Source organism: Streptomyces sp. NPDC102258, from assembly GCF_055584685.1.
Genome location: NZ_JBVJLO010000012.1, coordinates 1 through 55845, shown reverse-complemented (window position 1 = coordinate 55845; position 55845 = coordinate 1). Strand labels below are relative to the sequence as shown.

Here is a 55845-nt window from a genome sequence, read left to right as displayed (position 1 = left end):
CACCCCGGCCTCCCGCAGAACCACGCCCGCTTCGAACGCAACCTGATCCACGACAACAACGCCGACTACTACCCCTACGTGGCCGACGGCACCTGCGCCAGACCGCCCGTCGAGCGCGGCTACGAGCAGGGGGTGGTCTGCCCGCAGATCTCCATGCCGCCGGGCACCGGCATCATCACCGCGGGCGGCAACTGGAACCTCTACGAGGACAACTGGGTGTACGGGCACCGGCGCGCGGGCTTCTTCCTCAGCGCGGTGCCGGCCTTCATCCGCGGCGAGGAGAAGTGGTCCAAGCAGACCGACACCTCCCACCACAACCGTTACGCGGGCAACATCCTCGGCAAGGACAAGTCCGGGGCCTCCCGCCCCAACGCCGCCGACGTGTGGTGGGACGGCCAGGGCCGGGGCAACTGCTGGCAGGACGGCCCCGACGGCTCCTCCCCGGGCACCCTGCCGCGCTGCGGCGATACGCGCGGCGAGGTCAGCGGCGCCTCCGCCCGCCTGGTGGGCGAACCGGTGAAGCTCACGCAGCTGCTGGTCTGCGCCGACTACAACGTCCAGGCCCGCAAACTCCCCGCCGGCTGCGACTGGTACGGGGCCCGTGGGCTGGAGCGGGTGGAGACGCAGCTCGCGCTGGCGGTGGCGGCGGTACTGCTGCTGGTCGGCGGGGTGCTGTGGGGGCGCCGGCTGCGCCGCTCCCGGCTGGGCACGGCGGCCTCCCTGCTGGGGCTCGCCGGGCTGGCCCTGGACGTGGCCGGCTCCACCATGCCGCTCCAGGACACCTTCGTCCCGGCCCTGGCCCTGCTCCTGCTCGGCCTGTGGTGGACCGGCGCCGGGCTGGCCCTGCGGCCCGAACGCCCCTGGCTGGCCCGCCTGACCCTGCTCCTCGGAGTCCTGACCCTGCTGGACGCCTTCGACAAGGCCGTCCTGATGATCCCCTGGATCCCGCTGAGCCCGGCCTGGATCCGGGCCCTGGTCGCGGTGGTGTGGGTGCTGTGGGCCGTCATCGCCGCCGCCCGCCCCGGCCCCCCCACCCCCGCCCGCCCCGCCGGCCCGCCCGGCACCCCTTCGGGCGACCGCGCCCCCGTCCCCCCGGGCCCCGCCCCCGCCCTCACCACCCCCGCCGGCCCCCACCCGCCCACCACCCCCTGACCCCCACCCCGCCCCCCCGGCCCGCCCTGGCATGCCGGGCGGGGGGGCGGCCGACGGCTCCCACACCCCTCGGAGGACCGAAGTGAACGTCCCCGCGCAGGACCGCACCCCGTGCGACGGCTGCCGGCCCCCCGACCCCCGGCCCGGGCCGCGCCGGCGGACCGCCCGCACGGCGGCGCTCGTCGCCGTGCTCCTGCTGCTCGCGGGCGGCGCCGCCACCGGTTGCGGCGGCCGGGCCACCACCCACCACAAACCCGGCACCACCCACGAACAGGCCTCCGGCAGCACCGGCACCCTGCTCGACACCCAGGACGGCGGCGGCCACCGCCTGCGCGAGGTCCCCGCGCAGGGCGCCCCCGAGGTGAAGCTCACCGCCCGCCCCGACTCCGAGGACGGCTGGAACCTCCAACTGTCCGTGGCGAACTTCCACTTCACCCCCGACAGCACCGGCGGCGCCGCCCTCCCGGGCGCCGGCCACGCCCACCTCGACCTCGACGGCCACAAGCTGGCCCGGGTGTACGGCCCCTGGTTCCACCTGCCCGCGGCGCAGGTGCCCGAGGGCGCGCACACCCTGACCGTCCGCCTCTACGCCGACGACCACACCGCCTGGGCCGTCGCCGGCAAACCGGTCGAGGCGTCCGTCGCGCTGACCGCGGGCCCTCCGGGCCAGGAGTCCCACAGCCATGCGCCGTCCACCCCGACCGGCTCACCGGCGCCCCCCGAGGCACCGCGGGCCGACCGGACCCTCACCCTCGCCGTCCGGGACGGCAAGGTCATCCCCGCGACCGCCCGCACCGAGGTCAAGCGCGGCGAGCGCATCGCCCTGCGGGTCACCAGCGACCGTGCCGACACCCTGCACGTGCACGGCTACGACAAGGAACTCGCCCTGCCCGCCGGACAGGAGGCCACCCTGGTCCTGACGGCCGACCGCACGGGCCTCTTCGAGGTGGAGACCCACACGTCCGGACTCGTCCTGACCCAGCTGCTCGTCCGATGACCCCCGGCCCCGGGGCGGCGGCCCTGAGCCGGGCGTCCTCGCCCGAGGGGTGGCCCGGCCTCACCCTGCCGGGACCGGGACCGGGGTCGATGGCGATCCCGAGGGCGCCGGTGCCGATGTCGGAGCCCGGGGCGGCGGCCGGCCAGGGCGTGGTCCTTCACCCGGCCGACCCCTCGTCCCTGCTCGCGCACGGGATCGGCTCCCAGCACGACCTGCCCGTCTCTCCCTTCTACGCCTTCGCCGGAGCCTTCACCGCCCTGTTCCTCTCCTTCCTCGCACTCGGCCTCCTCTGGTCCGCCTCCCGCTTCCGCGGCGACCGCTCCGGGCTGGCCCTGCCCGCCGGGATCCAGCGGGTGGCCGACGCGCCGGCCACCCGCACCACCCTGCGCGGACTCGGTCTCGCCGCAGCCCTCGCCGTGCTCCTCCACCTCCTCCTCGGTCCCGACGACCCCGCCCGCAACCCCGCTCCCGGCGCCGTCTACGTCCTCCTCTGGGTCGGACTCGTCCCCGCCTCCCTTCTCCTCGGCCCCGTCTGGCGCCTCCTCAACCCGCTGCGCACCCTGCACCGGCTGCTCTCCCGGGCCCGGCGCCGGCCGCCCGCCGCCGGCCGGCCCCTGCCCGCCCGGCTCGGCCAATGGCCCGCCACCGCCGGGCTGTTCGGCTTCACCTGGCTCGAACTCGTCTCTCCCGATCCCGCGTCCACCACCGCCCTCCTGATCGCCCTCACCGCGTACACCGCCCTCCACCTGCTGCTCGCCGCCCGTCACGGCGAGCGGTGGTTCACCGACGCCGACGCCTTCGAGGCCTACTCCGGTCTCCTGGCCCGGCTCTCCCCGCTCGGCCGCCGCACCGACGGCCGCCTGGTCCTGCGCAACCCCTTCCACGGACTCGACGCGACGCCCGAGCGGCCCGGACTCGTCGCCACCGTCTGCGTCCTGCTCGGCTCCACCGCCTACGACGGCTTCTCCGACAACCCCGCCTGGATCAACGCCGTCCAGACCTCCCCCCTCGGCCGCACCCCCGCGGCCACGCTCGGACTGCTCGCTTCCATCACCCTCGTCGCCACCCTCTACTGCCTGTGCGCGGCGGCCACCCGCCTCGTCAGCGGACCGCACCCCCGCCCCCTGACGGCCTTCGCGCACTCACTCGTACCGATCGCCCTCGGCTATCTCATCGCCCACTACTTCTCCCTCCTGGTGACCGAAGGACCACGCACGGTAATGATGGCACTCGGCACTGACAACGCCCCCGCGCCCAGTCCCCCCTTGGGTCCCGGGGGTCTGGCCGCCCTCCAGGTGATCGCCGTCGTCAGCGGGCACGTACTCGGAGTGATCGCCGCGCACGACCGCTCCGTACGCCTCTTCCCGCCCGCCAGGGCCGTGGCCGGCCAACTGCCGCTCCTCGCGCTGATGATCACCTACACGATCGGCGGCCTCAGCCTCCTGCTGAACTGAGGACCGGCCGCCACAGCCGCCGTGGGCCGCTGGACCCACACGTCAAGAGCGGCATGATGGACCCCGTGCCTCCCGCCCACCCCCTGCGCCGGACCCCGGTCCAGCAGCGCAGCGCCGACCGACTCGCCCGGATCCTCGACGCCTGCGCCGAACTCCTCGACGAGACCGGCTACGAGAACCTCAGCACCCGCGCCGTCGCCCAGCGCGCCGCGGTGCCCATCGGGTCCGTCTACCGCTTCTTCGGCAACAAGCGCGCGATGGCGGTCGCCCTCGCCCACCGCAACCTCGACCGGTACGCCGACGGCATCCAGGAGCGCCTCGCCCTGCTGCCCACCACCCACTGGCGGCCCGTCGTGGACGCGGTCCTGGACGAGTTCCTGGCCATGAAGCGCAGCGTCCCCGGCTTCGCCCTCGTCGACTTCGGGGTACCCGCGCCGCCCCCCGGGGACCCCGCCGCCGAGGACCCCGCCGCCGACCCCAACCACGCGGTCGCCGATCGCCTCACCCGGCTGCTGTGCGGCCACCTCGGGCTTGTCCCCGACCCCGCCCTGGCGCGTGCCGTGCTGGTCGCCGTCGAGGCGACCGACGCGCTCGTCCAGCTGGCCTTCCGGTCCGATCCGGCCGGCGACCCCGCGATCGTCGTGGAGACGCGCGCGATGATGCACGCGTATCTGGCCCGCGTCCTGGACTGACCCGACCCCGCCCCCGAGCCCCTCGGGCCCGCACCCCCGCCCCCGCGCTGAGCTGGGGTTTTGCTCGTATTGCTCACGCGTTGACGTCTTGTTGCCGCCCGGGGGCGGCACCTACGTTCCCTGCATGCTGACCTTCCTCGGCTTCGCCATGATCGCCACCTTCCTGGTGCTGATCATGCTGAAGAAAATGTCGCCCATCGCGGCGCTCGTCCTGATCCCCGCGCTGTTCTGCGTGTTCGCCGGAAAGGGCGCCCACCTCGGGGACTACGTCATCGACGGCGTCGGCAAACTCGCCCCGACCGCCGCCATGCTGATGTTCGCCATCGTCTACTTCGGCGTGATGATCGACGTCGGTCTGTTCGACCCGATCGTCCGGGGCATCCTGCGCTTCTGCAAGGCGGACCCCGTGCGCGTCGTGGTCGGCACGGCCGTGCTGGCCGCGATCGTCTCGCTCGACGGGGACGGCTCGACCACCTTCATGATCACCGTCTCGGCGATGTACCCGCTCTACAAGCGGCTCGGCCTGAGCCTGGTGGTCATGACGGGCGTCGCCGCGACCGCCAACGGCGTGATGAACACCCTGCCCTGGGGCGGCCCCACGGCCCGCGCCGCCACCGCGCTCAAGGTCGACGCGGGCGACGTCTTCGTCCCCATGATCCCCGCCCTCGCGGCCGGACTGCTCGCCGTCCTCGTGCTGGCGTACGTCCTCGGGCTCAGGGAGCGCCGCCGCGTCGGCTCGCTCGTGCTGCCGGGCGAGGAGACCGAGGAGGAGTCCCTGGTGGCGGTCGGCGGCCAGGGCACCCGTACGGAGACCGACCGGTCGGGGGCCGGATCCGCGGGCCCCGCCGCCGCTCCGGCCGGCCCGGGCGCCGGCCCCGCCGACGGCTTGGATCCCCGTACGGCGACCGGTGCCACCCCCGACGAGGGTGACGGCTTCCAGGGCCTCGACCCCCACCGCCCGACGCTGCGGCCGCGCCTCTACTGGTTCAACGCGGGCCTCACCGTCGCGCTGCTCACCGCGATGATCATGGAGCTGCTGCCGATCCCGGTGCTGTTCCTGCTCGGCGCCGCCCTCGCGCTCACCGTCAACTTCCCCCACATGCCCGACCAGAAGGCCCGGATCGCCGCCCACGCGGACAACGTCCTCAACGTCGCCGGCATGGTCTTCGCGGCGGCCGTCTTCACCGGCGTCCTGGGCGGTACGGGCATGGTCAAGCACATGGCGGACTGGCTGGTCGGCGCCATCCCCGAGGGCATGGGGCCGCACATGGCCCTCGTCACCGGTCTGCTCAGCCTGCCGCTGACGTACTTCATGTCGAACGACGGCTTCTACTTCGGCGTCCTGCCCGTCCTGGCCGAGGCGGGCGCCGCCCACGGCGTCTCCCCGCTGGAGATCGCCCGCGCCTCCCTGGTCGGCCAGGCCCTGCACATGTCGAGCCCGCTGGTTCCGGCCGTCTACGTCCTCGTCGGCATGGCCAGGGTCGAGTTCGGCGACCACACCCGGTTCACCGTGAAATGGGCGGCCCTCACCTCCCTCGTCGTCCTCGGGGCGGGGATGCTTTTCGGCATCATCTGAGGGCCCGGGACCCTGGCGCCCGTAAAACTACCGACGCTAGTTTGTAGGGTGTGGGCGACGTCAGGTCCACGCGCTCGCAGGTGCTCGGGAGGAATGCCATGAAGGCCCACGACGGGATGTACATCGGCGGGGAGTGGCGGTCCGCCGCCACGGCCGGCCGGATCGAGGTCGTCAACCCGGCCGACGAGCAGGTCATCGCCACCGTCCCGGCGGGCGGCGCCGAGGACGTGGACGCGGCCGTACGCGCGGCCCGCGCGGCCCTGCCCGGCTGGGCGGCCACGGCTCCGGCCGAGCGGGCGGCCCTGATCGGCGCCCTGCGCGACGTGCTGGCCGCCCGCAAGGACGAGATCGCCGAGACCATCACCGCCGAACTCGGGGCCACCCTCGGCTTCTCGACGGCGGTGCACGTCGGGGCGCCGCTCGCCGTGGCCTCCTCCTTCGCCGAGCTGGGAGCCACCTACGCCTTCGAGGAGCGGCTCGGCAACTCCACCGTCCTGATGGAGCCGGTCGGCGTGGTCGGAGCCATCACGCCCTGGAACTATCCCCTGCACCAGATCGTTGCCAAGGTGGCACCCGCTCTCGCCGCCGGCTGCACCCTCGTCCTCAAGCCCGCCGAGGACACCCCGCTGACCGCACAGCTCTTCGCCGAAGCCGTGCACGAGGCGGGCGTACCGGCCGGCGTCTTCAACCTGGTGACCGGTACCGGCCCGGTCGCCGGGCAGGCGCTGGCCGAGCACGAGGGAGTCGACCTCGTCTCCTTCACCGGCTCGACCGCCGTCGGCAAGAAGATCGGCGCCCTCGCCGGCGCCGCCGTCAAGCGCGTCGCCCTCGAACTCGGCGGCAAGTCGGCGAACGTCATCCTGCCCGGCGCCGACCTGCCCAAGGCCGTCGCGGCGGGAGTCGCCGACGTCATGCGGAACTCCGGCCAGAGCTGCGACGCACTCACCCGCATGCTCGTCCAGCGGGAGCAGTACGAGGAGGCCGTGTCCCTGGCGGTCGCCGCCGTCGCCAAGTACCCCACCGGCGACCCCCGCGAACCGGGCACCCGCCTCGGCCCGGTGATCAACGCGAAGCAGCACGCCCGCGTGCGCGCGTACATCGCCAAGGGCGTCGAGGAAGGCGCGCGCCTCGTCGCCGGCGGCCCCGACGCGCCCCACGAGCGGGGGTACTTCGTCGCCCCGACCGTGTTCGCCGACGTCACCCCCGAGATGACCATCGCCCAGGAGGAGATCTTCGGCCCCGTGCTGGCGATCCTCCCGTACGAGGACGAGGAGGACGCCCTGCGCATCGCCAACGGCACCGTCTACGGCCTGGGCGGCGCCGTCTGGGCGGCGGACGCGGAGACGGCCGCGGCCTTCGCCCGCCGGATGGACACCGGCCAGGTCGACATCAACGGCGGCCGCTTCAACGTGCTCGCGCCCTTCGGCGGTTACAAGCAGTCGGGCGTGGGCCGCGAGCTGGGCCCGCACGGCCTGGGGGAGTACCTCCAGACCAAGTCCCTCCAGTTCTGAGCGGGTCGCAATAGCCCGCGCCCCCGCTCACCCACCCCCACGGCGCAAGCACCCGCCGCAGCCGAAGACCCCGAAGACACGGAGACGACGATCATGGTCCGCGCCGCCATCCTGCCCGCCGTCGGAGCACCGCTGGAGATCCGGGACATCGTGCTGCCCGAGCCCGGCCCCGGGCAGGTCCGGGTGCGGCTCGCCGCCGCCGGCGTCTGTCACTCCGACCTCTCCCTCACCAACGGCACCATGCGGGTTCCCGTCCCCGCCGTACTCGGCCACGAGGGCGCGGGGACGGTCCTGACCGTCGGGGAGGGGGTCGCCCACGTCGCCCCGGGCGACGCGGTGGTGCTCAACTGGGCCCCCTCCTGCGGGAAGTGCCACCACTGCCGGATCGGCGAGGTGTGGCTCTGCGCGAAGGCCCTGTCCGGGGTCGGCGCCGTCTACGCCCATGACGCCGAGGGCACCGAGCTGCACCCCGGGCTCAACGTCGCCGCCTTCGCCGAGGAGACCGTCGTCGCGGCGAACTGCGTGCTGCCCGCGCCCGCCGGGATCCCGCTGCCCGAAGCCGCCCTGCTCGGCTGCGCGGTGCTCACCGGTTACGGGGCCGTCCACCACAGCGCCCAGGTCCGTCCGGGCGAGTCGGTGGCCGTGTTCGGGGTCGGCGGGGTCGGCCTGGCCGCCCTCCAGGCCGCCCGGATCGCCCAGGCGGGCCCGGTGGTGGCCGTCGACGTCTCCCCGGCCAAGGAGGAGCTGGCCCGCGCGGCCGGAGCCACCGACTTCGTGCTCGCCTCCGAGACCACCGCCAAGCAGATCAGGGCGCTCACCGGCGGTCAGGGCGCGGACGTGGCCGTCGAGTGCGTGGGCCGGGCGGAGACCATCCGCGCGGCCTGGGACTCCACCCGCCGGGGCGGCCGCACCACGGTGGTCGGCATCGGCGGCAAGGAGCAGCAGGTCACCTTCCACGCCCTGGAGATCTTCCACTTCGCCCGCACCCTCACCGGCTGCGTCTACGGCAACAGCGACCCGGCCCGCGACCTCCCGGTGATCGCCGAACACGTGCGGGCGGGCCGCCTCGACCTCGGCTCGCTCGTCACCGACCGCATCACGCTCGACGGCATCCCGGCCGCCTTCGACGCGATGCTCGCGGGCAAGGGCGGCCGTTCCCTGGTCGTCTTCTGACCCCGCCGCCCCCACCCGCGTTCCGGCCGGGACGGCCAGCTCCGCCAGCCGGTTCCCGCCGGTCAGGCCACGGGCCGGCGGAGGGTCTCGTACTGGAGGGTCAGGCCGTCGAGGAGGGCGGTCAGGCCCGTCTCGAAGGCGCCTTCGTCCACCTCGCGCCCGCGTTCCGCCAGCAGGTGGGCGCGGCCCAGGTGCGGGTAGTCCACCGGGTCGTACGCCGCCTCGTCGTCCACGAAGCCCCCGGCGAAGGAGGCCACCGCCGAGCCCAGGATGAAGTACCGCATCAGGGCGCCGATCCGGGTCGCGTGGGCCGGGGGCCAGCCCGCCGCCGTCATCGCCCCGAACACCGCGTCGGCCAGCCGCAGCCCGGCCGGCCGCCGCCCCGGCCCCCGCGCCAGCACCGGCACGATGTTCGGATGGTCCGCCAGCGCGTCCCGGTACGAGTGCGCCCACGCGTGCAGCGCCGCCCGCCAGCCGCCCCCGTCGTCGCCGTAGCCGTCACCCCCGCCGTCGGCGCGGTCCTCCCCGACGCCGTCGAACATCGACAGGTCGACCCGGGCGCTCACCGCGTCCGCCACCGCCTCCAGGATCGCGTCCTTGGTCCGGAAGTGGTTGTAGAGCGAGGGCCCGCTGACCCCGAGCGCGGCCGCCAGCCGCCGCGTCGACACGGACTCCAGCCCCTCCGCGTCCACCAGCGCGCCGGCGGCCTCGACGATGCGGTCTCGGCTGAGCAGGGGCTTGCGCGGTCTGGCCATGCGCCACATAGTAGGCCCTGCCCCGCCATAAACTACCGGTGCTAGTTAACGCCGAGTCCCCGCCGTCGCCGCCCACCCGGAGGCCCCCGTGAACCTGGAGCTCAGCGAGGAGCAGGAGGCCGTGCGCGGCCTTGCCCGCGCGTTCACCGAGCGCGAGATCGCCCCGTACGCGGCCGACTGGGACCGCGCCGAGAGCGTCGACCGGTCGATCGTCAAGAAGCTCGGCGACCTCGGCTTCCTCGGCCTCACCGTCCCCGAGGAGTACGGCGGCTCCGGCGGCGACCACCTCTCCTACGTGCTCGTCACCGAGGAGCTGGGCCGCGGCGACTCCGCCGTGCGCGGCATCGTCTCCGTCTCCCTCGGTCTGGTCGCCAAGACGGTGGCGGCCTGGGGCACCGAGGAACAGAAGCGCCACTGGCTGCCCCGGCTCTGCTCCGGCGAGGCACTCGGCTGCTTCGGCCTGACCGAGCCCGGCACCGGCTCGGACGCGGCGGCCCTCACCACCAGCGCGGTGCGCGAGGGGGACGCGTACGTCATCAGCGGCAGCAAGATGTTCATCACCAACGGCACCTGGGCCGACGTCGTCCTCCTCTTCGCCCGCACTGGCGGCGAGCCCGGCCACCGCGGCATCTCCGCCTTCCTCGTCCCCGCCGACGCCCCCGGCCTGACCCGCCGCGAGGTGCACGGCAAGCTCGGCCTGCGCGGCCAGGCCACCGCCGAGCTGACCCTCGACGGCGTCCGCGTGCCCGCCACCGCCCTCCTCGGCCCCGAGGGCAAGGGCTTCTCCGTCGCCATGTCGGCCCTGGCCAAGGGCCGGATGTCGGTGGCCGCCGGCTGCGTCGGCATCGCCCAGGCGGCACTGGACGCGGCCGTCTCCTACGCCGCCCAGCGCGAGCAGTTCGGCAAGCCGATCGCCCACCACCAGCTGGTCCAGGAGCTGATCGCCGACATCTCCGTCGACGTGGACGCCGCCCGGCTGCTGACCTGGCGCGTGGCCGACCTGATCGACCGCGGCCGCCCGTTCGCCACCGAGTCCTCCACCGCCAAGCTCTTCGCCTCCGAGGCGGCGGTGCGCGCCGCGAGCAACGCCCTCCAGGTGCACGGCGGGTACGGCTACATCGACGAGTACCCGGCCGGGAAGCTGCTGCGCGACGCCCGCGTGATGACCCTCTACGAGGGCACCAGCCAGATCCAGAAGCTGCTGATCGGCCGCGCCCGTACCGGCGTCTCCGCGTTCTGACACCCGGGCCCGGCCGCCCGGCCCCGCACGGCTGAGTACGGGGCTGAGTACGCGCACCCATGCGGCCGGGCCGCCCCGGTCCGATGCTGGGGCCATGAACGAGACACCGGTCAAGCAGCAGAACACGGCGGCCTATCACGCCCAGGCCGTCGCCGCCTTCGCCGTCGCGCTCGGCGCGGTGGCCCTCGGGATCTACCACCTGCGCGTCGACGGCTGGGTCCGGGCCTTCCTCGGCGTCGCCGTCCTCTACCTCACCACCTCGGCCTTCACCCTGGCCAAGGTGGTCCGCGACCGGCAGGAGAGCGGCCTCGCGGCCCGGCAACGCTAAGCGCTTGCTCACCCTCCGGTAGGCTGTCGCTTCCTTGTCACGGCGAAGAGGGTGAGCGAGCGATGGACAGCGCGGCGGAGACCGGCGGCTACCAGCCGTGGTCGGAGGTCACCCCCGACGCCGCGCGGCGGCTGCTCGTCGCGGCCGTCGACGCCTTCGCCGAGCGCGGCTACCACGCCACCACCACGCGCGACATCGCCGGCCGCGCCGGTATGAGCCCGGCCGCGCTCTACATCCACTACAAGACCAAGGAAGAGCTGCTCCACCGCATCAGCCGCATCGGCCACGACAAGGCGCTGGAGATCCTGGAGACGGCGGCCGCCGGGCCGGGGGCCGCCGCCGAGCGGCTCGACGCGGCCGTGCGGTCCTTCGTGGGCTGGCACGCCGCGCACCACACCACCGCGCGCGTGGTCCAGTACGAGCTCGACGCGCTCGCGCCCGAGCACCGCGGCGAGATCGTGGCCCTGCGCAGGCAGAGCGACGCAGCCGTGCGCCGCATCCTCGCCGAGGGCGTCCGGGCAGGGGAGTTCGACGTCCCCGACGTGCCCGGCACCACCCTCGCCGTGCTGTCGCTGTGCATCGACGTGGCCCGCTGGTTCAGCGCCGCGGGCCCGCGCACGCCCGACGAGGTCGGCGCCCTCTACGCCGGCCTCGTGCTCCGCATGGTGGGCGCCCGCCCGCCGTCGGCGTAGCCGCGCCGCCCGGCAGCCCGGCGGCTCAGAAGTAGTAGCGCGACAGCGACTGGGCCACGCACACCGGCTTCTCGCCGCCCTCGCGCTCGACGGTCACGGTCGCCGCGACCTGTACGCCCTCACCCGCGTCGGTGACCGCCGTGATCACGGCGGTGGCGCGCAGCCGCGAGCCGACCGGCACCGGAGCCGGGAACCGGACCTTGTCCACCCCGTAGTTGATGCCCATCCGCATCCCCTCGACCCGCATGATCTGCGGGACCAGGCTCGGCAGCAGCGACAGCGTCAGATATCCGTGCGCGATGGTGGAGCCGAAGGGGCCGTCGGCGGCCCGCTCCGGGTCCACGTGGATCCACTGGTGGTCGCCGGTCGCGTCGGCGAAGAGGTCGATCCGCTTCTGGTCCATCTCCAGCCACCCGCTGGGGCCGAGCGGCTCGCCGATGCCGGCGCGCAGTTCCTCGGCGGAGGTGAAGATCCTCGGTTCGGCCATGCCCTGCCCCTGTCTTCCGCTGAAGCGATCACGAGCTGACGAATAAGCGCTTGCTCAGCATGTCGGGGTCCGCATGCGTATGTCAACGCACGGCCGACTAGGCTCGGGGCTGTGCCGCAGATTCCCGAAAACGTCCACGAACTCACGGTCGGCCAGCTCTCCGCTCGCAGTGGGGCAGCCGTCTCCGCCCTCCACTTCTACGAGGCCAAGGGGCTGATCAGCAGCCGCCGCACGTCCGGCAACCAGCGCCGCTACAACCGCGAGGCGCTGCGCCGGGTCGCCTTCGTACGCGCCGCCCAGCGCGTCGGCATCCCGCTCGCCGACGTCCGCGAGGCGTTGGCGCAGCTGCCGGAGGAACGCACCCCCACCCGCGAGGACTGGGCGCGGCTGTCGGAGAGCTGGCGTGCCGAGCTGGACGAGCGGATCCGGAAACTCAGCGATCTGCGCGACCGGTTGTCGGACTGCATCGGCTGCGGCTGCCTCTCGATGAAGAAGTGCGGCCTGTACAACCCGGACGACGCCTTCGGCGCCCGCCTCAGCGGCTCGCGGCTGTCGCTGTAGCGGCGCCCGCGTCGCCGTCGCGGTCATCGCCGTCCCCCAGCAGGTCGCGGGCGGCCGCGACGAGTTCGGCGTTGGAACGCGCCGCCCGCCCGTCCGGCAGGCACAGGACGTCCCCGACGCCGGTCCGCGCGGCCGCACCGCACCGCGCGGCCAGCCGCAGCACCGGCCAGGCGGCAGCGTCCCGCCCGTACAGCAGCACCGGCACTGGCGGCAGCCAGCGCAGCCCCGCCACCAGCGCGGGATCCGCCGCCGCCAGCTCGGCCACCAGCCGGACCCGGCCGTGGTCCGGCGCGGCCCACTCCAGGAACCGGGCCAGCGGCTCCGGCCCGGCCCCGCCGCCCAGCGGCACCACCGCGTCCACCGCCACCCCGCGCGCCAGCAGGGCCCGCGCCAGCCGCCGGGCCCCCGGCTCCGCGAACCGTACGGCGGCCCGGTCCGGCAGCACCGTCCAGGACCGCACCCGCTCCTGCCGCCCCTCGGGATCCGGCTCGGCATCCACCCCCGCGGGGACCGAGAGAGGTACGCGGACCCCTGTGCCGCGCAACTCCTCCAGCAGCGGCCCGACCACCCGGGCCGACAGGCTCTCCCGCCCGCACGGGGTCCGTGGGTGCACCAGCACCTCGCCGGCCCCGGCCGCGACGGCCGCCACCGCCGACTCCACCACGTCCCGGGGCGACATCGGCACCGCGCCGCCCCCGGAGCCGCCGCGCGAGCCGTTCACCGCCACCTGGAGCACCCGCCGCGGCCCGCCCCGGCCGCCCGGCCCGTTCACCCGCGCCGGGCCCGGTCCGCTCACGCGGCGCCCGCCGACGCCGTATGCGCCGACGCCGGGTGGACCGTACCCGTACGCACCATCGCCGGATGCGCCAATACGGCGTCCGCCAGCACCTCGTCCGCCAGCGCCGGTCTCGGCACCACGATCCCGCAGCCCCCGCACACCGGCCCGTCCCACGCCCACGCCCCGGCCCACGGCCCGTGCACCGCCAGTGGCGCCTGCCACCGCAGTTCCCGCTCCCCGCACACCGGGCAGGCCGTCCCCGGCTCCGACTCCAGCGCCGTCACCAGCCGCCGCAGCACCTCGCCCAGCGCCCCCTCCGGCCGCACACCCGGGTCGGCGCACCGCACCACCGCGTCCCCGCTGCCGCCCCAGGCCCACTCCGGCCGCCGGACGCCGTCGTGCTTCTCCCGTCTGCGCCGGGCCGCGAACTGCCGCTCGTACTCCAGCCAGACCGCGCGGGCGTCCTCCAGCTCCTCCAGCGCCGCGACCAGCCGCAGCGGATCCGCACCCCGGTCCTCGGGGGCGATCCCGTGCCGGTCGCACAGGTGCCACCACGTCGCCCGGTGCCCGTACGGGGCGAACCGTTCCAGGCAGCGGCGCAGCGAATGGCGCCGCAGGGCCCGGTCGTTGCGCGCGTCGCGCACCTGGTAGGCCAGACTCCGAAAACCCGCCATCGCACCTTCACCTCCGCCGCCGTGCCCCCGCCCACACCTGTGTTCGCACTACTCAGTGGAACGAAACAGCGCGCCCTGACGTGCCCAACATGCCCGGTCGGATGTAGGCGCATGCGGGGGCGGTCGAGGCGTGCGGGTGGCACATGGCCGGAAGTCAGCGCCCCATGCGCCCCGCGCCGACCACGATCCGGGCCAGTTCGTCATGGCAGATGTCACTGTGCGCCCCCGACGGCGGGCCCCCGCGCCGCACCACGGAACCCGCGTCCACGCTGACGCAGCCCGCCTCCGGCAGCCCGTCGCGCAGGGCCGCCTCCAGGGTCAGCCGCGGCGCGCCGGGCACCGCCCGCACCCCGTCGTGCCCGACCGCGCCCCACCGGTCGTCGAAGCCGAGCAGTCCGGCCGAATCGTTCGCCATCCGGGAGGCCAGCGGATAGAAGACCCCGAGCGCGCTGTCGTGGGAGGAGTGGCAGGCCACCACCGGGCCGGCCACCTTGTGCTGGAGCCCGCGCAGGGCGCCGCCGCGCCGCGTGTCGTGGGGGAGGCGGTCGCTGAAGGCGTAGTGCGAGAAGGCGCCCTGCAGCAGGGTCAGCGACTTCAGGTGACGGGCGCCGTCGGGTGCGGCGCGCAGCGCGAAGGACACCACCCGCGCGCCGAAGCTGTGCCCGATCAGGTGGACGCGCAGGGCCGGGCGGCGGCCGGCCAGGTCCGTGAGCACCGGGCCGAGCCCGTGCTCGCCGACCACCCCGGCCCGTTTCTTCATCTCGTAGTACGTGGCCTGGCGCAGCAGTTCCCGGGCGCCGCTCCACAGGTCGCGCAGTCCGTCGCCGGGCCCGAAGGCCTCGCCGGGCGCGAAAGCCCCGCCCGGGGAGGTGTCCGCCGCCGCCTGGGCCAGGGCCTCGGTCAGGACCCGGCAGGCCTCCAGGACGTCCCGCGCGAAGAGGGCCGGTACGTCGGCGCCCGGGCCGGCGTCGGTGCTCGCCTCGGCCCGCTCGACGTAGGCGAGTTCCCGTACCAGCGCGCCGAACTCGGCGAAGGCGGCCTGCGACTCCGGCCGTTCGTACAGCAGTTGCGCGACCCGGTCGAGCTCCGCCGGCCGCCCGGGCCAGAAGGCCGCGAGCGCCCGCCGGGTGGCCGCGTCCAGGGCCGGTCCGGGAGCGGTGGTCCCGGCCGCTCCGGCCGCCGCCGGCGGGTCGAAGTCGGGTATCGGCTCGTCGGAGAAGCGGATCGAGGGCCACACCACCCCCACGTACCCGAGCCGGACGCCGGTCCCGACCAGACCGGGGAAGGGGGCGAAGAACCGGTCGAAGAGCCGGGTCGCGGTGGTCCGGTCGCTGTTCCAGCCGTGCGCGAAGACCAGCAGGTCGGTGGCCTCCATCCGGGCCACCGCCGCCCGCGTGGCGGGGTCCACGTCCCCCTGGACGTCGAACGTCAGCTCCTGGTACGGCGCCACCCCCACCCCGAGGGCGTCCGCCGCACCCGCGATCCCCAGCGGGAGGGGCGCCCGGGCCCCCGTCCCGGCCCCGATCCCCGCTCCGTCCACGGCTCCGCTGTCCGTCATGGCGACCTCCCCCTCCGTGCCGTGCCCTGGGTGAGGGCAGCATCCCGCCGCCGGCTCCCGTCGGCCAGACCCGTGACGGCACGGGTTCCGCGCGCGCCGGGTCCCGGGCGTCAGGGGTAGAGGAGGTATTCCCTCCGGAGAGCCGCGAAGCGGGCCAGTCCGTCCGCCCAGTCGTCCACGATGTCCTCCACCCCCGCGCCCGCGTCGACCATCGTCCGCACCCGGTCCGAGCCGGTCAGCCGGTCGATCCAGTGGTCCGGCCGCCAGGCGAAGCCGCCCCACACCCGGCGCGCCGTGACCAGCAGCCCGATGCCCGCCCGGACCGGGTCGAAAGCCTCGCGGTCGTGGACCACCAGCCGGACCCCGCCGCAGGGCTTCCCGGAGTGTTTGGAGAAGGAAGGGGTGAACCAGGCCTCGCGGAACCAGACCCCGGGCAGTCCCAGCCCGTCGGCCGCCTCCGCCCAGCGCCGGTCCAGGCCCTCCGCCCCGAGCACCTCGAACGGGGTCGTCGTACCCCGCCCCTCCGACAGGTTGGTCCCCTCGAACAGGCAGGTCCCGGCGTAGACGAGCGCCGTGTCCGGGGTCGGCATGTTGGGGCTGGGCGGCACCCACGGCAGCCCGGTCGCCCCGAAGAAGGACCCGCGCCGCCACCCGGCCATCGCCACCGTCCGCAGCCGCGCCGGACGGTCCTTCAGGAACTCGCCGTTGAACAGCAGGGCCAGTTCCGCCGCCGTCATCCCGTGCGCCAGCGCGATCGGCTCCCGGCCGACGAAACCGGCGTACGGGCGCTGCAGCACCGGCCCCGCCGCCCGCCGGCCGCCCACCGGGTTGGGCCGGTCCAGCACCACCACCGCCTTGCCGGCCAGCGCGGCCGCGCGCATGCAGTCGTAGAGGGTCCAGACGTAGGTGTAGAAGCGGGCGCCGACGTCCTGGATGTCGAAGAGGACGGTGTCGATCCGCGCCGCCGTGAAAAGGTCCGCGAGCCGCTGCCCGCTCGTGTCGTACGTGTCGTACACCGGCAGCCCCGTCGCCGGATCCCGCCCGGAGCCTTCCGAACCGCCGGCCTGCGCCGTCCCGCGGAACCCGTGCTCCGGCCCGAACACCGCGACCAGGTCCACCCGGGGATCGGCGTGCAGTACGTCGACCAGGTGGCGGGCGTCGGCGGTGATGCCGGTGGGGTTCGTGACGACCCCGACGCGCTGTCCGGCGAGTTCCGCGTACCCGTCGGCGGCGAGCCGCTCGAAGCCGGTACGCACCCGGCCCCCGACGGCGCCCGCCCCGGACGCGGACCCTCCGGCAGCCCCTCCCGGGGTCTCGCCCGCAGCCGCCCCCGCGCCCCCGAGAGATCCCGCCGCCCCCACGGCTCCCGCCAGCCCCAGCACCTCGCGTCGTGACAGCGTCATCCGGACACGCTAGGGGCCGCCCCCCTTCCGCCCCGACATACCGACTGGTTAGTCTGCCCGGATCCGGCTGTCAGCGGCGAAAGGTGATCCCCGTGAGCGCGTACCAGGACCAGCGAGTCGTCGTCACCGGCGCGGGCGGCGGCATCGGCGCGGCCCTCGCCCACCGCTTCGCCGCCGAAGGGGCCACCGTCGTCGTCAACGACCTCGACCCGGCCAAGGCCGCCGCCGTCGCGGAGGCGATCGGCGAGCGGGCCCTCGCCGTCCCCGGCGACGCCTCGACGGTCGTCGCCGAAGCCCGCGAGGCCCTCGGCGGCACCGTGGACGTCTACTGCGCCAACGCCGGACTCGCCTCGGGCGGCGACGCGTTCGCGGACGAGGCCGTCTGGGCGGCGGCCTGGGACACCAACGTGATGGCCCACGTGCGCGCCGCCCGGGCCCTGCTGCCCGACTGGCTGGAGCGGGGCGCCGGCCGGTTCGTGTCCACCGTCTCCGCCGCCGGGCTGCTGACCATGATCGGAGCGGCGCCGTACAGTGTCAGCAAGCACGGCGCCCTCGCCTTCGCGGAGTGGCTCTCGCTGACCTACCGCCACCGGGGTGTCCAGGTCCACGCCATCTGCCCGCAGGGCGTGCGCACCGACATGCTGACCGCCGCGGGCTCGGCCGGAGAGCTCGTGCTGGCGCCGACCGCGATCGAGCCGGACGCGGTCGCGGACGCACTGTTCGACGGCATGGAGAAGGGCCGGTTCTTGATCCTCCCGCACCCCGAGGTGGCGGACTACTACGCCGCGCGCGCCGGGGAACCCGACCGCTGGCTCGGCAACATGAACCGCCTCCAGCAGAAGTGGGAGTCCTCATGACGGACGCGGCGCCGACGCCCCGGGCGGCGACGCCGTCCCCCTACGCCGCCCGGCCCTGGCTGGGCCGGCTCAGCCCGGCCCAGCTGGCCCCGGTCACCCCGCCGCCCACGGTGCTGCACGCCTTCCGGGCCGCCGTGGTCCGGTCTCCGGAGCACCCGGCCCTGGTCTACTTCGACGGCCGGACCAGCTACGCCGAAGCCGACGCCCTCTCCGACTCCCTCGCCGGACACCTCGCCGCGCGCGGGGTCCGGCGGGGCGACCGGGTCGCCGTCATGCTCCAGAACACGCCGCACTTCGCGCTCGCCGTGCTGGCCGCCTGGAAGGCCGGGGCGGTGGTCGTCCCGCTGAACCCGATGTACAAGTCCGCGGAGACCGGGCACGTCCTGCGCGACTCCGGCGCGGTCGCGCTGGTCTGCGAGGCCACCGCCTGGACGGCGTACCTCCACGCGTGCGCCCGGCACACCCCCCTCCACACCGTCCTCACGGCGAACCCCCACGACTTCCAGACCCGCGACGACCCCCGCGTCCTGCCACCCCCGCCACGGGAACCCGCCGCCCCCGGCGCGGCCTCCGCCCCCGGTGACCCGGAGGCCGCCGACCTCGTCATCGTGGCCCGCCAGGGCCACCCCGCGCCGGCCGATCCGGGTCTCGGGGCCGCCGATCTCGCCCTCATCAGCTACACCTCCGGCACCTCCGGCACCCCCAAGGGCGCCATGAACCCGCACGGCGCCCTCACCTACAACGCCACCCGCCAGGTCACCGGCCACCCCGTTCCCGAGGGCGCCGCCTACTTCGCCCTCGCCCCGCTCTTCCACATCACCGGCCTGGTCTGCGAGCTCGCCGCCTGCTTCACCAACGCCGGCACCCTCGTCCTCGCGTACCGCTTCGACGCGGGCACCGTCCTCGACGCCTTCCTCGAACACCGCCCCGCCTACACCATCGGCCCGGCCACCGCCTTCACCGCGCTCACCGCCCATTCCGCCGCCACCCGCGCGCACTTCGCCTCCTTCCAGGTGGTCTCCTCCGGCGGCGCCCCGCTCCCGCCCGCCCTCGTCGACCGGCTGCGCGCCGACTTCGGCTGCCGGCTGCGCAACGGCTACGGCCTCACCGAGACCACCGCTGCCTGCGCCTCCGTCCCCGCGCACCTCGACGCCCCCGTCGACCCCGCCTCCGGCACCCTCTCGGTCGGTGTCCCCGGCGCGCAGACCCTCGTACGGATCCTGGACGAGCACGGCGCCGAACTCCCCTTCGGCGAGCCCGGCGAGATCGCCGTCCGCGGCCCGCAGGTCGTCCCCGGCTACTGGAACCGCCCCGAGGAGAGCGCCGAGGCCTTCCCGGACGGGGAACTGCGCACCGGCGACGTCGGCTTCATGGACGCGGACGGCTGGCTCTACGTCGTCGACCGCAAGAAGGACATGATCAACGCCTCCGGGTTCAAGGTCTGGCCCCGGGAGGTGGAGGACGTCCTGTACACCCACCCGGCCGTCCGCGACGCGGCCGTGGTCGGCGTCCCCGACCCCTACCGCGGGGAGAGCGTGAAGGCGTACGTCAGCCTGCGGCCCGGCGCCGCCGCCGGGCCGCAGGAACTGGCCGCGTACTGCGCCGAGCGGCTGGCCGCGTACAAGTACCCGCGCGAGGTGGAAATCCTGCCTGTTCTTCCCCGGACCACCAGTGGCAAGATCCTGCGACGGGAACTGCGCGACCGCGGCTGAAATGCGTTGTAGGTTCGCACGGCCGGACGGTCGCACAGCGCGCAGGACAGGCACGGCATCAGGAGAGGAAGGCGAGCACCATGGCCGCCAGGACCACCGAGGGACCCGAGGGCGCCGACCGGGAGACCCCGGTGCCGCAGCGGCTGCTGGCCGTCGCCACCAGGCTGTTCGCCGAGCGCGGCTACGACCGCACCTCCGTCCAGGAGATCGTCGAGGCGGCCGGCGTGACCAAGGGGGCGCTCTACCACTACTTCGGTTCCAAGGACGACCTGCTGCACGAGGTGTACGCGCGGATGCTGCGCCTCCAGCAGCAGCGGCTCGACGCGGTGGCCGGATCCGACGCCTCCGTCGCGGAGCGGCTGCGGGCCGCCGCCGCCGACGTCGTGGTCACCACCATCGAGAACCTCGACGACGCGATGATCTTCTTCCGGTCGATGCACCAGCTCAGCCCGGAGAAGTACAAGCAGGTACGGGCGGAGCGGCGGCGCTACCACGAGCGGTTCCGGGCCCTGGTCGAAGAGGGCCAGAAGGACGGCGTGTTCGCCACGGTCACCCCCGCCGACCTGGTGGTCGACTTCTACTTCGGCTCCGTCCACCACCTGTCGACCTGGTACCGCGCGGACGGCCCCCTCACCCCCCAGCAGGTCGCCGACCACCTCGCCGACCTCCTCCTGCGCTCCCTGCGCCCCTGATCCCCCGGACCTCACCGAGCACCGGGTAGTCGTCGCAGCCCTCCGGGCGGTGCGGCCGCGCAGACGTTCCGCCGGACTCCCGAACGCCTGCGCCGCGTTCAGCCGCGGTCCGCGTACGCCCTCAGTTCCCGGCGGGCCAGCGAGCGCTGGTGCACCTCGTCCGGCCCGTCGGCCAGCCGCAGCGTCCGCGCCGCCGCCCACAGCTCGGCCAGCGGGAAGTCCTGGCTGACCCCGCCCGCGCCGTGCAGCTGCACCGCCCGGTCCAGGATCTCCACCACCGCGCGCGGGGTCGCGATCTTGATGGCCTGGATCTCGGTGTGCGCGCCCCGGTTCCCCGCCGTGTCCATCAGCCACGCGGTCTTCAGCACCAGCAGCCGCAGCTGCTCGATGGTGACCCGGGCGTCGGCGATCCAGCCCTGCACCACCCCCTGCGCGGCCAGCTCCTTGCCGAAGGCCGTACGTCCCACCGCGCGCCGGCACATCAGCTCGACGGCCCGCTCCGCCATGCCGATGAGCCGCATGCAGTGGTGGATCCGGCCCGGGCCGAGCCGCGCCTGGGCGATGGCGAAGCCGGAGCCCTCCTCGCCGATCAGGTTCGCCGCCGGGACCCGCGCCCCGTCGAAGACCACCTCGGCGTGCCCGCCGTGGTCGTGGTCGGCGTACCCGTACACCGTCATCGCCCGGCGGACCTCGACGCCCGGGGTGTCGCGGGGGACCAGGACCATGGACTGCTGGCGGCGCGGATCGGCGCCCCCGGGGTCGGTCTTGCCCATCACGATGAAGATCCGGCAGTCCGGGTTCATCGCCCCCGAGATGTACCACTTGCGGCCCGTGATCACGTACTCGTCGCCGACGCGCTCGATCCGCGTCTCGATGTTCGTCGCGTCCGAGGAGGCGACCTCGGGCTCGGTCATCGCGAAGGCCGACCGGATCTCGCCCGCCAGCAGCGGCTCCAGCCACTGCTTCTTCTGCGCCTCGTCCCCGAACTGGGCCAGCAGCTCCATGTTCCCGGTGTCCGGGGCCGCGCAGTTGGTGGCCATCGGCGCCAGGTGCGGGCTGCGGCCGGTGATCTCGGCGAGCGGGGCGTACTGCAGGTTGGTCAGCCCGGCGCCGTACTCGGCGTCCGGAAGGAAGAGGTTCCACAGCCCCTGGCGGCGCGCCTCGGCCTTCAGTTCACCGAAGACGGCCGGGGTGTCCCAGGGCGAGGCCAGCCGTGCGCGCTGCTCGGCGGCGAGGGCTTCCGCCGGGTAGACGTACTCCTCCATGAACGCGAGCAGCCGCTCGCGGAGTTCCTCGGTCCGGGCGTCGAATGCGAAGTCCATGAGTGCTGCTCAGCCTTCCTGGAGGGTGGTCAGACCGTGCTCGATGAAGACCGGGACCAGCTCGCCGATCCGGTCGAAGCCCGCGCCGACGGTCTGCCCGAGCGTGAAGCGATAGTGGATGCCTTCGAGGATCACCGCGAGCTTGAACCAGGCGAAGGCCGTGTACCAGGCGATCGCGCCGGTGTCCCGGCCGGAGCGGGCGGCGTACCGCTCGATCAGCTCGGCGGGCTCCGGATGGCCCGGCGCACGGCTCGTCGTACTGACCGGGGAGTCTTCGAGGCCCAGGTCGGAGCTGTACATCACGAGCAGCCCGAGGTCGGTGAGCGGATCGCCCAGCGTGGACATCTCCCAGTCCAGCACCGCCCGGATCGAGTCGTCCGGGCCGCCGATCAGTACGTTGTCCAGCCGGAAGTCCCCGTGCACCACCGTCGGCGCGGGGGAGGCGGGCAGCGCCCGGCCCAGCGCGGCGTGCAGCTCGTCGATCCCCGCCAGCTCACGGCCCCGCGAGGCCGCGAGCTGCTTGCCCCAGCGGCGCACCTGCCGGTCGAGGAAACCCTCGGGTCGGCCGAAGTCACCCAGCCCCACCGCCACCGGGTCCACGGCGTGCAGCTCGACCAGGGTGTCCACCAGGGCGAGCACCGCCCGCCGGGTCCGCTCCGGGCCGATCTCCGCCAGCTGCCCGGCGCTGCGGTACGGGACCCCGTCCACGAACTCCATGACGTAGAACGGCGCCCCCAACACCTCCTCGTCCTCGCACAGCAGCAGCGGCTCGGGCACCGGGACGGCCGTCCCGTGCAGGGCGGCGATCACCCGGTGCTCGCGCCGCATGTCGTGCGCGGTGGCCAGCACGTGTCCCAGCGGCGGGCGGCGCACCACCCAGCGGGCGGCGCCGTCGGTGACCGCGTACGTCAGGTTCGACCGACCCCCTTCGATCAGCCGGCCGCTCAGCGGGCCGGTCACCAGTCCGGGGCGGGCGGCGTCGAGATGGCCGCGCAGCCGCTCCAGGTCCAGGCCGCGCGGGCTCGGGGAGCCTGCCGGGGCTGCGGTCATGTGCGCACCTCCGTACGGAGTCGACGGTGAGGGGTGTCCGGTGACGGTTGTCCCGAGACGGTTGTCCGGTGACGGTTGTCCGGTGACGGTTGTCCCGAGACATCATGCCGACCAGTCGGTATGCCGTCCAGAGGGCGGGCCGCGGGAACTCCCGCGACCCCGCCGCTCACCGGCCGCCGCGCCGGTCCCGCGTCAGGCGTGACACAGGATCGGCGTGCCCCCGTTCATCACCGTCATGTCCCGCAGCACCGCCATGATGTCCAGCGGCGCCCCCTCCGGCGCCCCGGCCAGCTCCGCGTACGCCCGGTGCACGTTCGCCACCAGCCGCTCGCTCTCCCGCCAGGCGGCGAACTCCCCGAGATCCGCCCCCTGCGCCGTCTCCAGCGGGGTCAGCCCCTTGTCCCGCCCCTCCCGCGCCAGTTCCGCGACGAAGCGCAGGTAGCGGCCGGTGGCCTCGTACGCCGACGGGTCGGTCAGCGGCCCGTGACCCGGAACGACGGTCTCCGCGTCCAGGGAGGCCAGCAGCTCCAGCGCCCGCAGCGAACCGGACAGCGAGCCCATCGCCAGGAAGGGCGTGCCCCCGGCGAAGACCAGGTCCCCGGTGTAGACGATCCGCTGCCCGGGCAGCCACACGACCGCGTCCCCGGTGGTGTGCGCCACGCCCGGGTGGAGCACCCGCACCTCGGTGTCCCCCACGTGCAGCGTCAGCCGGTCGCTGAAGGTGAGGTCGGGTGCGGTGATCGCTATCGCGCCGAAATCGGTGGCGGGCCAGATCAGTTCCAGCTGGTGTCCGGCGGCGAGCTGCTCGGCCCGCGCGTTGTCGTGCCCGACGATCACCGCCTCGGGGGCGAACACCGCGTTGCCGTAGGTGTGGTCGCCGTGGTGGTGGGTGTTCACGACGGTCCGGGGCAGCGGCGCCCCCGCCGCGCGGACCGCCTCGCGCAGGGCCAGCGCCCGGCGCTCGGTGGCGGCGGTGTCGACGAGCAGGGTCCGCCCGCCGTCGCTGATGAAGCCCGCGTTGTTGAGGCACCAGCCCCCGTCCGGCTGGACGTAGGCGTACACCCCGCTCGCGGGCTGGACGACGTACGGTGCGTCGACGGTCATGGGCGCTCTCCCCGGGTCGCTGCGACAGTGATCGAATCCTGTCAGCCGGGCGGACGGCCGGGGAGAGCGGGGGTGTGGGGGCCGGGCGGGTCAGTGGTCGTCGTAGTGGCCGTCGTGCTCGGCGTGCCGGTGCCCGTCGTGGACGTAGTCGACGTGGTCGCCGTGCGGCACCGACTCGTGGCCGCAGTCCGGGCCGTGCGCGTGCGCGTGGCCCTCGTGGGCGGTGTGCTCCGCGCGCTCGCACTCGTCCCAGTGTCCGGAGTGCTCGCGGTGCAGGTGGCCGTCGTGCGCGTAGTCGAGGTGGTCGCCGTGCGGGACCGCCCGGTGGCCGCAGGCGGGGCCGTGGGTGTGCTCGTGCGTGGGGTGCTCGTGGTGCAGGGTCGTCATGGCACCGAGGCTAGTCCGGATCGTCCCGCAACACCCGTTTCGTCCGTACTCGTGTCGCACGCCGGTGCCACTCCGGCGGCCTTCCGGCGGCATTCCCCCGGCGGCCTTCCGGGGGCATCCCGGCGCTTCACCAGATCACCGTCATCGCGAACAGCGCCAGCCCCACCGTGCACAGCACCGCCCCCACGGCCGCCCGCGGCGCGAGCACCGCCGGCCGGGCCGTCGCCAGCTGCCGGATCCGCCGGTGCGCCACGGCCAGGAACGCCAGCCAGATCAGCGCGATCACCGCCGCCCCGGCCACCTGCACCGGCGATCCGGACCCGCGCAGCGCCTGCCGCAGCGCCAGGACGGCCGTCACCGAACAGGCCAGTGTCGTACGCCGCCACGCCAGCCGGGTCCGCTCCGGCTGGAGCCCGGCGTCGCGGGCCACCGGCGCCGCCCCGGGGCCGGTCACCGGCCGCCGCCGGCCGTCCAGCCGAGCAGCACCACCAGCACCATGGCCACCGCCACCAGCCCGACGCCCAGGCTCAGCACCACCGGGAACCGGGACACCGGCAGGTCCTCGCCGCGCCGCATCGCCCGCTCGCAGCGCACCCAGTGGTTCACGGCCCGCAGCGCACACAGCGCCCCGACCGCCAGCAGCACGAGGGCCAGTCCGACCCGCACCCCCCACCGCAGGTCGGGCAGGAACTGGTCGACCGCGAACCCGCCGCCGATCAGCGCCAGCGCGGTCCGGATCCAGGCCAGGAAGGTCCGCTCGTTGGCCAGCGAGAAGCGGTAGTCCGGGGTGTCGCCCTCGTCCCGCAGCCGCTTCGGCGCGAACCAGAGGCGCACGTCTTTGACGAAGCCGATCATCCGGCCAATCTACGGGTACGGACCCCACGGCCCCGGGAGCGCCCCGACAGCCCGCCGCCCGCCAGGCATGCCCTCGCCGCCCGCCCCGTACGCTCCCGCCCCCGGAGTCCCTCAGCCCCCGCCGCCCGCCCGGTACGCCGTCAGCCGCCGGTACGCCTCCAGCCCGTCCGGCACCCACGCCCACGCCCCGCCCGCGACCCGCCGCTCCAGCTCCGACGGCTCCAGCCAGGTGTGCCAGTCCACCTCGGAGACCTGCGGAGCCACCGGCAGGTCGCACCGCACCTCGTGCACGTACGACCACCAGGCCCCGCCCGGCCCCTCGTACAGGAACTTGAACAGCGGCTCCGGCCGCGCCAGCCCGCAGACCCCCAGCTCCTCCTCGGCCTCGCGCAGCGCCGCGTCCGCGTACGTCTCGCCGGCGCCCAGCACCCCGCCGACGAACATGTCGTAGGACGAGGGGAACACCAGCTTCGACGCGGTCCGGCGGTGCACGAACACCCGCCCCCGCCCATCCCTGACCTGCACGAACACACACCGGTGCAGCAGTCCCCGGGCGTACACCTCGCCCCTCGGGGCCTGCCCGGTGACCCGGTCGTCCCGGTCCACGACGTCCAGCACTTCATCAGCGGCACTCACGCGACCCATCCAACCACCGCTGTTGACTGGTTACCGCTCCGTAGCCAAGGATCTGCCCCACCACCGACCGGAGGACGGGCACCCCATGACGTACGACGCTGACGTGATCGTGATCGGAGCGGGCCTCGCCGGGCTCGTCGCCACCGCCGAGCTCGTCGACGCGGGCCGCAAGGTGATCCTCCTCGACCAGGAGCCCGAGCAGTCCATCGGCGGCCAGGCGCACTGGTCCTTCGGCGGGCTGTTCTTCGTGGACTCGCCCGAGCAGCGCCGGATGCGCATCAGGGACAGCCGCGACCTGGCCCTCCAGGACTGGGCCGGCACCGCCGGCTTCGACCGCCCCGAGGACGCCTGGCCGCGCCGCTGGGCCGAGGCGTACGTGGACTTCGCGGCGGGGGAGAAGCGGCCCTGGCTGCACGCCCGGGGGGTGCGCTTCTTCCCCGTGGTCGGCTGGGCGGAGCGCGGCGGCTACGACGCGAACGGTCACGGCAACTCCGTCCCCCGCTTCCACATCACCTGGGGCACCGGCCCCGGCCTGGTCGCCCCCTTCGAGCGGCGGGTCCGCGCCGGGGTGGCCCGGGGCCTGGTCCGGTTCGCCTTCCGCCACCGGGTCACCGGCCTGTCGGCGACCGCCGGCACGGTGGACACCGTGACCGGGGAGGTCCTGGCCCCCTCGGCCGCCGTCCGGGGCGCCGCCAGCAGCCGCGAGGTGAGCGGGGCCTTCAGCCTGCGCGCCCAGGCCGTGATCGTCACCAGCGGCGGCATCGGCGGCAACCACGACCTCGTGCGCGCGCAGTGGCCCGCCCGGCTCGGCACCCCGCCCGAGCGGCTGCTCTCCGGGGTCCCCGCGCACGTGGACGGCCTGATGCTCGGCATCACCGAGGCGGCGGGCGCCAGCCACATCAACAAGGACCGCATGTGGCACTACACCGAAGGCATCGAGAACTGGAACCCCATCTGGGCCCGGCACGGCATCCGCATCCTGCCCGGCCCGTCCTCGCTCTGGCTCGACGCCACCGGCAAGCGGCTCCCCGTACCGCTCTTCCCGGGCTTCGACACCCTCGGCACCCTCGACCACATCATGAAGACCGGGCACGACCACACCTGGTTCGTGCTCAACCAGCGTGTCATCGGCAAGGAGTTCGGGCTCTCCGGCTCCGAGCAGAACCCCGACCTGACGGGCAAATCGGTGCGCGACGTCATCGACCGGGCCCGGCAGGCCGTCCCGGGGCCGGTGAAGGCCTTCATGGACCGCGGCGCGGACTTCGTCGTCGAACGCGACCTGTCCACGCTGGTCCGCCGGATGAACGAGGTCACCAAGGAGAACCTGCTCGACGAGGCCACCGTCCGGGCCGAGATCGTCGCCCGCGACCGTGAGATCGCCAATCCGTTCTCCAAGGACCTCCAGGTCACGGCGATCCACGGGGCCCGCAAGTACCTCGGCGACAAGCTGATCCGCACCGCCGCCCCGCACCGCGTCCTGGACCCCAAGGCGGGGCCGCTGATCGCCGTCCGGCTCTCGATCCTGACCCGCAAGTCCCTGGGCGGCCTGGAGACCGATCTGTCCTCGCGCGTCCTGACCCCGGCGGGCGAGCCGCTCCCCGGCGTCTACGCGGCCGGGGAGGCGGCCGGCTTCGGCGGCGGGGGCGTCCACGGCTACCGGGCCCTCGAAGGCACCTTCCTCGGCGGCTGCATCTTCTCGGGCCGCGCCGCGGGCCGCGCGGCGGCGCGGGCGGTCTCGTAGGAGCGGCGCCGGACCGGGCCGCGCAACCGCCGACCGGGCCGGCGGCGTCCGGCCTCACACCACCCGGAACCGCTCCGTCACCACCAGGGTGTCGTCGTGGACGGTGAAGTCCGGGTCGCCCAGCGCCGCGCGCAGTTCGGGGCCGTGCCAGAACCGCTCGTGCGAGGCTCGCCATTCGGCCACCGAGGCGTAGCCCTCGCCCTCGTCCAGCGCGTGCCGCAGACCGACGTCGGCCAGCCGCAGGACATGTACCTCCGTCACTTCCAGGACGGCGACCCGCTGCTCCGCCGAGTCCACCAGCGCGGAGCGCGCGCCCGGCCGGGGCAGCGGCTCGCCCTCCCGCTCGTACTGCTCCAGCAGTCCCGTCGTCGTGGTCTTCGCCCCGCTCAGTACCGCCGCCACCAGCCGGTCGCGCAGTTCCCCGGGGAAGCCGAGGAGGCAGGGGGGCAGGTCGTCGTGGATCGTCACGGGGTCAGCGTACGGGCCGGGGCGGACGGGCCGCACGCGCGCCCGAACCGCCGCAACCGTGCCAACTGGACGGGCCGGAAGACCAGTTGAAACCCGCCACGCGGCGGGCTGGACCTTGACGCGGAGCTGTGCCTACCGGTTTGCTGTGCGTGATCATCCGGCATACTCACCGGCAGGATCCAGCCGCACCCTCGCACGACACGCACCACCCGCAACACCAGCACCACCCCATCCCGTCGTCACCCCGTGCGCGCCCCCGCGCACGCCGCCCGCCCGCGCCCGCGTCCTGGAGGGAAAACCGCGGATGTCCCCGCCTCCGCCGCCCCTCGGCCGCGCCCGCAAACGGGACGCCCAGCTCTTCGACCCCGCCCTGTGCGACACCGAACTGGTTTCCGTACGCAGCCAGTTCGCCCAGGGCCGGTGGGCCAAGGCCCGTACCCTCCTGGTCGCCACCGGCGACGACTGGGACCGCCGCGGCCACCGCCTCGTCGTCCTCGCCGAAACCCCGGCCGCCACCGCCTGGGCCCGCGAATGGCTGCTCGCCGAACCCGACAGCGCCGACGCGGCGACCCTCCTCGCCTGCGCCACCGTCTTCACCGCCCTGCGCGGCAAGGGCGCCCCCGAGGCGGCCGACGAGGCCTGCCGCCGGGCCGCGGCCCTCCTCCCCGCCGACCCCACCCCCTGGCTCGGCCTGCTGCTGCTCACACGCGCCTTCGGCTCCGAGGAGGAGTTCAGCCGCCACTTCGACCAGGTCCGGGCCCGGCACCGGGAGCACCACCACGCCCACCACCTCATGGTCGCCCAGCTCGCCGAGCGCACCCCCGCCGCCGGCCGCGACCCGCTCCACGAGGTCTACGACTTCGCCTCCTGGGCCGCCGAGGAGTCCCCGGCCGACTCCCCGCTCGCCGTCCTGCCCGTCATCGCCCACGCCGAGCGCTACCGCGTCCTCGCCGCCGCCCAGGGCCGCACCTCGCCCGAGGCCGCCGTCGAGCACTGGACGGGCCGCCGCGCCCGCCAGGTGCTGCGCTCCGCCTTCGACTGGTGGCTGGAGTGGGAGCGCGAGGACCATCCGCGCAACCGGGTCGACCTGAACTTCCTCGCCCACGCCAAGCTCTGCGAGGGCCGCCCCGCGGAGGCCGCAGCGCTCTTCCACCGCATCGGCAGCCACGCCACCCCCGCGCCCTGGTCCTATCCCGACCGGGACCCGCACCAGGCCTTCCTCGCCGCGCGCAGTGCCGCACTGGGCACCGCCTAGCCCCGACCAGCCGACCAGCCAGTCACCCCGAAAGGACCCCGCCATGCCGACGGGCAGATCCACCACGCTCCGCGCCGAGCCCGAGATCCGCACGTACAAGGGCCAGGACCGCGCCCTGCGCGCCGACCGGCTCGGCACCGCCGGACTGCTGCTCTCCGTACTCGCGGCGAGCGCCCCCCTGATGGTCGTCGCCGGTGTCATGCCCACGATCTTCGGGGTGATGGGCATCGTCGGCCAGCCGCTGCTCTTCGTCATCCTCGGCGTCGTCCTCGCCCTGTTCGGCATCGGCTACGCCGAGATGAGCCGGCACGTCCACAACGCCGGCGCCTTCTACGCGTACATCGCGCGCGGCCTCGGGCCCACCGCCGGCGCCGCCGCCTCCTTCATCGCCCTCGCCGCCTACAGCGCCATGCAGGTCGGCGTGTACGGCATCCTCGGCTTCGAGATATCCGGCCTCTTCGCCACCTACCTGGACGTCCAGGTCGCCTGGTGGATCCCGGCCCTGATCGCGGTCGGCGCCACCGGCGCGCTCGGCTGGCTCAAGATCGACCTCAACGCCAAGGTGCTCGGCGTCCTGCTGCTGATCGAGTGCGCCCTCGTCGTCGTCTTCGACGCCGCCGCCCTCGGCAAGCCCGGCCCCGAAGGCCTCTCGCTCACCGCCTTCGACCCCGGCACCCTCTCCGGCGCCGGCCTCGGCACCGCCCTGTGCTTCTGCATCGCCGCCTTCGTCGGCTTCGAGCAGTCGCCGGTCTACGCCGAGGAGACCAGCAAGCCGCACATCGTCGTCTCCCGCGTGATGTTCCTCGCGGTCGGCTTCGTCGCCCTCTTCTTCGCCCTCAGCGCCTGGGCCCTCAGCGTCGCCACCGGCCCCGCCGGGATCGTCAAGGCCTCCGCCGAAGCCGGCCCCGGCCTGCTCTTCGAGCTCACCGAGAGCCGCCTGGGCGCCGCCTTCACCGACGTCCTGCACGTGCTCTTCGTCACCGGCATGTTCGCGGCCATGCTGAGCTTCCACAACGTCGTCGCCCGCTACGCCTTCGCCATGGGCCGCGAGGGCCTGCTCCCCGCCCGCTTCGGCCGCACCAACCCCGGCACGGGCGCACCCGCCACCGGCTCCCTACTCCAGACCGTCGTGGCCGCCGTCGTGGTGATCGTCTTCGCGCTCACCGACGACCTGCCGACCGGCGACCCCACCGCACCGGTCCTGCACCTGTTCACCTGGATGGGCAGTGTCGGCGCCCTCGGCGTGACCGTGCTGATGGCCGCGTCCTCCGTCGCCGTCATCGCCTTCTTCGTCCGCCGCGGCACCGCGGGCGCCCAGATCTGGCGGCTCGTCGCCGCGGGCCTGTCCGGGCTCGCCCTGGTCGTGATCGCCGTCTACACCGTGCGCGACTTCGGCGTCCTGGTCGGCGCCGCCGAGGGCTCCGCGCTGACCTGGGTGCTGCCCGCGATCATCGCCGTCGCCGCCGTCGCCGGACTGGTCCACGGCCTGCTGCTCAAGCGCCGCCGCCCCGAGGCACACGCCCGGATCGGGCTCGGCAACGAGGCCTTCCGCCTCGACCAGGCCGCCGAGGCCGACCCCGTCGGCTGAACCCCGGCACCTCGCTTTCCAGGCCCCAGGAGGCCCCGAGCGACCGTTTCCATGGTCGCCGGGGCCTCCACGCGCATGGGGCCGATTTTGGCGGGTACCGGCGCCTCATGGTCTATTGGGGCGACAAAATCACCGGAACGCGGCACGGGGGACACCACCCAGCTCCCCCGCACGCGCCCCGGACCTGCCGTCCGACCCACGAAGGCGAAGTCCCGAATGAGTGACCGCACCTTGACCACGGCCCCAGCCGAGGCGTCGTCCCGCCATGTCGACGCCGGTGACGAGGGCTACAGCAAGGACCTCAAGTCCCGCCACATCAACATGATCGCCATCGGCGGGGCGATAGGCACCGGCCTGTTCCTCGGTGCGGGCGGCCGCCTCGCCGGCGCCGGCCCCTCCCTCGCCATCGCCTACGCGGTCTGCGGCGCCTTCGCCTTCTTCGTCGTCCGGGCCCTCGGCGAGCTCGTCCTGTACCGCCCGTCCTCCGGGGCCTTCGTCTCCTACGCGCGCGAGTTCATGGGGGAGAAGGGCGCCTACACGGCCGGCTGGCTCTACTTCCTCAACTGGTCCACCACCACCGTGGCCGACATCACGGCCGCCGCGACCTACGCCCACTTCTGGTCGATGTTCACCGACGTCCCCCAGTGGGTGCTCGCCTTCATCGCCCTGGCCGTGGTCCTGACCGCCAACCTGATCTCCGTGAAGTACTTCGGCGAGATGGAGTTCTGGTTCTCCCTGGTCAAGGTCGCCGCCCTGACGGCCTTCCTGATCGTCGGCATCTACCTCGTCGCCACCAGCCACGACATCGGCGGCCACACCCCGGGTCTGTCCAACATCACCGACAACGGCGGCATCTTCCCGTCCGGCGTGCTCCCGATGCTGCTGGTCATCCAGGGCGTCGTCTTCGCGTACGCCTCCGTCGAGCTCTGCGGCGTCGCCGCCGGCGAGACCGAGCACCCCGAGAAGATCATGCCCAAGGCGATCAACTCGATCATGTGGCGCGTGGGCATCTTCTACGTCGGCTCCGTGGTCCTGCTCGCCCTGCTGCTCCCGTACACCCAGTACTCCGGCGACCAGAGCCCCTTCGTCACGGTCTTCGACAAGCTCGGCGTCCCCGGCGCCGCCGGCATCATGAACCTCGTCGTGCTGACCGCCGCGCTCTCCAGCCTGAACTCCGGCCTCTACTCCACCGGCCGCATCCTGCGCTCGATGGCGATGTCCGGCTCCGCGCCCAAGTTCACCGGCGTCATGAACAAGGGCAAGGTCCCGTACGGCGGCGTGCTCTTCACCGCCGCCTTCGGGATCGCGGGCGTCGGCCTGAACTACTTCATGCCCTCCGACGCCTTCGAGATCGTGCTGAACATCGCCTCGCTGGGCATCCTCGGCACCTGGGCGATGGTCATGCTCTGCTCGCTCCACTTCTGGCGCCGGGCCCAGCAGGGCCGCGTGGAGCGCCCCTCCTACCGGCTGCCCTGGGCCCCGTACACCCAGATCGTCACGCTGGTCTTCCTCGTCACGGTCCTGGTCCTGATGTGGTGCGACGGCGGCGTCAGCCGCACCACCGTCCTCTGCGTCCCCGTCATCGGCGCGGCCCTCGTGGGCGGCTGGTTCCTCGTCCGCCGCCGCGTCGCCGAGATCGCCGCCTCCCGGCGCTGACCCCGGCCGACCGGAAAACGAGTGCGGCGCCGGTGATCCGGCGCCGCACAGGGGGCGCCGACCGCCCCGGGAAACGAAGAAGGACCCCGCCGCAGCGGGGTCCTTCTCTCTTGTGTCCGAGGGGGGACTTGAACCCCCACGCCCGATAAAGGGCACTAGCACCTCAAGCTAGCGCGTCTGCCATTCCGCCACCCGGACAAGGTGTCTGTCTCGCGTCCCTCGCGGGCCGTTCCGACGTGGAAAACATTACCAAACATTCCGGGGTCCTCGATCACACCCCCCGGTGACCGGGGATCGCCCTTGGGCGCGGCGGCCCGGAGCGGGAGGATGGGGTGGTAGCCGGTACTGATCAGTGGGAGGAAGCAGCGTGAGCGAATCGGGCGCGGGCAAGACCGTCTCCGGCCAGGACGAGGTCGTCGACCTCTGCCGGGACCTCATCCGGATCGACACCAGCAACTACGGGGACCACTCGGGCCCCGGCGAGCGCAAGGCGGCGGAGTGGGTCGCCGAGAAGCTCGCGGAGGTCGGGCTGGAACCCCAGATCTTCGAATCGCACAAGGGCCGCGCCTCGACCGTGGCCCGGATCGAGGGGGAGGACCCCTCCCGGCCCGCCCTGCTCATCCACGGGCACACCGACGTGGTCCCGGCCAACGCCGCCGACTGGACGTACGACCCCTTCTCGGGCGAGATCGCCGACGGGTGCGTGTGGGGCCGAGGCGCGGTCGACATGAAGGACATGGACGCGATGACGCTGGCCGTCGTACGCGACCGCATGCGCAGCGGGCGCAAGCCCCCCAGGGACATCGTGCTGGCCTTCCTCGCCGACGAGGAGGCGGGCGGCGTCTACGGGGCCCGGCACCTCGTGGACAAGCACCCCGGCCTCTTCGAGGGCGTCACCGAGGCGATCGGCGAGGTCGGCGGCTTCTCCTTCACCGTGAACGAGAACCTCCGCCTCTACCTCGTGGAGACCGCCCAGAAGGGCATGCACTGGATGCGGCTCACCGTGGACGGGACGGCGGGCCACGGTTCCATGACCAACAACGACAACGCGATCACCGAGCTGTGCGAGGCCGTCGGGCGGCTCGGACGCCACCAGTGGCCGGTGCGGGTGACCAAGACCGTACGGTCCTTCCTCGACGAACTCTCGGACGCCCTCGGAACCCCGCTCGACCCCGACGACATGGACGCCACCCTCGCCAAGCTCGGCGGCATCGCCAAGATGGTCGGCGCCACCCTGCGCAACTCGGCCGCCCCGACCATGCTCGGCGCCGGGTACAAGGTCAACGTCATCCCCGGCCAGGCCACGGCGCACGTCGACGGCCGCTTCCTGCCGGGCTACGAGGAGGAGTTCTTCGCCGACCTCGACCGGATCCTCGGCCCGCGCGTGCGGCGGGAGGACGTGCACGGGGACAAGGCCCTGGAGACGGACTTCGACGGGCGGCTCGTGGACGCCATGCAGGGCGCCCTGAAGGCCGAGGACCCCATCGCGCGCGCCGTCCCGTACATGCTCTCCGGCGGGACGGACGCGAAGTCCTTCGACGACCTCGGCATCCGCTGCTTCGGCTTCGCCCCGCTCCAGCTGCCGCCGGAGCTCGACTTCGCCGGGATGTTCCACGGCGTGGACGAGCGGGTGCCGGTCGACGGGCTCAAGTTCGGCGTGCGCGTACTCGACCGCTTCATCGACCACGCCTGAGGCCGGGGGAAATCGGGCAGGTGTGCGCAATCCACTGAGAAGAGTGAATGCACTCATACGCTCGTAGCCCCGGTGATCCCTCCTCGTTACAGGTGGTGCGGTCCGCGGCTGGGACCGCACTTGTCTACTAGGAGGAACAATGCTCAAGAAGGTTGTCGCCGCTGCGGCTGCTACTGGTGGTCTGGTTCTCGCGGGTGCCGGCCTCGCCGCCGCCGACGCGGGTGCTCAGGGTGCGGCCATCGGCTCCCCCGGTGTCCTGTCCGGCAACGTCGTCCAGGTTCCGGTCCACGTGCCCGTGAACGTCTGCGGCAACACGATCTCCGTGATCGGTCTGCTCAACCCGGCCTTCGGCAACACCTGCGTCAACGCCTGACGCGTCTGAAGTCCTGGCCCCGGAGCGCATTCCAGCGCTCCGGGGCCGCCGGGCTTTCCGGCCCGGAACCACGACCTTCGACGGAGCAGGCGGGGGAGCCGGTGCGGCCGGCCTGTATGTCGACCGACCCGTACACATCAGGGGACGAGTAGATGCGACGAACTGTTCAGGTCACGAGGAAAACGCTGATCACGATGGCGGCGGCGGGGGGCGTCCTCGCGCTGGGCGGTGGTTACGCGCAGGCGGCCTCCGGGGCGTCCGGGCAGGCGGTGGGCTCTCCGGGCCTGCTGTCCGGGAACAACGCGCAGGCGCCGGTGGACGTACCGGTGAACGCCTGCGGGAACTCCGTGACGGTCATCGGGGCCCTCAACCCGGCCTTCGGCAACCGCTGCGTCAACGGATCGGGCCCGGCTCAGCACCCGGGCCAGCCGGGGCATCCCGGTCAGCCCGGGCAGCCGGGGCATCCGGGCCAGCCGGGTCATCCCGGTGAGCCGGGGCACCCGGGCCAGCCAGGCCACCCCGGTCAGCCGGGCCAGGATCACCCCGGTCAGCCGGGCCAGCCGGGGCATCCCGGTCAGCCGGGTCACCCCGGGCACCCGGGCGGCGGGGACGACGAGCCCTGCGACCACGAGCCGGGACACCCCGGCAACCCGGGCACTCCCGGCGGTGTGATCCCGGGCACTCCGGTTGAGCAGAGCCCCGCCCACGGGCAGACCCCGGGCGGCCAGACCCCCGGTACGCCCGTCCAGGGCTCCGGCACCGGGGCCGTGACCCCCGTCACCCACCCCGGCCCGGCTCCCGCCACGGCCGCGCTCGCCGCCACGGGAGCCGGTGACGTCCTGACGGCCGGTGTCCCGCTCGCGGGCGGCCTGCTGCTGGCCGGCGCCGTGCTCTACCGGCGCGCCCGCAACGCCGCCTGACGGCACCCCGACGCGGGCCCCGGCCCCGGGGCCCGCGTCACCAGGTCGCCCGGACCTGGCGGATGATCCGGCGGCGCAGCCGCACCCGGCGGCTGCCGTCCCGGTACAGGGCCAGCCGGTCCAGCTCCCAGTGCCCGTACTCGGCATGGTCGGTCAGCAGGCGGGCCGCCTCCTGTCGAGAGGTCCCGCGCGGCACGTACACGTCGACAAATTCGTATTCCGGCATCGCATCTATTGTGCGGGCACGGGCCCGCTACGGATAGCGTCTGCACTATGTCTGATGCCGCTCTGCCCACTGTTGCCGAGGTACGCGCCGCCGCCGAGGCGGTCAAGGCCGCTCTCGACCGTCACCTCGCCGCGGTCGAGAGCAGGATCGGGGACGAGGACCCGGCCGTCTACGCGGCCTTCAACGAACTCGCCGCCGCCGCCGAGGAGTACGACGAGCTCCTCTACGACCGCTACGACGAGGTCACCCCCTTCGAGATCCCCACGCCCGACGACGGGGTCGCGTACACCGGCCCCGCCGAGCCCGCCGCCTTCAGCGTGCTCATCCGCCGCGACTACGCCGTCGTGGAACCGGCCCGGCTGATCGCCCAGGCCGAGCGGGTCGCCGCGCACGACCGGGACGCCGAGCTCGTCGACGACGGGGGCACCGCCGGAGCCCTCGGCGTGCTCTTCGGGGAGTACGAGCCCGACGAGATCGCCTCCCGCTACAAGGAGTTCGGGCTGGAGGAGGGCGACTCCACCCTCTGGATCGCCGCCCTGGAGGAGGTCGCGGAACCGGGGGACTGGCTCAACTCGCCCTTCGGACACATCGATCCCCAGGACGTCGTCCACCGGTTCGACGTCAGTTCCGTCTTCGACGAGGACGAGGACGAGGACGACGACGCGGACGCGGACTTCGACGACGACGAGGAGAGCGCCGCGCCGGGACTCACCCCCGCCTGAGGCGGCGTCACGGGCCGCGCCCCGGCCGACCGGTGACGGCCGGCCGGGCGCGGCCGTACCGTCAGGCGGACTGCTCCCGAGCGGCCTCCAGGGCCCGCAACAGGCCCGTCAGCCGGGTCGTGCGGGGCTTCGGCGGCACCTCGGCCACCGCGCGGGGCAGCGCCTGGTCCACCCCGTGCACCACCGACAGGTGCCGCTCGGCGCGCCCGAACGCCGTGTACACCCAGTCCCGCGACAGTGCCTCCGCCGCGTCCCCCGGCAGTACGACGACCACCGCCGGCCAGCGCGCGCCGACGGCCTGGTGCGCCGTGAGGGCCCAGCCGTGCCGCACCTGGGACTCCACCCGTTCCTTCGGTACGAGGACCCGCGCGCCCGCCGCGTCCAGGTGCAGCCCCTGCGCGTCGGCCGTCACCACCCGCGCCGGGAGCGCCCGCCCGGGCGAGGGGACGTGGACCACGAGGTCGCCGGGGTCGAAGCCGCCGAACCGGCCCGGGCCGGGGTTCAGCCGCTCCTTGAGGGCCGCGTTCAGGGCGCGGGTGCCCGCCGAGCCGCCGTGGCCGGGGGTGATGACCCGTACGGACTCCGGCGGGATCCCGAAGGCGCGCGGGACCGACTCGCAGACCAGCTGCACGGTACGGTGCACGGCCTCCCCGGCGTCGCGCACCGGGACGATGACGATCTCCTTGCCGGGGGCGTCGACCTGGTTCAGCTCCCCGATCCCGATCCCCGAGACCAGCTCGCCGAGCGGGCCGGGGTCCGGCGTGCGGGACACCACGCGGGGGCAGGCGCCGGCCGCAAGTACGTCGGCGAACACCCGCCCGGGGCCGGCCGAGCCGAGTACCCCGGGGTCGCCGGAGAGCACCAGACGGGCGCCGTCGGGCACCGACTCCACCAGGGCTGCGGCCGTCTCCACGTCCAGCTGCGGGGCGTCCAGCACGACGAGCAGGTCGAGCTCGAAGCGGCCCTCGGCGTCCCGGGCGGGGCCCTCGGTCCCCGCGAGCAGGCCGGCCACGCCGACGGCGTCCCCGGCGGGGGAGTGCGCGGCCAGGACGGCGCGCACTCCCCGCTCCCGGGCGGCCGCCAGCAGGGCCAGCGGTTCGGCGCGGGCCGCCTCGCCGCCGGTGTGGACGACCAGGCCGTGCCCGGCGACGGCCCGGATCAGCTCCGCGCCGGGGCCGGCGGCGGCCGCCGACCAGTCGGCCGCCGGGCCGGCGGTGGCGGACAGCCGGGCGAGGCCGTCGGCGAGGCTCTCCTCGGCGAGGGCGTACTCCTCCAGGCCGACGAGGATGCGCGCGGGGCGCTCGGCGGCGCCGTCGGCGTCCTCTGTGTCGGCGGCGTGGGCGGTCGCCTCCTCGCCTTCGAGGGGTTCGTGGAACACCAGCACCGCGCCGTCCCCGATGGCCGCCTCCAGGGCTTCGGCGGGGGCCGGTACGCCGTACTGGGCGAGGGCCTTCTCCAGGACCGGGGCCTCCAGCGCGGTGTGCCCCTTGAGGGCGGCCTGGGCGAGCAGCCAGCCCAGCAGGGCCGCGCCGCGGCGGCCGTCGGCGGGGCCGGCGTCGGGGCCCAGGAGGGCCTGCGCGAAGCCGTCCGCCTGCGTCGGGCGTACGCCGGGGACCGCGAGCAGCAGCCAGGGGTCCTCGGCGAGCCGCCGGGCCGCGTCCGCGCCGAGGGCGGTGGTGGCGGGTGCGGCCAGGGCCTCCGGGGCGCCGCCGCGGGCGAGCAGGGTCCGTACTGCGGCGGTGTCCTCGGCGGAGGGGGCCGGCGCGGCGGGTGCCTGGGGTGCGGTGGGGCGGGGGGCCGGGGGAGCGGGGGCCGCCTTGCGGGGGGCCGGGGCCTCGTCGAAGAACACCGGCGGCTTGGCGCCGCCCTCCACGGCCCGTACGGCGGCCAGCAGGTCGGCCGCTCGGCCGCTGAGCTTGGCGCCGGCGTCGACGGGGGCCTCCCGCTCCGCCTTGCGCCGCGCGATCCGCTCCCGCTCGATCCGCTGCGCCGCCAGCTCGGCCTGCGCCTCGCTCAGTCCGGCCGCCGCCTCGGTGCCGCCCTCGGGTGTGGCCTGGGCGCCACCGTCGGCCTCCGCGGAGGCGGTGGGGTCCGGCTCGGGGGTGTCGGCGGCCGGGGCGGACCCTGCGGGGCTTTCCCCCACCCCGCCCCTTCCCGAAACCGAGGGCTCCGCCCCCGGCCCCCCCTCCCCGGCTCCGCCGGGCCCCGAGCCCTCGCCGTCGGCCTGGAGGGCCGCGGCTGCGCCCACGCCAGAGGCGGGCTCATCGGCCCCGGCCGGGGTGTCGGCTCCGCCGGACCCGTCGCCGTCGGCCGGGACGTCCGTGGCCTCGTCCGCACCGCCGGCTGTGCCGGAGGCGGGCTGGTCGGCCGCGGCCGGGGTGTCGGCTTCGCCGGTCGCCGTGCCGTTGTCGTCGGCCGGGAGGTTCGGGGCTACGCCCACATCACGGGCCGCGCCGGAGGCGGGCTCGTCGGACCCCATCCCGTCGCCGTCGGCGGGGATGTCCGTGGCTTCGCCCGCACCACCGCCCGCGCCGGAGGCGGCGTCGTCGGCCGCGGCCGGGGTGTCAGCTTCGTCGGTCGCCGTCGCGTTGTCGTCGGCCAGGAGGTCCGCGCCACCGCCCTCGCTAGAGGCGGGCTCATCGGCCCCGGCCGGGGTGTCGGCTCCGCCGGACCCGTCGCCGTGGGCCGGGACGTCCGTGGCTTCGCCCGCACCGCCGCCCTCGTCGGAGGCGGCCTCGTCGGCCGCGGCCGGGGTGTCGGCTCCGCCCGTGCCGGAGGCGGGTTCGTCGGGCTCGGTCGGGGTGGTGGGTTCCGGTTCCGGGAGGGACGGGGCGGTGGGGGACTCCGGGGTGGGGCCGTCGGGGGGCGTTGCGGGGTCGGCGGGGGCCTCGGGGTCCGTGCTCACAGGGTGCTCCAGTCCTGGTCGGGGTAGCGGTGCACGGGCGCCGACACGTCGTCCAGCGCCCGGCGGATCTCCTCCGGAAGGGTAAGCGCCTCCACCGACAGCGCCGCCCCGAGCTGCGCCGACGTCCGCGCGCCCACGATGGGGGCGGCCACCCCCGGCCGGTCGCGGACCCAGGCGAGCGCCACCTGGAGCGGGGTGACCGACAGGCCCTGCGCCGCCGTCACCACCGCTTCCACGATCCGCCCGGCCGCCTCGTTCAGGTAGGGCTCCACGAAGGCGGACAGGGTCTGCGACGCACCCCGGGAATCCGCCGGGGTGCCGCCGCGGTACTTGCCCGTCAGCACCCCCCGCCCCAGCGGCGAGGACGGCAGCAGCCCGACCCCCAGGTCCCGCGCGGCCGGCAGCACCTCCCGCTCCACGCCCCGCTGGAGCAGCGAGTACTCCATCTGCGTCGAGGCCAGCCGGCACCGCACCCCCGGCGCGGCCAGCTGCCAGGTCGCCGCCTTCGCCAGCTGCCAGCCGCTGAAGTCGGTGACCCCCGCGTACCGGGCCCGGCCGCTGCTCACCGCCAGGTCCACCGCCTGGAGCGTCTCCTCCAGCGGGGTGTGCGGGTCGAAGGCGTGCAACTGCCAGAGGTCCACGTAATCGGTGCCCAGCCGGCCCAGGGAGTCGTCGAGCGCGGCCAGCAGGTGCCCCCGTGAGCCGTTGAACCGCCGGCCGGGATCCGCCACCCCGCCCGCCTTGGTCGCGATGACCAGGTCCCGGCGCGGTACGAGGGAGCCCACCAGCCGTCCCAGGAGGTACTCCGCCTCCCCGCCGCCGTACACGTCGGCGGTGTCGACGAGGGTTCCGCCCGCGTTCCAGAACGTCTTCAACTGCTCGGCGGCGGCTTCCTCGCCGGTGTCACGGCCCCAGGTCAGGGTGCCGAGGCCGATCCGGGAGACGCGCAGTCCGGTGCGGCCGAGATGCCTCTGCTCCATGAGCGCTGAGACTACTGGGGCACTGACGCGGGGCGGCCGGGCGCGCTACAGTCCCCCGCAGACAGACGTTACCGATCGGTAGACAGGCACTTCGTAAGGGGACGACACCATGCGGCTCGGCATCAATCTCGGCTACTGGGGCGCGGGCATGGACGCCGACAACCTCGCCGTCGCCCAGGAGGCCGACCGCCTCGGCTACGACGTCTGCTGGGCGGCCGAGGCCTACGGTTCCGACGCGGCCACCGTGCTCGCCTGGGTCGCCGCCCAGACGGAGCGCATCGACGTCGGCTCGGCGATCTTCCAGATCCCGGCCCGCCAGCCCGCCATGACGGCGATGACCGCCGCCACCCTGGACTCCCTCACCAAGGGCCGCTTCCGGCTCGGCCTAGGCGTCTCCGGCCCGCAGGTCTCCGAGGGCTGGTACGGGGTGAAGTTCGACAAGCCCCTCGCGCGGACCCGCGAGTACGTGGAGATCGTCCGCAGGGCGATGAGCCGCGAGCGCCTCTCGTACGACGGCGCGCACTGGACCCTTCCGCTGCCCGGCGGCCCCGGCAAGCCGCTCAAGCTGACCGTGCACCCCGAGCGCGAGCACATCCCGCTCTACATCGCCGCGATCGGACCCAAGAACCTCGAACAGACCGGCGAGATCGCCGACGGCGCCCTGCTGATCTTCCCGGCCGCCGAGCACCTGGAGGAGACGGCCCTGCGCCACATCCGGGCGGGCCGCGAGAAGGCCGGGCTGACGATGGACGGCTTCGACGTCTGCCCGACCGTGCCGCTGGCCGTCGGCGAGGACGTGACCGCCCTCGCGGACATGTTCCGCCCGTACACCGCCCTCTACGTCGGCGGGATGGGCAGCCCGAAGCAGAACTTCTACAACCAGCTCGCCCAGCGCATGGGCTACGAGAGGGAGGCCGCCGAGATCCAGGCCAAGTACCTGGGCGGCGACAAGGAGGGCGCGGCCGCGGCGGTGCCGCACTCGCTGATCGACTCGACCACCCTGCTGGGCTCCGTGGAGCGGATCGCGGACGGGATGCGGGCCTACGCCGACGCCGGTGTCACCACCCTCACCCTCGCCCCGGCCGGCTTCACCCGGGAGGAGCGCCTCGCCGCCCTCCGCGCCGGCACCGAGGCCCTCGCCCTGGCGGGCCTGGCCTGAGGCCCCTGGCCGGCCTGGCCTGAGGCTCCCGGGCCGGCCTGGCCCGAGGCGCCCGCCGGACGGAGTCCGGCGCAGCCGCCCGAAGCCCGTGAGGCTCCCCGGGGCCGAGCAGTGCGAGGGCGGCGTTCAGGAGGAGAGGTCTGCGGCCGTGGTGGGGGCTCGGGGGGTCTTCCCCGCCACGGCCGACACAGCCAACAACGCGCGGCGCGCCCCCGGGGTTACGCCCCCCGCCGTCCCCGTCCGGGTCGTTCATTCGGCCGAACGGGGGCGGCCCCTCGGTTGCCCGTCCGGCGGATCCGCCTTTGACTCGTGGCATGCTCTCTGCCCGCAGCCTGTTCCAGGAGATCGTCGGCCACGACGACTCCTTCCAGCTGTTCTGTTCCATCGCCGCCAGCGGGGAGTCCCAGGGCGGCTGGGAGAACGCCAGGATCGCCGCCCTCGTCCCCTACGGCATGCGCGACCTCGCCCCCAAGATCACCCGGCACGGCGCCGACGAGGACAAGCACGGCCGGATCTTCCGCGCCCTGCTGCGCAACCGCGGCCTCGCCCCCGTCCCCGTCCCGCCCGAGACCGACTACACCATGCTGCTGGAGCGCCGCGGCATCGGCCTCGCCCACGACAAGCTGCGCCGCGAGGAGCCGCTCACCGAGCGGGACATCGTCGTCTACCTCGCCCACAGCCGGGTCACCGAACAGCGGGCCTCCGAGCAGATGGTCATGCTGACGCGCCACTTCGGCGCCCACCCCGAGCTCGGCAAGGCCGTCCGCATGATCAGCAACGACGAGGACAACCACCTCGCCTACTGCCACGAGGAGCTGCTGCGCCTGGCCCGGCGGGGCCACGGCCCGGCCATCCAGCGCGTGCTGCGCGAGAGCGCGCTCGCCGAGATCGCCGTCTACCGCGAGGTGAGCCTCGCCGTCATGGACCACATGGGCCGGCTGCTGGGCTGGCCCGCCGCCAAGGCCGCCGCCCTGGCCGCCGGGATCCGCGGCGTGTACGCGTACGAGCGCTTCAGCGGCTGGCACCGCATGGTGCGCCTGCGCCGGCCGGAGCGGACGGGCGCGCTGGACGGCGTACCCACCGCGCCCGCGCCCGAGTACGCGTAAGCGGCCCCGAGGGGGCTACAGCCAGCCGCGCCGCTTGAACAAGCGGTGCAGGCCCGCGCACACGGCCACCATCAGCACCAGCACCGCCGGGTAGCCCCAGGTCTGCCGCAGCTCCGGCATGTGGTCGAAGTTCATGCCGTAGATGCCCGCCACCATCGTCGGGACGGCCGCCATCGCCGCCCAGGCGGAGATCTTGCGCATGTCGTCGTTCTGCCGGACGCCCATCTGCGCCAGGTGCGCCGACAGCGCGTCCGACAGCAGCCGGTCCAGGCCCTCGATGTACTCGTTGGCCTTCGTCAGGTGGTCGGCGACGTCCCGGAAGAACGGCTGGGCGTGCCGGTGCACGAAGGGCACCTGCCCGAACGCCAGCCGGTCCATCGGCTGGAGCAGCGGGCTGCTCGCCCGGCGGAACTCCAGCACCTGCCGCTTGAAGCCGTAGATCCGCGCGGCCGTGTTCTTGGAGGAGTCCGAGGCGTTCGGCGCGAACACCTCCGCCTCCAGCTCCTCCAGGTCCGCCTGGAGCTCGGCGGCCACCTCGATGTAGTGGTCCACCACCGCGTCGGACACCGCGTACAGCACCGCCGTCGGGCCGTGCCGCAGCACGTCCGGGTCCTGCTCCAGGCGGTGCCGTACGGCGGTCAGCGCGGCCCCCTCGCCGTGCCGGACCGTGACCACGAAGGAATCGCCGATGAAGACCATCAGCTCGCCGGTGGTCACCGTGTCCTTGTCGTCGTCGTACATCACCGGCTTGAGGACCACGAACAGCGAATCGTCGTACACCTCCAGCTTGGGCCGCTGGTGCGCCGTCAGCGCGTCCTCCACCGCCAGCTCGTGCAGCCCGAACTCCCGGCTGACGTGGGCGAACTCCTGCTCCGTCGGTTCGTGCATGCCCACCCACACGAACGCGTCGCCCGAGGCCCGCGCCTCGGCGAGGGCGTCCGAGAAGTCCTCGGGCGCATCGGAGCGGCGGCCGTCCCGGTACATCGCGCAGTCCACAATCACGCAGCGCATTCTCCCTGGGCCGGGGCCCGCCCGCACACCCGCGCCACCGCATAGGCTGCTTCCATGGCCATGCTGATCCTCGTACGACACGGGCGGTCCACCGCCAACACCGCGGGCGTGCTCGCCGGATGGACTCCGGGCGTGGGCCTGGACGAGCACGGCGCGGCCCAGGCCGCCGCCCTGCCCGGCCGGCTCGACGGGCTGCCGCTGGCGGCCGCCGTCACCAGCCCGCTCCAGCGCTGCCGCGAGACCCTCGCCCCGCTGCTCGCCGCCCGCCCGGAGCTGCCCCTGCACACCGACGAGCGCATGGGCGAGTGCCACTACGGCGACTGGTCCGGCCGCAAGCTCTCCGAACTCGCCGGCGAACCCCTCATGAAGATCGTCCAGCAGCATCCCTCGGCCGCCGCCTTCCCCGGCGGCGAGTCCATGCGGGCCATGCAGGCCCGCGCCGTGGACGCCGTACGCGAATGGAACGAGCGGATCGAGCGGGACCACGGCGCCGACGCCGTCTTCCTCATGTGCTCTCACGGCGACATCATCAAGTCCCTCGTCGCCGACGCCCTCGGCATGCACCTGGACCTCTTCCAGCGGGTGCACGCCGACCCCTGCTCGGTCACCGCCATCCGCTACACCCCCACCCGGCCCTTCCTGCTGCGCCTCGGCGACACCGGTGACCTCGCGCCGCTGATCCCCCGGGCGGCCCCCTCCCCGGACACCCCCACCGAGGACGGCGGCAACGCCGTCGTGGGGGGCGGCGCGGGCGCGGCCTGATCGAACGGCGCAGTAGGGTGGCAGGGCGCCCCCGGGCGCGCGTCGCCCCGCCCTGCCCTGCCTCAGACTTGGAGACCGGTCGTGCCCCGTCAGGTGTTCCTTTACGACCCGCCGGACCGCTTCGTGGCCGGCACGGTCGGTCTGCCTGGACGCCGTACGTTCTTCCTGCAGGCCTCCTCGGGTCCCCGGGTCACCAGCGTCTCCCTGGAGAAGACCCAGGTCGCCGCGCTCGCCGAGCGGATGGACGAACTGCTGGACGAGGTCGTGCGCCGCACCGGCGGCAACGCGCCCGTCCCCGCCGTCGCCTCCACCGAGGCCGCCGACACCGCCCCCCTCGACGTGCCCGTCGAGGAGGAGTTCCGCGTCGGCACGATGGCGCTCGCCTGGGACGGTGAGGAGCAGCGGATGATCGTCGAGGCCCAGGCACTCGTCGAACTCGACGCCGGCTCCGAGGAGGACCTCGCCGAGGCCGAGGAGCGGCTCCTCCAGGACGAGGAGAACGGCCCGCCGATGCTGCGGGTCCGGCTCTCCGGCGCCCAGGCCCGCGCCTTCGCCAAGCGGGCCCTCGACGTGGTCAACGCGGGGCGCCCGCCGTGCCCGCTGTGCAGCCTGCCCCTGGACCCGGAGGGGCACGTCTGCCCCCGCCAGAACGGGTACCGGCGCCAGGCGTGACCCCCGTGACCGAGATCGAGGAACTGCTCACCCGCGGCGAGCTCACCGTCCGCGGCCGCATCGCCGAGGCCTCCAACGCCGTCCTGCTCTGCACGGTGGCGTACGAGGGCACCAGCGCGGACTGCGTCTACAAGCCGGTCCGGGGCGAACGGCCGCTGTGGGACTTCCCCGACGGCAACCTCGCCCGCCGCGAGCGCGCCGCCTACCTGGTCTCCGAGGCCACCGGCTGGGGCCTGGTCCCGACGACGGTGCTGCGGGAGGGTCCGTACGGCGAGGGCATGGTCCAGCACTGGATCGACGCCGGAGAAACGCCGGAGTCCGGGCTGCTCGCGCTGGTCGAGGGCGAGGAGGCCGGGGAGGGCTGGAAGCCGGTCGCCCTCGCCGAGGTGGGGGAGGGCCGCACCGCCCTGCTCGTGCACGCCGACGACCTCCGGCTGCGGCGCCTCGCCGTCCTGGACGCGGTGATCAACAACGGCGACCGCAAGGGCGGCCACCTGCTGCCCGCCCCCGACGGCCGGCTCTACGGCATCGACCACGGGGTGACCTTCCACACCGAGGACAAGCTGCGCACCCTGCTGTGGGGCTGGGCCGGGGAGCCGCTGACCGAGGAGGCCCGGCGGGTGCTGGGCTCCCTGGCGGCGGAGCTGGCCGACGGGGCCCCGCTCGCCACCCGGCTGGGCGAACTCATCACCCCGGTCGAGCTGGCCGCCGTACGGGCCCGGGTGGCCCAGTTGCTGCGCGAGGGGACGCACCCGAAGCCGTCCGGGGAGTGGCCGGCGATCCCCTGGCCACCGGTCTGACCGGCGGTGACGGGCAGGGCACAGTTCCGGCCAGACCGCAAGAGCGGTGATCAGGCCAAGAGTGCTGCTCCGGTTCGTTTCCGGAACACTCGTCCGGTTAGGCTCGACGCATGCATGCCTGGCCCGCTTCTGAGGTCCCCGCCCTGCCCGGCAAGGGCCGCGACCTCCAGATCCACGACACCGCGACCCAGGGGACGATCACCCTCGACCCCGGTCCCGTCGCCCGTATCTATGTCTGCGGGATCACCCCGTACGACGCGACCCACATCGGTCACGCGGCGACCTACAACGCGTTCGACCTCGTGCAGCGCGTGTGGCTCGACAACAAGCGGCAGGTTCACTACGTCCAGAACGTCACGGACGTGGACGACCCGCTCCTGGAGCGGGCCCTGCGGGACGGACACGACTGGACCGAGCTCGCGGAGCGCGAGACGGCCCTGTTCCGCGAGGACATGACCGCCCTGCGGATGCTGCCGCCGCAGCACTACATCGGCGCCGTCGAGGCCATACCCGGCATCGTGCCGCTGGTCGAGCGGCTGCGCGACGCGGGCGCCGCGTACGACCTGGACGGCGACGTCTACTTCTCCGTGGAGTCCGACCCGAACTTCGGCGGGGTCTCGCACCTCGACGCCCGGGCGATGCGGGCGCTGTCCGCGGAGCGCGGCGGCGACCCGGAGCGGCCGGGCAAGAAGAACCCCCTGGACCCGATGCTGTGGATGGCCGCGCGGCCGGGCGAGCCGAGCTGGGACGGCGGCTCGCTGGGCCGCGGCCGGCCGGGCTGGCACATCGAGTGCGTGGCCATCGCCCTGGACCACCTGGGCATGGGCTTCGACATCCAGGGCGGCGGCTCCGACCTGGTCTTCCCGCACCACGAGATGGGCGCCTCGCACGCGCAGGTCCTGACGGGCGAGTTCCCGATGGCCAAGGCGTACGTCCACGCGGGCATGGTCGCGCTGCACGGCGAGAAGATGTCGAAGTCCAAGGGCAACCTGGTCTTCGTCTCGGCGCTGCGGCGGGCCGGCGTGGACCCGGCGGCGATCCGGCTGGCGCTGCTGGCCCACCACTACCGGGCCGACTGGGAGTGGACGGACGCCGTCCTCGCCGAGGCCGTGGCCCGGCTGGAGCGGTGGCGGGCGGCCGTGTCCCGGCCGGACGGAGTGCCGGCGGAGGCGCTGGTCGAGGAGGTCCGCGAGGCCCTCTCCCGGGACCTGGACGCGCCGGCCGCGCTGGCGGCCGTCGACCGGTGGGTCGAGCGGCAGCTGGTCTCCGACGACACCGACGAGTCGGCCCCCGGCCTGGTCTCCCGCACGGTCGACGCCCTGCTGGGCGTGGCCCTGTAACCCCGCCGCCCCGGCGGCCGATGCCCCTGCCCTCCCGGGCGGGGGCATCACCCTTTTCTCCGCCCCGGAAATCCAGCCTCGTCGGCGTCTGAGGCGCGGGGTCCGGGGCGGAGCCCCGGTTCGGGAAGGGGCGGGGTGGGGGAAGGCCCCGCGCAGCGGCAGCCCCGCCCGGCTACGCCTCCGGGGGCGTGTCGTCCTCCTCCGGCGGGGGCGGCTCCTCGCCCGAGAGGTCCGGCTTGCGCTTCGGGGGACGGGGGAGTCCCCCGGTGGTGTCGCGGAGGTAGGAGCCGTCGCCCGGCTCGGCGGCCGGCCCCGCCGAGGGGTCCCGCCGCCGCAGGTACCGCTCGAACTCCCGCGCGATCGCGTCCCCCGACGCCTCCGGCAGATCCGCGGTGTCCCGCGCCTCCTCCAGCGTCTGCACGTACTCCGCCACCTCGGAGTCCTCGGCGGCCAGTTGGTCCACGCCCACCTGCCAGGCCCGCGCGTCCTCGGGCAGCTCGCCCAGCGGGATCCGGAGGTCGATCAGGTCCTCCAGCCGGTTCAGCAGCGCCAGCGTCGCCTTCGGGTTCGGCGGCTGCGACACGTAGTGCGGCACCGCCGCCCACAGCGACACCGCCGGCATTCCCGCGTGCGTACAGGCCTCCTGCAGGACGCCCACGATCCCGGTCGGACCCTCGTACTTCGTCTCCTCCAGGTCCATCGTCCGCGCGAGGTCCGCGTCCGAGGTCACCCCGCTCACCGGTACCGGCCGGGTGTGCGGGGTGTCGCCGAGCAGCGCGCCCAGGATGACCACCATCTCCACGCCCAGCTCGACGGCGAAGCCGAGGATCTCCTCGCAGAACGACCGCCACCGCATGGACGGTTCGATGCCCCGCACCAGCACCAGGTCGCGCGGCTTCGCACCGCCGATCCGGACGACCGACAGCCGTGTCGTCGGCCAGGTGATCTTCCTTACCCCGTTGTCCAGCCACACCGTCGGCCGGTTGACCTGGAAGTCGTAGTAGTCCTCGGCGTCCAGTGCCGCGAAGACCTCGCCCTTCCACTCCCGGTCCAGATGCGCCACCGCACCGGAGGCGGCGTCACCCGCGTCGTTCCAGCCCTCGAACGCGGCCACCATGACCGGGTCGATCAGCTCGGGCACGCCCTCAAGCTCGATCACCCAGGTCTCCTTCCGAAGTTCCCTTGCGTACGTGGGCCAGCCTAAGCCTTGATGAGGCACCGGCCACAGCCCACGACGGAGGGGCGGTTCCCCTCGGAACCGCCCCTCTTCCCCACCTGCGCAAGAGCTATGCCTTGCGGCTCAGCATCTCCTCGACCCGGGCCCGTACGGCCTCGTCGTCCAGGCCGCGGACCGTCACCGTGGTACGGCGGCGCAGCACGTCGTCGACCGTCTCGGCCCACTCGTGGTCCCGGGCGTAGGCGACCTGCGCCCAGATCTCGGGACCGTCCGGGTGGATCCGCTCGGCCAGCGCCGGGTCCTCGTTCGCCAGGCGGGCGATGTCGAAGGCCAGCGAGCCGTAGTGCGAGGCCAGGTGACGGGCCGTCAGCGGGTCCATCCGGGTACCGGGCTCGCGGTCCACGAGCAGGCGGTGCGCGACGGCGTTCGGGTTGGCGACACCGGGCAGCGGGACCCGGCGCACCAGCGACTTCACCGGCTCCATGTCGTCGGTCAGCGGGCTGCCGGGCAGCTTCGCCAGCTTGTCCATGACCACGCGGCCGATGTGCCGGTACGTGGTCCACTTGCCGCCGGCCACCGACAGCATGCCGCCCGCGCCCTCGGAGACGACCGTCTCGCGCTTGGCCTTCTCGACCCCGCCGGGGCCGCCGGGCAGCACCCGCAGGCCGGCGAAGGCGTACGTCATCAGGGAGCGGTCCAGGTCGGCGTCCTTCACCGAGAAGGCCGCCTCGTCCAGGATCTGCTGGATGTCGGACTCGGTGGCGCGCACGTCCGCCGGGTCGCCCTCGTAGACCTCGTCGGTCGTACCGAGGAGCAGCTGGTCCTCCCACGGCAGGGCGAAGGTGATGCGGTACTTGTCGATCGGGGTGGCCATGGCGGCCTTCCACGGCGACTTGCGCTTCATCACGATGTGCGCGCCCTTGGACAGGCGGATCGACGGCATCGCGTGCTTGTCTTCCATGCGCCGCAGGTGGTCCACCCACGGGCCGGTGGCGTTGAGCACGACGCGTGCGTCGACCCCGAACTCGGTGCCGTCGAGGCGGTCCTTGAGCTCGGCGCCGCTGACCCGGCCGCGCGTCATGCGCAGACCGGTGACCTCGGCGTGGTTCAGGACGACCGCGCCCGACTCGACGGCCGCGCGGACCGTCATGACGGCGACGCGGGAGTCGTTCATCTGGTGGTCGTAGTAGACCGCGACGGCCTTCAGGTTGTCCGTCTTCAGGCCCGGGTTGTCGGCGACGGCGCGGGCCGGCGAGATGACCTTGCCTATGCCGTCGCCGAAGGCCGAGAGCGCCGAGTACGCGAACACGCCCGCGCCCAGCTTCGCCGCGCCGACCGGACCGCCCTTGTACACGGGCAGGTAGAAGGTCAGCGGGTTCACCAGGTGCGGGGCCACGTCCTTGGCCAGCACCCGGCGCTCGTGGTGGTTCTCGGCGACCAGCTTGACCGCGCCGGTCTGCAGGTAACGCAAGCCCCCGTGGACGAGCTTGGAGGAGGCGGAGGAGGTGGCGCCGGCGAAGTCGCCGGCGTCCACCATGGCAACCCGCAGACCCGACTGCGCGGCGTGCCAGGCCACCGAGGTGCCCAGGATCCCACCGCCGATGACCAGCAGGTCGTACGTGGCCTTCGCCAGCTGCTCACGGGTCTCGGCGCGGCTCGCGGGGGAACCGGCGGTCGGGTGCGAACCCAGGGCGGGAACGCTCTGCAGGCTGCTCATATCTCTTGCTCCTCGTCGATTCGTCAGCCGGTGCGGTCAGCTGGCGTCTTCGTCGTCGACCCAGCTCATGGACCGCTCCACGGCCTTGAGCCAGCTCTTGTACTCGCGGTCCCGCTGCTCGGCGGGCATCCGCGGGGTCCACTCCGCCGCGCGGCGCCAGTTGGCGCGCAGGGCGTCGGTGTCGGGCCAGAAGCCGACGGCCAGGCCGGCGGCGTAGGCGGCGCCGAGGCAGGTGGTCTCGGCGACCATCGGGCGCACCACGGGGGCGTCCAGGAAGTCCGAGAGCGTCTGCATCAGCAGGTTGTTGGAGGTCATGCCGCCGTCGACCTTGAGGGCGGCGAGCTCGACGCCCGAGTCCTTGGTCATGGCGTCGGTGATCTCGCGGGTCTGCCAGGCGGTGGCCTCCAGGACGGCACGGGCGATGTGCGCCTTGGTGACGTACCGGGTCAGGCCGGCGATCACACCGCGGGCGTCGGAGCGCCAGTACGGGGCGAACAGACCGGAGAAGGCGGGCACGAAGTAGGCGCCGCCGTTGTCCTCGACGGAGGAGGCCAGCGTCTCGATCTCGGCCGCGGACTTGATCAGGCCCATCTGGTCGCGCATCCACTGGACGAGCGAGCCGGTGACGGCGATGGAGCCCTCCAGCGCGTAGACCGGCTTCTCGTCGCCGATCTTGTAGCCGACCGTGGTCAGCAGGCCGCTGTAGGAGTTGATGACCTTGTCGCCGGTGTTCATCAGCATGAACGTGCCGGTGCCGTACGTGGACTTCGCCTCGCCCTCGGCGAAACAGGTCTGGCCGAACAGGGCGGCCTGCTGGTCGCCGAGCGCCGAGGCGACCGGGACACCGGCGAGGACGCCGTCCTTGACGTGGCCGTAGACCTCGGCGGAGGACTTGATCTCCGGGAGGATGTCGAGCGGCACCTTCATGGACTCGGCGATCTTCTCGTCCCAGGCCAGGGTGCGCAGGTTCATCAGCATGGTGCGCGAGGCGTTCGTGACGTCGGTGACGTGCACGCCGCCCTGGGCGCCGCCGGTGAGGTTCCAGATGACCCAGGAGTCCATGGTGCCGAAGAGGATGTCCCCGGCGGCGGCGCGCTCGCGCAGGCCCTCGACGTGGTCGAGCAGCCAGCGGGCCTTCGGGCCGGCGAAGTAGCTCGCCAGCGGCAGGCCGGTCTCGCGGCGGAAGCGGTCCTGGCCGACGTTGCGGCCGAGCTCCTTGCACAGGGCGTCGGTGCGGGTGTCCTGCCAGACCAGCGCGTTGTGCACCGGCTCGCCGGTGTTCTTGTCCCACAGGACGGTGGTCTCGCGCTGGTTGGTGATGCCGACCGCCTTGACGTCGGCGGCGGTGATCTCGGCCTTGGCGATGGCGCCGGCGACGACCTCCTGGACGTTGGTCCAGATCTCGGTGGCGTCGTGCTCGACCCAGCCCGGCTTCGGGAAGATCTGCTCGTGCTCCTTCTGGTCGACGGCGACGATGCGCCCGTCGCGGTCGAAGACGATGCAGCGGGAGGAGGTGGTGCCCTGGTCGATCGCGGCGATGAAGGGGCCGGTGCTGGTGGTCATGGTGTCTGCTCCTGGCAGGTCTGGTGAGTCGGCGGAATCAGGAGGGCGGTGCGGATCTCGCGATCCTTCCGGTGCTGATCAGGCGAACGCGATGTTGTACAGACCTCCGGCGAGGGCGGCACCGGCGAGCGGGCCGACGACCGGGATCCAGGAGTACCCCCAGTCCGAACCGCCCTTGTTGGGCAGCGGGAGCAGGGCGTGCACGATGCGCGGACCGAGGTCGCGCACCGGGTTGATGGCGTAGCCGGTCGGACCGCCCAGCGAGAGGCCGATGCCGACGACCACGAACGAGGTGATCAGGACGCCTATGACACCGAGCCCCTTGCCGTCGTCCTGGAGGCCCTGGGTCAGGATGGCCAGGACCAGGACGGCGGTGCCGATGATCTCGGTCGCGAGGTTCTGCACGACATTACGGATCTCGGGGCCGGTGGAGAAGATCCCGAGCACCGGGCCGGCCGTGTCGTGGGGGTGCGGGTCCTCGGGGCCGAGCTTGGCGTCGCGGATGTGCTCCGGGTCGGACAGGTGCGCGAGGAACTGGCCGTAGTACGTGATCCACATCAGCACCGCGCCGATCATGGCGCCGAGCAGCTGGCCCGCGAGGTAGACCGGTACGTCGCCCCACTCGCCGGTCTTCACGGCGATGCCGACGGTGACCGCCGGGTTGAGGTGCGCGCCGGAGAGCGGTGCGGAGACGTAGGCGGCGATCAGGACGGCGAAACCCCAGCCGAAGGTGATCGCGAGCCAGCCCGCGTTGCGGGCCTTGGAGCTCTTGAGCGTGACGGCGGCGCAGACGCCACCACCGAGCAGTGTGAGCAGGGCGGTACCGATGGTCTCGCCGATGAAGATGTCGGAGCTGGACACCCGCGACTCCTTTGTCTTACGTCCAGGGGTGGGCGGACACCGGGTCCCTCCGGCGGTCCACCGCACTCGGTGAGTGCTGCACCGGTCCATGGCCTCGCCATACCCTAACGCGTATTGCCGGTAGGTGTTCGACAATGCCGACCGATGAACGGCAGTTTTCCGCCTGGGTGAAGAACGCGTCAAGGCCTGGCCAGGTCAAAGAACCGGATCGTTACCGCGCGGTGGGATCGACCACATCCAGCCACCGACTGATCGATAAAAGACAAAATCCACCCAAAGTGGCGCGGGTGGCGGCCACCGGGTGGATCGAATCGATCAGGTCAAGCTCAGAACCGGCCCGCCCCGAGGTCGCGTGAAACCGACCTTGCGCAGTCCCGTACGGAGGCCACCAGCGCCGCGTGCGGCTCGCCCGAGGTGCCGCAGACCCGCTCCACGGCCCCCGCCACCGCCACGGCCCCCACCGGCATCCGGCGCCGGTCGTGGATCGGCGCAGCCACCGAGGCGATGCCCTCCCACGTCTCCTCGACGTCGGCGGCCCAGCCGCGCGCCCGGGTGAGGTCCAGGATCTCCTCGAAGCCGGCCGCGTCCGTGACCGTACGGGGCGTGAACGCCTCCCGCTCCACCTCGACCACCTGGGTGTGCGCCACCGGGTCGTACGCCGACAGCACCTTGCCCAGCGCCGTGGAGTGCAGCGGCTGCATCGCCCCCACCTCCAGCACTTGACGGCTGTCGTCCGGGCGGAACACGTGGTGCATGATCAGCACCCCGCTCTTGTGCAGGACCCCCACGTACACGCTCTCGCCGCTGGCCCGCGCCAGGTCGTCCGTCCACACCAGCGCCCGGGCGCGCAGCTCGTGCACGTCCAGATAGCTGTTGCCCAGCCGCAGCAGCTCTGCGCCCAGCTGGTAGCGGCCCGAGGCCGGGTCCTGCTCCACGAAGCCCTCGGCCTGCAGGGTGCGCAGGATCCCGTGCGCCGTGCCCTTGGCCAGGCCCAGGGAGGACGCCACGTCCGAGAGGCCCAGCCGGCGTTCCCCGCCCGCCAGGAGCCGCAGCATCGCAGCGGCTCGTTCGAGCGACTGGATGTTCCGTGCCATCGCGCAGCCTCCTGCTGACGTAGTTCGACAATGCTGAACAGTATCGGCCCATGTCGACCTTGTGCAGCGTTGGGCGGTTCCCGGAGCGGCGCACCGCGCCGCTCACCCGTACGGCCCCCCGCGCACAGAATGCAGTCCGCCACGTGGGACGCCCTCACCGGGGCAGCAGCCGCGCGGTTACGCTGACCGCGTGCACCCTTGACACAGAGGGGGTGCAAAGCCGACAGCCGTCGCATCCCAGGGAGCTCAACCATGGCCTCGTTGCCGAACCCGCCCGCAGACACCCAGACCAGGGCCGATGCCCTCCGTGAGGCGCTCGCGACCCGTGTGGTCGTCGCCGACGGGGCGATGGGGACCATGCTCCAGGCGCAGGACCCCACGATGGAGGACTTCCAGCAGCTGGAGGGCTGCAACGAGGTCCTGAACGTCACCCGTCCGGACATCGTGCGCTCGGTCCACGAGGCGTACTACTCCGTGGGCGTGGACTGCGTCGAGACCAACACCTTCGGCGCGAACTTCGCGGCGCTGGCCGAGTACGACATCCCGGAACGCAACTTCGAGCTGTCCGAGGCCGGGGCGCGGATCGCCCGCGAGGTCGCGGACGAGTTCACGGCGTCCACGGGGCAGCAGCGCTGGGTGCTGGGCTCGATCGGGCCGGGCACCAAGCTGCCGACCCTCGGCCACATCACGTACGCGCAGATCCGTGACGCCTACCAGATCAACGCCGAGGGCCTGATCTCCGGCGGCGCCGACGCCCTGCTGGTGGAGACCACCCAGGACCTCCTCCAGACGAAGTCCTCGGTCATCGGCGCCCGGCGCGCCATGGAAGCCCTGGGGGTCAGCGTCCCGCTGATCTGCTCCGTGACCGTGGAGACCACCGGCACGATGCTGCTGGGTTCGGAGATCGGTGCGGCGCTGACGGCGTTGGAGCCGTTGGGGATCGACATGATCGGGCTGAACTGCGCGACGGGTCCGGCGGAGATGAGCGAGCACCTGCGCTACCTCGCCCGCCATGCCCGAATTCCGCTCTCCTGCATGCCGAACGCGGGTCTGCCGGTGCTGACGAAGCAGGGCGCGCACTATCCGTTGTCGGCTCCGGAGCTGGCGGACGCGCAGGAGACGTTCGTGCGCGAGTACGGGCTGTCGCTGGTGGGTGGCTGCTGTGGGACGACGCCGGAGCATCTGCGGCAGGTGGTGGAGCGGGTCCGTGGCACGGGGATCACGGGCCGCAGTCCGCAGCCGGAGCCGGGTGCCGCCTCGCTGTATCAGACGGTGCCGTTCCGGCAGGACACCGCGTACATGGCGATCGGTGAGCGGACGAACGCGAACGGGTCGAAGAAGTTCCGTGAGGCGATGCTGGAGGCCCGCTGGGACGACTGTGTGGAGATGGCCCGCGACCAGATCCGTGAGGGCGCGCACATGCTCGACCTGTGCGTGGACTACGTCGGCCGTGACGGTGTCGCCGACATGAAGGAGCTGGCCGGCCGTTTCGCGACCGCTTCCACCCTGCCGATCGTCCTGGACTCCACCGAGGTCCCCGTCATCCAGGCGGGTCTGGAGAAGCTCGGCGGGCGCGCCGTCATCAACTCGGTGAACTACGAGGATGGTGACGGGCCGGAGTCGCGTTTCGCGAAGGTGACGGGGCTGGCGCGGGAGCACGGTGCGGCGCTGATCGCGCTGACCATCGACGAGGAGGGCCAGGCCCGCACGGTCGGGCACAAGGTGGCCATCGCGGAGCGGCTGATCGCGGATCTGACAGGGAACTGGGGGATCCGGGAGTCGGACATCCTCATCGACACGTTGACGTTCACGATCTGCACCGGCCAGGAGGAGTCCCGCAAGGACGGCATCGCCACGATCGAGGCGATCCGCGAGCTCAAGCGCCGTCACCCGGACGTGCAGACCACGCTGGGCCTGTCGAACATTTCCTTCGGCCTGAACCCGGCCGCCCGTGTCCTGCTGAACTCCGTCTTCTTGGACGAGTGTGTGAAGGCGGGGCTGGATTCGGCGATCGTGCACGCGTCGAAGATCCTGCCGATCGCCCGGTTCGACGAGGAGCAGGTCACCACCGCCCTGGATCTGATCTACGACCGGCGTGAGGGTGATTACGACCCGCTGCAGAAGCTGATGGCGCTGTTCGAGGGCGTCAACACCAAGTCGTTGAAGGCCGGGCGGGCCGAGGAGCTGCTGGCGCTGCCGCTGGACGAGCGTCTTCAGCGGCGCATCATCGACGGTGAGAAGAACGGTCTGGAGAGGGATCTGGACGAGGCGCTGGCGTCGCGGCCGGCTTTGGACATCGTCAACGACACGCTGCTGGAGGGCATGAAGGTCGTCGGTGAGCTGTTCGGTTCGGGTCAGATGCAGCTGCCGTTCGTGTTGCAGTCGGCGGAGGTGATGAAGACGGCGGTGG

Annotated in this window: 51 protein-coding genes, 1 tRNA gene and 1 pseudogene (1 of these 53 only partly in view); 29 read left to right on the top strand and 24 right to left on the bottom strand. The window is 73.6% G+C overall.

The annotated features are described in order from the left end of the window. From ACZ6ZT_RS21125 to ACZ6ZT_RS21095, 7 genes are all read left to right on the top strand, one after another. Window positions 1-1152, top strand: partial view of a right-handed parallel beta-helix repeat-containing protein gene (locus tag ACZ6ZT_RS21125; RefSeq protein WP_469721137.1) — the 3' portion only. It extends 984 nt beyond the left edge of the window; only the last 1152 of its 2136 coding nucleotides appear in the window; its start codon lies beyond the left edge, outside the window; the stop codon is at window positions 1150-1152. A 187-nt stretch (window positions 1153-1339) separates the two neighbouring features. Then, window positions 1340-2149: a hypothetical protein gene (locus ACZ6ZT_RS21120; protein WP_469721409.1), complete on the top strand. Its 810-nt coding sequence runs from the start codon at window positions 1340-1342 to the stop codon at window positions 2147-2149. Between the two features lie 116 nt (window positions 2150-2265). Further along, window positions 2266-3603, top strand: a complete 1338-nt coding sequence (locus ACZ6ZT_RS21115) for a hypothetical protein (RefSeq protein ID WP_469721408.1) — start codon at window positions 2266-2268, stop codon at window positions 3601-3603. A gap of 56 nt (window positions 3604-3659) precedes the next feature. Next, window positions 3660-4295, top strand: coding sequence for a TetR/AcrR family transcriptional regulator (locus ACZ6ZT_RS21110; RefSeq protein WP_469721135.1), 636 nt, complete (start codon window positions 3660-3662; stop codon window positions 4293-4295). 124 nt (window positions 4296-4419) lie between these two features. Further along, window positions 4420-5871 (top strand): CitMHS family transporter, encoded by a 1452-nt coding sequence (locus ACZ6ZT_RS21105; RefSeq protein WP_469721133.1) that lies wholly within the window; start codon window positions 4420-4422, stop codon window positions 5869-5871. A 98-nt stretch (window positions 5872-5969) separates the two neighbouring features. Continuing rightward, a complete protein-coding gene (locus tag ACZ6ZT_RS21100; protein WP_469721132.1) occupies window positions 5970-7382 on the top strand; it encodes an aldehyde dehydrogenase family protein in 1413 nt (470 codons plus the stop codon). Between the two features lie 93 nt (window positions 7383-7475). Next, on the top strand, window positions 7476-8555 hold the full coding sequence (locus ACZ6ZT_RS21095; protein WP_469721130.1) for a Zn-dependent alcohol dehydrogenase: 1080 nt from the start codon (window positions 7476-7478) through the stop codon (window positions 8553-8555). A gap of 62 nt (window positions 8556-8617) precedes the next feature. On the opposite strand, the gene ACZ6ZT_RS21090 is transcribed toward ACZ6ZT_RS21095, so the two are convergent. Then, complete coding sequence (locus ACZ6ZT_RS21090) at window positions 8618-9310, bottom strand: TetR/AcrR family transcriptional regulator (protein WP_469721129.1); 693 nt, start codon at window positions 9308-9310, stop codon at window positions 8618-8620. A gap of 88 nt (window positions 9311-9398) precedes the next feature. Between ACZ6ZT_RS21090 and ACZ6ZT_RS21085 the strand changes: the two genes are divergently transcribed. The 3 genes and pseudogenes from ACZ6ZT_RS21085 (at window position 9399) to ACZ6ZT_RS21075 (ending at window position 11570) form a co-directional block, all read left to right on the top strand. Next, window positions 9399-10550, top strand: coding sequence for an acyl-CoA dehydrogenase family protein (locus ACZ6ZT_RS21085; protein WP_469721128.1), 1152 nt, complete (start codon window positions 9399-9401; stop codon window positions 10548-10550). A 94-nt stretch (window positions 10551-10644) separates the two neighbouring features. Next, window positions 10645-10857: pseudogene (locus ACZ6ZT_RS21080) on the top strand (YiaA/YiaB family inner membrane protein); the annotation flags it as partial. Between the two features lie 83 nt (window positions 10858-10940). Continuing rightward, window positions 10941-11570: a TetR/AcrR family transcriptional regulator gene (locus ACZ6ZT_RS21075; protein ID WP_469721126.1), complete on the top strand. Its 630-nt coding sequence runs from the start codon at window positions 10941-10943 to the stop codon at window positions 11568-11570. Window positions 11571-11595: 25 nt separating this feature from the next. Here ACZ6ZT_RS21075 and ACZ6ZT_RS21070 read toward each other — a convergent pair whose 3' ends face one another. Next, entirely contained in the window at window positions 11596-12057 is a 462-nt protein-coding gene (locus ACZ6ZT_RS21070) for a MaoC family dehydratase (RefSeq protein WP_469721125.1), read from the bottom strand. A 111-nt stretch (window positions 12058-12168) separates the two neighbouring features. Between ACZ6ZT_RS21070 and soxR the strand changes: the two genes are divergently transcribed. After that, on the top strand, window positions 12169-12618 hold the full coding sequence (gene soxR, locus ACZ6ZT_RS21065) for a redox-sensitive transcriptional activator SoxR (RefSeq protein WP_469721123.1): 450 nt from the start codon (window positions 12169-12171) through the stop codon (window positions 12616-12618). Here the strand turns inward: soxR and ACZ6ZT_RS21060 are convergent. The 4 genes from ACZ6ZT_RS21060 to ACZ6ZT_RS21045 all read right to left on the bottom strand — a co-directional run bounded on the left by ACZ6ZT_RS21060 (window position 12593) and on the right by ACZ6ZT_RS21045 (window position 17031). Then, window positions 12593-13414, bottom strand: a complete 822-nt coding sequence (locus ACZ6ZT_RS21060) for a 3-keto-5-aminohexanoate cleavage protein (RefSeq protein ID WP_469721121.1) — start codon at window positions 13412-13414, stop codon at window positions 12593-12595. The two genes, soxR and ACZ6ZT_RS21060, sit on opposite strands and share 26 nt — an antisense overlap. After that, window positions 13411-14070, bottom strand: coding sequence for a hypothetical protein (locus ACZ6ZT_RS21055; protein WP_469721119.1), 660 nt, complete (start codon window positions 14068-14070; stop codon window positions 13411-13413). Before ACZ6ZT_RS21055 ends, ACZ6ZT_RS21060 begins: the two co-directional genes overlap by 4 nt. Window positions 14071-14224: 154 nt before the next feature. Further along, entirely contained in the window at window positions 14225-15628 is a 1404-nt protein-coding gene (locus tag ACZ6ZT_RS21050) for a serine-threonine protein kinase (RefSeq protein ID WP_469721118.1), read from the bottom strand. A 110-nt stretch (window positions 15629-15738) separates the two neighbouring features. After that, complete coding sequence (locus tag ACZ6ZT_RS21045) at window positions 15739-17031, bottom strand: exo-beta-N-acetylmuramidase NamZ family protein (protein WP_469721116.1); 1293 nt, start codon at window positions 17029-17031, stop codon at window positions 15739-15741. 83 nt (window positions 17032-17114) lie between these two features. Between ACZ6ZT_RS21045 and ACZ6ZT_RS21040 the strand changes: the two genes are divergently transcribed. From ACZ6ZT_RS21040 to ACZ6ZT_RS21030, 3 genes are all read left to right on the top strand, one after another. Beyond that, window positions 17115-17888, top strand: a complete 774-nt coding sequence (locus ACZ6ZT_RS21040) for an SDR family oxidoreductase (RefSeq protein WP_469721114.1) — start codon at window positions 17115-17117, stop codon at window positions 17886-17888. Beyond that, window positions 17885-19600: an AMP-binding protein gene (locus tag ACZ6ZT_RS21035; RefSeq protein ID WP_469721112.1), complete on the top strand. Its 1716-nt coding sequence runs from the start codon at window positions 17885-17887 to the stop codon at window positions 19598-19600. Before ACZ6ZT_RS21040 ends, ACZ6ZT_RS21035 begins: the two co-directional genes overlap by 4 nt. Window positions 19601-19680: 80 nt before the next feature. Continuing rightward, entirely contained in the window at window positions 19681-20292 is a 612-nt protein-coding gene (locus tag ACZ6ZT_RS21030; RefSeq protein WP_469721110.1) for a TetR/AcrR family transcriptional regulator, read from the top strand. A gap of 98 nt (window positions 20293-20390) precedes the next feature. On the opposite strand, the gene ACZ6ZT_RS21025 is transcribed toward ACZ6ZT_RS21030, so the two are convergent. The 7 genes from ACZ6ZT_RS21025 to ACZ6ZT_RS20995 form a co-directional block, all read right to left on the bottom strand. Beyond that, window positions 20391-21614, bottom strand: a complete 1224-nt coding sequence (locus tag ACZ6ZT_RS21025) for an acyl-CoA dehydrogenase family protein (RefSeq protein ID WP_469721108.1) — start codon at window positions 21612-21614, stop codon at window positions 20391-20393. Between the two features lie 9 nt (window positions 21615-21623). Further along, entirely contained in the window at window positions 21624-22664 is a 1041-nt protein-coding gene (locus ACZ6ZT_RS21020; RefSeq protein WP_469721106.1) for a phosphotransferase family protein, read from the bottom strand. A 192-nt stretch (window positions 22665-22856) separates the two neighbouring features. Beyond that, on the bottom strand, window positions 22857-23768 hold the full coding sequence (locus tag ACZ6ZT_RS21015; RefSeq protein ID WP_469721104.1) for an MBL fold metallo-hydrolase: 912 nt from the start codon (window positions 23766-23768) through the stop codon (window positions 22857-22859). A 90-nt stretch (window positions 23769-23858) separates the two neighbouring features. After that, the gene (locus tag ACZ6ZT_RS21010; protein ID WP_469721102.1) at window positions 23859-24155 is read right to left on the bottom strand and encodes a hypothetical protein; all 297 of its coding nucleotides are present in this window, start codon (window positions 24153-24155) and stop codon (window positions 23859-23861) included. Window positions 24156-24282: 127 nt separating this feature from the next. Then, window positions 24283-24609: a DUF202 domain-containing protein gene (locus ACZ6ZT_RS21005; RefSeq protein WP_469721100.1), complete on the bottom strand. Its 327-nt coding sequence runs from the start codon at window positions 24607-24609 to the stop codon at window positions 24283-24285. Further along, entirely contained in the window at window positions 24606-25010 is a 405-nt protein-coding gene (locus ACZ6ZT_RS21000; RefSeq protein ID WP_469721098.1) for a YidH family protein, read from the bottom strand. The genes ACZ6ZT_RS21005 and ACZ6ZT_RS21000 overlap by 4 nt, the downstream gene beginning before the upstream one ends. Before the next feature lie 111 nt (window positions 25011-25121). Beyond that, window positions 25122-25655 (bottom strand): NUDIX hydrolase, encoded by a 534-nt coding sequence (locus tag ACZ6ZT_RS20995; RefSeq protein ID WP_469721096.1) that lies wholly within the window; start codon window positions 25653-25655, stop codon window positions 25122-25124. A 76-nt stretch (window positions 25656-25731) separates the two neighbouring features. Here ACZ6ZT_RS20995 and ACZ6ZT_RS20990 point away from each other — a divergent pair, with 76 nt between their 5' ends. Continuing rightward, window positions 25732-27387 carry an FAD-binding dehydrogenase gene (locus ACZ6ZT_RS20990; protein WP_469721094.1) on the top strand — a complete coding sequence of 552 codons (1656 nt, stop codon included), beginning with the start codon at window positions 25732-25734 and terminating at the stop codon, window positions 27385-27387. A gap of 54 nt (window positions 27388-27441) precedes the next feature. Here the strand turns inward: ACZ6ZT_RS20990 and ACZ6ZT_RS20985 are convergent, their stop codons facing one another. Beyond that, window positions 27442-27855 (bottom strand): ASCH domain-containing protein, encoded by a 414-nt coding sequence (locus tag ACZ6ZT_RS20985; protein WP_469721092.1) that lies wholly within the window; start codon window positions 27853-27855, stop codon window positions 27442-27444. A 304-nt stretch (window positions 27856-28159) separates the two neighbouring features. On the opposite strand from ACZ6ZT_RS20985, the gene ACZ6ZT_RS20980 reads away from it, so the two are divergent. The 3 genes from ACZ6ZT_RS20980 (at window position 28160) to ACZ6ZT_RS20970 (ending at window position 32354) form a co-directional block, all read left to right on the top strand. Next, the gene (locus ACZ6ZT_RS20980) at window positions 28160-29110 is read left to right on the top strand and encodes a hypothetical protein (RefSeq protein ID WP_469721091.1); all 951 of its coding nucleotides are present in this window, start codon (window positions 28160-28162) and stop codon (window positions 29108-29110) included. 43 nt (window positions 29111-29153) lie between these two features. After that, entirely contained in the window at window positions 29154-30698 is a 1545-nt protein-coding gene (locus ACZ6ZT_RS20975; RefSeq protein ID WP_469721089.1) for an APC family permease, read from the top strand. Between the two features lie 216 nt (window positions 30699-30914). Continuing rightward, on the top strand, window positions 30915-32354 hold the full coding sequence (locus tag ACZ6ZT_RS20970; protein ID WP_469721087.1) for an amino acid permease: 1440 nt from the start codon (window positions 30915-30917) through the stop codon (window positions 32352-32354). A gap of 113 nt (window positions 32355-32467) precedes the next feature. On the opposite strand, the gene ACZ6ZT_RS20965 is transcribed toward ACZ6ZT_RS20970, so the two are convergent. Continuing rightward, window positions 32468-32552: transfer RNA gene (locus ACZ6ZT_RS20965), tRNA-Leu, on the bottom strand. Between the two features lie 169 nt (window positions 32553-32721). On the opposite strand from ACZ6ZT_RS20965, the gene ACZ6ZT_RS20960 reads away from it, so the two are divergent. From ACZ6ZT_RS20960 to ACZ6ZT_RS20950, 3 genes are all read left to right on the top strand, one after another. Then, on the top strand, window positions 32722-34047 hold the full coding sequence (locus ACZ6ZT_RS20960; protein WP_469721085.1) for a M20/M25/M40 family metallo-hydrolase: 1326 nt from the start codon (window positions 32722-32724) through the stop codon (window positions 34045-34047). Window positions 34048-34186: 139 nt separating this feature from the next. After that, window positions 34187-34420: a chaplin ChpH gene (chpH, locus tag ACZ6ZT_RS20955; RefSeq protein WP_030238980.1), complete on the top strand. Its 234-nt coding sequence runs from the start codon at window positions 34187-34189 to the stop codon at window positions 34418-34420. 152 nt (window positions 34421-34572) lie between these two features. After that, on the top strand, window positions 34573-35340 hold the full coding sequence (locus ACZ6ZT_RS20950) for a chaplin (RefSeq protein WP_469721083.1): 768 nt from the start codon (window positions 34573-34575) through the stop codon (window positions 35338-35340). Window positions 35341-35377: 37 nt separating this feature from the next. Here ACZ6ZT_RS20950 and ACZ6ZT_RS20945 read toward each other — a convergent pair whose 3' ends face one another. Continuing rightward, window positions 35378-35566 (bottom strand): DUF5703 family protein, encoded by a 189-nt coding sequence (locus ACZ6ZT_RS20945; protein ID WP_469721081.1) that lies wholly within the window; start codon window positions 35564-35566, stop codon window positions 35378-35380. A gap of 47 nt (window positions 35567-35613) precedes the next feature. Here ACZ6ZT_RS20945 and ACZ6ZT_RS20940 point away from each other — a divergent pair, with 47 nt between their 5' ends. Continuing rightward, entirely contained in the window at window positions 35614-36288 is a 675-nt protein-coding gene (locus tag ACZ6ZT_RS20940; RefSeq protein ID WP_469721079.1) for a hypothetical protein, read from the top strand. A 61-nt stretch (window positions 36289-36349) separates the two neighbouring features. Here the strand turns inward: ACZ6ZT_RS20940 and ACZ6ZT_RS20935 are convergent, their stop codons facing one another. Both ACZ6ZT_RS20935 and ACZ6ZT_RS20930 read right to left on the bottom strand, forming a co-directional pair. Then, window positions 36350-38767 (bottom strand): ATP-binding domain-containing protein, encoded by a 2418-nt coding sequence (locus ACZ6ZT_RS20935; protein WP_469721406.1) that lies wholly within the window; start codon window positions 38765-38767, stop codon window positions 36350-36352. Between the two features lie 422 nt (window positions 38768-39189). Beyond that, the gene (locus ACZ6ZT_RS20930) at window positions 39190-40173 is read right to left on the bottom strand and encodes an aldo/keto reductase (protein ID WP_469721077.1); all 984 of its coding nucleotides are present in this window, start codon (window positions 40171-40173) and stop codon (window positions 39190-39192) included. A 109-nt stretch (window positions 40174-40282) separates the two neighbouring features. Here ACZ6ZT_RS20930 and ACZ6ZT_RS20925 point away from each other — a divergent pair, with 109 nt between their 5' ends. After that, on the top strand, window positions 40283-41332 hold the full coding sequence (locus ACZ6ZT_RS20925; protein ID WP_469721075.1) for an LLM class F420-dependent oxidoreductase: 1050 nt from the start codon (window positions 40283-40285) through the stop codon (window positions 41330-41332). A gap of 314 nt (window positions 41333-41646) precedes the next feature. Continuing rightward, window positions 41647-42438 carry a ferritin-like domain-containing protein gene (locus ACZ6ZT_RS20920; RefSeq protein WP_469721073.1) on the top strand — a complete coding sequence of 264 codons (792 nt, stop codon included), beginning with the start codon at window positions 41647-41649 and terminating at the stop codon, window positions 42436-42438. Window positions 42439-42453: 15 nt separating this feature from the next. Here ACZ6ZT_RS20920 and corA read toward each other — a convergent pair whose 3' ends face one another. Next, window positions 42454-43449, bottom strand: a complete 996-nt coding sequence (corA, locus tag ACZ6ZT_RS20915; protein ID WP_469721071.1) for a magnesium/cobalt transporter CorA — start codon at window positions 43447-43449, stop codon at window positions 42454-42456. Between the two features lie 54 nt (window positions 43450-43503). Here corA and ACZ6ZT_RS20910 point away from each other — a divergent pair, with 54 nt between their 5' ends. The 4 genes from ACZ6ZT_RS20910 (at window position 43504) to mshC (ending at window position 47023) form a co-directional block, all read left to right on the top strand. Next, window positions 43504-44211, top strand: coding sequence for a histidine phosphatase family protein (locus ACZ6ZT_RS20910; protein WP_469721069.1), 708 nt, complete (start codon window positions 43504-43506; stop codon window positions 44209-44211). 81 nt (window positions 44212-44292) lie between these two features. After that, window positions 44293-44883, top strand: a complete 591-nt coding sequence (locus tag ACZ6ZT_RS20905; RefSeq protein WP_469721067.1) for a DUF3090 domain-containing protein — start codon at window positions 44293-44295, stop codon at window positions 44881-44883. Between the two features lie 5 nt (window positions 44884-44888). Continuing rightward, window positions 44889-45683 carry an SCO1664 family protein gene (locus tag ACZ6ZT_RS20900; RefSeq protein WP_469721065.1) on the top strand — a complete coding sequence of 265 codons (795 nt, stop codon included), beginning with the start codon at window positions 44889-44891 and terminating at the stop codon, window positions 45681-45683. 110 nt (window positions 45684-45793) lie between these two features. Continuing rightward, window positions 45794-47023 carry a cysteine--1-D-myo-inosityl 2-amino-2-deoxy-alpha-D-glucopyranoside ligase gene (gene mshC / locus ACZ6ZT_RS20895; RefSeq protein WP_469721064.1) on the top strand — a complete coding sequence of 410 codons (1230 nt, stop codon included), beginning with the start codon at window positions 45794-45796 and terminating at the stop codon, window positions 47021-47023. Between the two features lie 172 nt (window positions 47024-47195). Here the strand turns inward: mshC and ACZ6ZT_RS20890 are convergent, their stop codons facing one another. The 5 genes from ACZ6ZT_RS20890 to ACZ6ZT_RS20870 all read right to left on the bottom strand — a co-directional run bounded on the left by ACZ6ZT_RS20890 (window position 47196) and on the right by ACZ6ZT_RS20870 (window position 53435). Continuing rightward, the gene (locus ACZ6ZT_RS20890) at window positions 47196-48182 is read right to left on the bottom strand and encodes a PAC2 family protein (RefSeq protein WP_469721063.1); all 987 of its coding nucleotides are present in this window, start codon (window positions 48180-48182) and stop codon (window positions 47196-47198) included. 127 nt (window positions 48183-48309) lie between these two features. Then, a complete protein-coding gene (locus ACZ6ZT_RS20885) occupies window positions 48310-49917 on the bottom strand; it encodes a glycerol-3-phosphate dehydrogenase/oxidase (protein ID WP_469721061.1) in 1608 nt (535 codons plus the stop codon). A gap of 36 nt (window positions 49918-49953) precedes the next feature. Next, on the bottom strand, window positions 49954-51480 hold the full coding sequence (gene glpK, locus ACZ6ZT_RS20880; protein WP_469721059.1) for a glycerol kinase GlpK: 1527 nt from the start codon (window positions 51478-51480) through the stop codon (window positions 49954-49956). 78 nt (window positions 51481-51558) lie between these two features. Beyond that, window positions 51559-52341 (bottom strand): MIP/aquaporin family protein, encoded by a 783-nt coding sequence (locus tag ACZ6ZT_RS20875; RefSeq protein WP_469721058.1) that lies wholly within the window; start codon window positions 52339-52341, stop codon window positions 51559-51561. Between the two features lie 326 nt (window positions 52342-52667). Continuing rightward, entirely contained in the window at window positions 52668-53435 is a 768-nt protein-coding gene (locus ACZ6ZT_RS20870; protein WP_469721056.1) for an IclR family transcriptional regulator, read from the bottom strand. A gap of 252 nt (window positions 53436-53687) precedes the next feature. On the opposite strand from ACZ6ZT_RS20870, the gene ACZ6ZT_RS20865 reads away from it, so the two are divergent. Beyond that, on the top strand, window positions 53688-55845 hold a 2158-nt coding region (locus ACZ6ZT_RS20865; protein ID WP_469721055.1), incomplete at its 3' end, for a homocysteine S-methyltransferase family protein.

Excerpts from the sequence above, each read along its gene's own strand:
- ACZ6ZT_RS21035 (WP_469721112.1), top strand. The coding sequence starts at position 17,885 with ATGACGGACGCGGCGCCGACGCCCCGGGCGGCGACGCCGTCCCCCTAC.
- ACZ6ZT_RS20950 (WP_469721083.1), top strand. The coding sequence starts at position 34,573 with ATGCGACGAACTGTTCAGGTCACGAGGAAAACGCTGATCACGATGGCG.
- ACZ6ZT_RS20870 (WP_469721056.1), bottom strand. The coding sequence starts at position 53,435 with ATGGCACGGAACATCCAGTCGCTCGAACGAGCCGCTGCGATGCTGCGG.
- ACZ6ZT_RS20885 (WP_469721061.1), bottom strand. The coding sequence starts at position 49,917 with ATGAGCAGCCTGCAGAGCGTTCCCGCCCTGGGTTCGCACCCGACCGCC.
- ACZ6ZT_RS21015 (WP_469721104.1), bottom strand. The coding sequence starts at position 23,768 with ATGACCGTCGACGCACCGTACGTCGTCCAGCCCGCGAGCGGGGTGTAC.
- ACZ6ZT_RS21100 (WP_469721132.1), top strand. The coding sequence starts at position 5,970 with ATGAAGGCCCACGACGGGATGTACATCGGCGGGGAGTGGCGGTCCGCC.
- ACZ6ZT_RS21025 (WP_469721108.1), bottom strand. The coding sequence starts at position 21,614 with ATGGACTTCGCATTCGACGCCCGGACCGAGGAACTCCGCGAGCGGCTG.
- ACZ6ZT_RS20990 (WP_469721094.1), top strand. The coding sequence starts at position 25,732 with ATGACGTACGACGCTGACGTGATCGTGATCGGAGCGGGCCTCGCCGGG.
- ACZ6ZT_RS20935 (WP_469721406.1), bottom strand. The coding sequence starts at position 38,767 with ATGGGGTCCGACGAGCCCGCCTCCGGCGCGGCCCGTGATGTGGGCGTA.
- ACZ6ZT_RS21105 (WP_469721133.1), top strand. The coding sequence starts at position 4,420 with ATGCTGACCTTCCTCGGCTTCGCCATGATCGCCACCTTCCTGGTGCTG.
- ACZ6ZT_RS20995 (WP_469721096.1), bottom strand. The coding sequence starts at position 25,655 with ATGGGTCGCGTGAGTGCCGCTGATGAAGTGCTGGACGTCGTGGACCGG.
- ACZ6ZT_RS21050 (WP_469721118.1), bottom strand. The coding sequence starts at position 15,628 with ATGACGGACAGCGGAGCCGTGGACGGAGCGGGGATCGGGGCCGGGACG.
- ACZ6ZT_RS20940 (WP_469721079.1), top strand. The coding sequence starts at position 35,614 with ATGTCTGATGCCGCTCTGCCCACTGTTGCCGAGGTACGCGCCGCCGCC.
- ACZ6ZT_RS20970 (WP_469721087.1), top strand. The coding sequence starts at position 30,915 with ATGAGTGACCGCACCTTGACCACGGCCCCAGCCGAGGCGTCGTCCCGC.
- ACZ6ZT_RS21095 (WP_469721130.1), top strand. The coding sequence starts at position 7,476 with ATGGTCCGCGCCGCCATCCTGCCCGCCGTCGGAGCACCGCTGGAGATC.
- ACZ6ZT_RS20910 (WP_469721069.1), top strand. The coding sequence starts at position 43,504 with ATGGCCATGCTGATCCTCGTACGACACGGGCGGTCCACCGCCAACACC.
- ACZ6ZT_RS21075 (WP_469721126.1), top strand. The coding sequence starts at position 10,941 with ATGGACAGCGCGGCGGAGACCGGCGGCTACCAGCCGTGGTCGGAGGTC.
- corA (WP_469721071.1), bottom strand. The coding sequence starts at position 43,449 with ATGCGCTGCGTGATTGTGGACTGCGCGATGTACCGGGACGGCCGCCGC.
- ACZ6ZT_RS20925 (WP_469721075.1), top strand. The coding sequence starts at position 40,283 with ATGCGGCTCGGCATCAATCTCGGCTACTGGGGCGCGGGCATGGACGCC.
- ACZ6ZT_RS21030 (WP_469721110.1), top strand. The coding sequence starts at position 19,681 with ATGGCCGCCAGGACCACCGAGGGACCCGAGGGCGCCGACCGGGAGACC.
- ACZ6ZT_RS20975 (WP_469721089.1), top strand. The coding sequence starts at position 29,154 with ATGCCGACGGGCAGATCCACCACGCTCCGCGCCGAGCCCGAGATCCGC.
- chpH (WP_030238980.1), top strand. The coding sequence starts at position 34,187 with ATGCTCAAGAAGGTTGTCGCCGCTGCGGCTGCTACTGGTGGTCTGGTT.
- ACZ6ZT_RS21055 (WP_469721119.1), bottom strand. The coding sequence starts at position 14,070 with ATGGCGGGTTTTCGGAGTCTGGCCTACCAGGTGCGCGACGCGCGCAAC.
- ACZ6ZT_RS21070 (WP_469721125.1), bottom strand. The coding sequence starts at position 12,057 with ATGGCCGAACCGAGGATCTTCACCTCCGCCGAGGAACTGCGCGCCGGC.
- glpK (WP_469721059.1), bottom strand. The coding sequence starts at position 51,480 with ATGACCACCAGCACCGGCCCCTTCATCGCCGCGATCGACCAGGGCACC.
- ACZ6ZT_RS21110 (WP_469721135.1), top strand. The coding sequence starts at position 3,660 with ATGGACCCCGTGCCTCCCGCCCACCCCCTGCGCCGGACCCCGGTCCAG.
- ACZ6ZT_RS21020 (WP_469721106.1), bottom strand. The coding sequence starts at position 22,664 with ATGACCGCAGCCCCGGCAGGCTCCCCGAGCCCGCGCGGCCTGGACCTG.
- ACZ6ZT_RS21090 (WP_469721129.1), bottom strand. The coding sequence starts at position 9,310 with ATGGCCAGACCGCGCAAGCCCCTGCTCAGCCGAGACCGCATCGTCGAG.
- ACZ6ZT_RS20945 (WP_469721081.1), bottom strand. The coding sequence starts at position 35,566 with ATGCCGGAATACGAATTTGTCGACGTGTACGTGCCGCGCGGGACCTCT.
- mshC (WP_469721064.1), top strand. The coding sequence starts at position 45,794 with ATGCATGCCTGGCCCGCTTCTGAGGTCCCCGCCCTGCCCGGCAAGGGC.
- ACZ6ZT_RS21045 (WP_469721116.1), bottom strand. The coding sequence starts at position 17,031 with ATGACGCTGTCACGACGCGAGGTGCTGGGGCTGGCGGGAGCCGTGGGG.
- ACZ6ZT_RS21010 (WP_469721102.1), bottom strand. The coding sequence starts at position 24,155 with ATGACGACCCTGCACCACGAGCACCCCACGCACGAGCACACCCACGGC.
- ACZ6ZT_RS20930 (WP_469721077.1), bottom strand. The coding sequence starts at position 40,173 with ATGGAGCAGAGGCATCTCGGCCGCACCGGACTGCGCGTCTCCCGGATC.
- ACZ6ZT_RS20920 (WP_469721073.1), top strand. The coding sequence starts at position 41,647 with ATGCTCTCTGCCCGCAGCCTGTTCCAGGAGATCGTCGGCCACGACGAC.
- ACZ6ZT_RS21115 (WP_469721408.1), top strand. The coding sequence starts at position 2,266 with ATGTCGGAGCCCGGGGCGGCGGCCGGCCAGGGCGTGGTCCTTCACCCG.
- ACZ6ZT_RS21000 (WP_469721098.1), bottom strand. The coding sequence starts at position 25,010 with ATGATCGGCTTCGTCAAAGACGTGCGCCTCTGGTTCGCGCCGAAGCGG.
- ACZ6ZT_RS20980 (WP_469721091.1), top strand. The coding sequence starts at position 28,160 with ATGTCCCCGCCTCCGCCGCCCCTCGGCCGCGCCCGCAAACGGGACGCC.